Source organism: Solirubrobacter phytolaccae (genome assembly GCF_027587195.1).
Taxonomy (GTDB): Bacteria; Actinomycetota; Thermoleophilia; order Solirubrobacterales; family Solirubrobacteraceae; genus Solirubrobacter; species Solirubrobacter phytolaccae.
Genome location: NZ_JAPDDP010000003.1, coordinates 1 through 56,665 on the forward strand (window position 1 = coordinate 1; position 56,665 = coordinate 56,665).

General features: G+C 71.8%; 51 protein-coding genes (1 of these 51 cut by a window edge). 30 read left to right on the plus strand and 21 right to left on the minus strand.

What is annotated here, in order from left to right; translation table 11 throughout:
* From OJ997_RS01990 to OJ997_RS02015, 6 genes are all read left to right on the plus strand, one after another.
* Window positions 1-4,338, plus strand: a 4,338-nt coding sequence (locus OJ997_RS01990) for a hypothetical protein (protein ID WP_270023319.1), incomplete at its 5' end; no start/stop codon positions are given.
* Window positions 4,335-5,381: a hypothetical protein gene (locus tag OJ997_RS01995; RefSeq protein ID WP_270023320.1), complete on the plus strand. Its 1,047-nt coding sequence runs from the start codon at window positions 4,335-4,337 to the stop codon at window positions 5,379-5,381. The genes OJ997_RS01990 and OJ997_RS01995, both read left to right, overlap by 4 nt.
* Complete coding sequence (locus OJ997_RS02000; RefSeq protein WP_270023321.1) at window positions 5,378-6,508, plus strand: hypothetical protein; 1,131 nt, start codon at window positions 5,378-5,380, stop codon at window positions 6,506-6,508. Before OJ997_RS01995 ends, OJ997_RS02000 begins: the two co-directional genes overlap by 4 nt.
* A 13-nt stretch (window positions 6,509-6,521) precedes the next feature.
* Complete coding sequence (locus tag OJ997_RS02005) at window positions 6,522-6,722, plus strand: hypothetical protein (protein WP_270023322.1); 201 nt, start codon at window positions 6,522-6,524, stop codon at window positions 6,720-6,722.
* A 6-nt stretch (window positions 6,723-6,728) separates the two neighbouring features.
* Complete coding sequence (locus OJ997_RS02010) at window positions 6,729-7,529, plus strand: AraC family transcriptional regulator (protein ID WP_270023323.1); 801 nt, start codon at window positions 6,729-6,731, stop codon at window positions 7,527-7,529.
* A 57-nt stretch (window positions 7,530-7,586) separates the two neighbouring features.
* Window positions 7,587-8,009 carry a DUF2000 family protein gene (locus OJ997_RS02015; RefSeq protein WP_270023324.1) on the plus strand — a complete coding sequence of 141 codons (423 nt, stop codon included), beginning with the start codon at window positions 7,587-7,589 and terminating at the stop codon, window positions 8,007-8,009.
* Here the strand turns inward: OJ997_RS02015 and OJ997_RS02020 are convergent.
* Window positions 7,993-8,805, minus strand: a complete 813-nt coding sequence (locus tag OJ997_RS02020; protein WP_270023325.1) for an SDR family NAD(P)-dependent oxidoreductase — start codon at window positions 8,803-8,805, stop codon at window positions 7,993-7,995. The genes OJ997_RS02015 and OJ997_RS02020 overlap by 17 nt on opposite strands.
* Before the next feature lie 70 nt (window positions 8,806-8,875).
* On the opposite strand from OJ997_RS02020, the gene OJ997_RS02025 reads away from it, so the two are divergent.
* Complete coding sequence (locus OJ997_RS02025) at window positions 8,876-9,757, plus strand: LysR family transcriptional regulator (protein ID WP_270023326.1); 882 nt, start codon at window positions 8,876-8,878, stop codon at window positions 9,755-9,757.
* On the opposite strand, the gene OJ997_RS02030 is transcribed toward OJ997_RS02025, so the two are convergent.
* From OJ997_RS02030 to OJ997_RS02040, 3 genes are read right to left on the minus strand one after another with little or no spacing between them, the layout of a single operon-like run.
* Window positions 9,754-10,881, minus strand: a complete 1,128-nt coding sequence (locus tag OJ997_RS02030) for a ParB/RepB/Spo0J family partition protein (RefSeq protein ID WP_270023327.1) — start codon at window positions 10,879-10,881, stop codon at window positions 9,754-9,756. The genes OJ997_RS02025 and OJ997_RS02030 overlap by 4 nt on opposite strands.
* A gap of 36 nt (window positions 10,882-10,917) precedes the next feature.
* Window positions 10,918-14,223 carry a hypothetical protein gene (locus OJ997_RS02035; protein ID WP_270023328.1) on the minus strand — a complete coding sequence of 1,102 codons (3,306 nt, stop codon included), beginning with the start codon at window positions 14,221-14,223 and terminating at the stop codon, window positions 10,918-10,920.
* A gap of 19 nt (window positions 14,224-14,242) precedes the next feature.
* Entirely contained in the window at window positions 14,243-14,746 is a 504-nt protein-coding gene (locus OJ997_RS02040) for a DUF3455 domain-containing protein (RefSeq protein WP_270023329.1), read from the minus strand.
* A 233-nt stretch (window positions 14,747-14,979) separates the two neighbouring features.
* On the opposite strand from OJ997_RS02040, the gene OJ997_RS02045 reads away from it, so the two are divergent.
* Window positions 14,980-15,192 carry a hypothetical protein gene (locus OJ997_RS02045; RefSeq protein ID WP_270023330.1) on the plus strand — a complete coding sequence of 71 codons (213 nt, stop codon included), beginning with the start codon at window positions 14,980-14,982 and terminating at the stop codon, window positions 15,190-15,192.
* Here OJ997_RS02045 and OJ997_RS02050 read toward each other — a convergent pair.
* From OJ997_RS02050 to OJ997_RS02065, 4 genes are read right to left on the minus strand one after another with little or no spacing between them, the layout of a single operon-like run.
* Window positions 15,189-17,054, minus strand: coding sequence for an HD domain-containing protein (locus tag OJ997_RS02050; RefSeq protein WP_270023331.1), 1,866 nt, complete (start codon window positions 17,052-17,054; stop codon window positions 15,189-15,191). The genes OJ997_RS02045 and OJ997_RS02050 overlap by 4 nt on opposite strands.
* Before the next feature lie 56 nt (window positions 17,055-17,110).
* Window positions 17,111-17,482, minus strand: coding sequence for a VOC family protein (locus OJ997_RS02055; protein WP_270023332.1), 372 nt, complete (start codon window positions 17,480-17,482; stop codon window positions 17,111-17,113).
* Between the two features lie 5 nt (window positions 17,483-17,487).
* The gene (locus tag OJ997_RS02060) at window positions 17,488-18,435 is read right to left on the minus strand and encodes an RNA polymerase subunit sigma-70 (protein ID WP_270023333.1); all 948 of its coding nucleotides are present in this window, start codon (window positions 18,433-18,435) and stop codon (window positions 17,488-17,490) included.
* 28 nt (window positions 18,436-18,463) lie between these two features.
* Window positions 18,464-19,729 carry an RNA polymerase sigma factor gene (locus tag OJ997_RS02065; RefSeq protein WP_270023492.1) on the minus strand — a complete coding sequence of 422 codons (1,266 nt, stop codon included), beginning with the start codon at window positions 19,727-19,729 and terminating at the stop codon, window positions 18,464-18,466.
* 96 nt (window positions 19,730-19,825) lie between these two features.
* On the opposite strand from OJ997_RS02065, the gene OJ997_RS02070 reads away from it, so the two are divergent.
* Window positions 19,826-20,410, plus strand: a complete 585-nt coding sequence (locus OJ997_RS02070; RefSeq protein WP_270023334.1) for a hypothetical protein — start codon at window positions 19,826-19,828, stop codon at window positions 20,408-20,410.
* Here OJ997_RS02070 and OJ997_RS02075 read toward each other — a convergent pair whose 3' ends face one another.
* Window positions 20,411-21,256, minus strand: a complete 846-nt coding sequence (locus OJ997_RS02075; protein WP_270023335.1) for an SGNH/GDSL hydrolase family protein — start codon at window positions 21,254-21,256, stop codon at window positions 20,411-20,413. It abuts the gene before it with no gap.
* An 81-nt stretch (window positions 21,257-21,337) separates the two neighbouring features.
* Here OJ997_RS02075 and OJ997_RS02080 point away from each other — a divergent pair, with 81 nt between their 5' ends.
* From OJ997_RS02080 to OJ997_RS02095, 4 genes are all read left to right on the plus strand, one after another.
* Window positions 21,338-21,946, plus strand: coding sequence for a peptidoglycan recognition protein family protein (locus OJ997_RS02080; protein WP_270023336.1), 609 nt, complete (start codon window positions 21,338-21,340; stop codon window positions 21,944-21,946).
* Window positions 21,947-21,959: 13 nt separating this feature from the next.
* Window positions 21,960-23,795, plus strand: coding sequence for a beta-propeller domain-containing protein (locus OJ997_RS02085; protein WP_270023337.1), 1,836 nt, complete (start codon window positions 21,960-21,962; stop codon window positions 23,793-23,795).
* Between the two features lie 325 nt (window positions 23,796-24,120).
* The gene (locus OJ997_RS02090) at window positions 24,121-25,632 is read left to right on the plus strand and encodes an MFS transporter (RefSeq protein ID WP_270023338.1); all 1,512 of its coding nucleotides are present in this window, start codon (window positions 24,121-24,123) and stop codon (window positions 25,630-25,632) included.
* Window positions 25,629-26,228, plus strand: a complete 600-nt coding sequence (locus OJ997_RS02095) for a TetR/AcrR family transcriptional regulator (RefSeq protein ID WP_270023339.1) — start codon at window positions 25,629-25,631, stop codon at window positions 26,226-26,228. Before OJ997_RS02090 ends, OJ997_RS02095 begins: the two co-directional genes overlap by 4 nt.
* Here the strand turns inward: OJ997_RS02095 and OJ997_RS02100 are convergent.
* From OJ997_RS02100 to OJ997_RS02110, 3 genes are all read right to left on the minus strand, one after another.
* On the minus strand, window positions 26,212-27,366 hold the full coding sequence (locus OJ997_RS02100) for a ribonuclease D (protein ID WP_270023340.1): 1,155 nt from the start codon (window positions 27,364-27,366) through the stop codon (window positions 26,212-26,214). The two genes, OJ997_RS02095 and OJ997_RS02100, sit on opposite strands and share 17 nt — an antisense overlap.
* A 38-nt stretch (window positions 27,367-27,404) precedes the next feature.
* Window positions 27,405-28,388: a L,D-transpeptidase family protein gene (locus OJ997_RS02105; protein WP_270023341.1), complete on the minus strand. Its 984-nt coding sequence runs from the start codon at window positions 28,386-28,388 to the stop codon at window positions 27,405-27,407.
* 110 nt (window positions 28,389-28,498) lie between these two features.
* Complete coding sequence (locus OJ997_RS02110) at window positions 28,499-29,332, minus strand: alpha/beta fold hydrolase (protein ID WP_270023342.1); 834 nt, start codon at window positions 29,330-29,332, stop codon at window positions 28,499-28,501.
* A 70-nt stretch (window positions 29,333-29,402) separates the two neighbouring features.
* On the opposite strand from OJ997_RS02110, the gene OJ997_RS02115 reads away from it, so the two are divergent.
* Both OJ997_RS02115 and OJ997_RS02120 read left to right on the plus strand, forming a co-directional pair.
* Complete coding sequence (locus OJ997_RS02115) at window positions 29,403-30,086, plus strand: EcsC family protein (protein ID WP_270023343.1); 684 nt, start codon at window positions 29,403-29,405, stop codon at window positions 30,084-30,086.
* Between the two features lie 48 nt (window positions 30,087-30,134).
* On the plus strand, window positions 30,135-31,025 hold the full coding sequence (locus tag OJ997_RS02120) for a 3'-5' exoribonuclease YhaM family protein (RefSeq protein WP_270023344.1): 891 nt from the start codon (window positions 30,135-30,137) through the stop codon (window positions 31,023-31,025).
* Here OJ997_RS02120 and OJ997_RS02125 read toward each other — a convergent pair.
* Window positions 31,022-32,098 carry a glucose-1-phosphate thymidylyltransferase gene (locus OJ997_RS02125; RefSeq protein ID WP_270023345.1) on the minus strand — a complete coding sequence of 359 codons (1,077 nt, stop codon included), beginning with the start codon at window positions 32,096-32,098 and terminating at the stop codon, window positions 31,022-31,024. The genes OJ997_RS02120 and OJ997_RS02125 overlap by 4 nt on opposite strands.
* On the minus strand, window positions 32,077-33,309 hold the full coding sequence (locus tag OJ997_RS02130) for an MFS transporter (RefSeq protein WP_270023346.1): 1,233 nt from the start codon (window positions 33,307-33,309) through the stop codon (window positions 32,077-32,079). Before OJ997_RS02130 ends, OJ997_RS02125 begins: the two co-directional genes overlap by 22 nt.
* Window positions 33,310-33,372: 63 nt before the next feature.
* Here OJ997_RS02130 and OJ997_RS02135 point away from each other — a divergent pair, with 63 nt between their 5' ends.
* Entirely contained in the window at window positions 33,373-33,984 is a 612-nt protein-coding gene (locus OJ997_RS02135) for a GntR family transcriptional regulator (RefSeq protein ID WP_270023347.1), read from the plus strand.
* Window positions 33,985-34,330: 346 nt separating this feature from the next.
* Here the strand turns inward: OJ997_RS02135 and OJ997_RS02140 are convergent, their stop codons facing one another.
* The gene (locus OJ997_RS02140) at window positions 34,331-34,777 is read right to left on the minus strand and encodes a pyridoxamine 5'-phosphate oxidase family protein (protein ID WP_270023348.1); all 447 of its coding nucleotides are present in this window, start codon (window positions 34,775-34,777) and stop codon (window positions 34,331-34,333) included.
* Window positions 34,774-36,798 (minus strand): helix-turn-helix transcriptional regulator, encoded by a 2,025-nt coding sequence (locus OJ997_RS02145; RefSeq protein WP_270023349.1) that lies wholly within the window; start codon window positions 36,796-36,798, stop codon window positions 34,774-34,776. The genes OJ997_RS02140 and OJ997_RS02145 overlap by 4 nt, the downstream gene beginning before the upstream one ends.
* A gap of 106 nt (window positions 36,799-36,904) precedes the next feature.
* Between OJ997_RS02145 and OJ997_RS02150 the strand changes: the two genes are divergently transcribed.
* Window positions 36,905-37,540, plus strand: a complete 636-nt coding sequence (locus OJ997_RS02150; protein ID WP_270023350.1) for a response regulator — start codon at window positions 36,905-36,907, stop codon at window positions 37,538-37,540.
* Window positions 37,537-37,746, plus strand: a complete 210-nt coding sequence (locus OJ997_RS02155) for a histidine kinase dimerization/phospho-acceptor domain-containing protein (RefSeq protein ID WP_270023351.1) — start codon at window positions 37,537-37,539, stop codon at window positions 37,744-37,746. Before OJ997_RS02150 ends, OJ997_RS02155 begins: the two co-directional genes overlap by 4 nt.
* A gap of 3 nt (window positions 37,747-37,749) precedes the next feature.
* On the opposite strand, the gene OJ997_RS02160 is transcribed toward OJ997_RS02155, so the two are convergent.
* Window positions 37,750-38,463 carry an alpha/beta fold hydrolase gene (locus tag OJ997_RS02160; RefSeq protein WP_270023352.1) on the minus strand — a complete coding sequence of 238 codons (714 nt, stop codon included), beginning with the start codon at window positions 38,461-38,463 and terminating at the stop codon, window positions 37,750-37,752.
* A 44-nt stretch (window positions 38,464-38,507) separates the two neighbouring features.
* Complete coding sequence (locus OJ997_RS02165; RefSeq protein WP_270023353.1) at window positions 38,508-39,371, minus strand: acyl-CoA desaturase; 864 nt, start codon at window positions 39,369-39,371, stop codon at window positions 38,508-38,510.
* A 106-nt stretch (window positions 39,372-39,477) separates the two neighbouring features.
* Here OJ997_RS02165 and OJ997_RS02170 point away from each other — a divergent pair, with 106 nt between their 5' ends.
* The 4 genes from OJ997_RS02170 to OJ997_RS02185 are packed head-to-tail and all read left to right on the plus strand — an operon-like array spanning window position 39,478 to window position 45,661.
* Window positions 39,478-40,743 carry a PucR family transcriptional regulator gene (locus OJ997_RS02170; RefSeq protein WP_270023354.1) on the plus strand — a complete coding sequence of 422 codons (1,266 nt, stop codon included), beginning with the start codon at window positions 39,478-39,480 and terminating at the stop codon, window positions 40,741-40,743.
* Window positions 40,744-40,748: 5 nt separating this feature from the next.
* The gene (gene rfbD, locus OJ997_RS02175) at window positions 40,749-41,594 is read left to right on the plus strand and encodes a dTDP-4-dehydrorhamnose reductase (protein ID WP_270023355.1); all 846 of its coding nucleotides are present in this window, start codon (window positions 40,749-40,751) and stop codon (window positions 41,592-41,594) included.
* A gap of 2 nt (window positions 41,595-41,596) precedes the next feature.
* On the plus strand, window positions 41,597-42,586 hold the full coding sequence (gene rfbB / locus OJ997_RS02180) for a dTDP-glucose 4,6-dehydratase (RefSeq protein WP_272599264.1): 990 nt from the start codon (window positions 41,597-41,599) through the stop codon (window positions 42,584-42,586).
* A gap of 33 nt (window positions 42,587-42,619) precedes the next feature.
* A complete protein-coding gene (locus OJ997_RS02185) occupies window positions 42,620-45,661 on the plus strand; it encodes a P-loop NTPase fold protein (protein WP_270023357.1) in 3,042 nt (1,013 codons plus the stop codon).
* Here the strand turns inward: OJ997_RS02185 and OJ997_RS02190 are convergent.
* On the minus strand, window positions 45,658-46,068 hold the full coding sequence (locus OJ997_RS02190; RefSeq protein ID WP_270023358.1) for a hypothetical protein: 411 nt from the start codon (window positions 46,066-46,068) through the stop codon (window positions 45,658-45,660). The two genes, OJ997_RS02185 and OJ997_RS02190, sit on opposite strands and share 4 nt — an antisense overlap.
* Before the next feature lie 40 nt (window positions 46,069-46,108).
* Here OJ997_RS02190 and OJ997_RS02195 point away from each other — a divergent pair, with 40 nt between their 5' ends.
* Genes OJ997_RS02195 through OJ997_RS02205 form a run of 3 tightly spaced genes read left to right on the plus strand, consistent with a single transcriptional unit; the run spans window position 46,109 to window position 52,382 of the window.
* Entirely contained in the window at window positions 46,109-46,795 is a 687-nt protein-coding gene (locus tag OJ997_RS02195; RefSeq protein ID WP_270023359.1) for a uracil-DNA glycosylase, read from the plus strand.
* Entirely contained in the window at window positions 46,792-47,985 is a 1,194-nt protein-coding gene (locus OJ997_RS02200; protein WP_270023360.1) for an MFS transporter, read from the plus strand. The genes OJ997_RS02195 and OJ997_RS02200 overlap by 4 nt, the downstream gene beginning before the upstream one ends.
* A gap of 38 nt (window positions 47,986-48,023) precedes the next feature.
* On the plus strand, window positions 48,024-52,382 hold the full coding sequence (locus OJ997_RS02205; RefSeq protein ID WP_270023361.1) for a DEAD/DEAH box helicase: 4,359 nt from the start codon (window positions 48,024-48,026) through the stop codon (window positions 52,380-52,382).
* Here OJ997_RS02205 and OJ997_RS02210 read toward each other — a convergent pair.
* Window positions 52,372-53,016 (minus strand): hypothetical protein, encoded by a 645-nt coding sequence (locus OJ997_RS02210; RefSeq protein ID WP_270023362.1) that lies wholly within the window; start codon window positions 53,014-53,016, stop codon window positions 52,372-52,374. The two genes, OJ997_RS02205 and OJ997_RS02210, sit on opposite strands and share 11 nt — an antisense overlap.
* Window positions 53,017-53,110: 94 nt before the next feature.
* Between OJ997_RS02210 and OJ997_RS02215 the strand changes: the two genes are divergently transcribed.
* Genes OJ997_RS02215 through OJ997_RS02225 form a run of 3 tightly spaced genes read left to right on the plus strand, consistent with a single transcriptional unit; the run spans window position 53,111 to window position 55,033 of the window.
* A complete protein-coding gene (locus OJ997_RS02215) occupies window positions 53,111-53,563 on the plus strand; it encodes a hypothetical protein (protein ID WP_270023363.1) in 453 nt (150 codons plus the stop codon).
* Window positions 53,556-54,329, plus strand: coding sequence for an Fpg/Nei family DNA glycosylase (locus OJ997_RS37300; RefSeq protein WP_270023364.1), 774 nt, complete (start codon window positions 53,556-53,558; stop codon window positions 54,327-54,329). The genes OJ997_RS02215 and OJ997_RS37300 overlap by 8 nt, the downstream gene beginning before the upstream one ends.
* Entirely contained in the window at window positions 54,317-55,033 is a 717-nt protein-coding gene (locus OJ997_RS02225) for a glycerophosphodiester phosphodiesterase (RefSeq protein ID WP_270023365.1), read from the plus strand. Before OJ997_RS37300 ends, OJ997_RS02225 begins: the two co-directional genes overlap by 13 nt.
* Here OJ997_RS02225 and OJ997_RS02230 read toward each other — a convergent pair.
* Window positions 55,006-55,473, minus strand: coding sequence for a hypothetical protein (locus OJ997_RS02230; RefSeq protein WP_270023366.1), 468 nt, complete (start codon window positions 55,471-55,473; stop codon window positions 55,006-55,008). The two genes, OJ997_RS02225 and OJ997_RS02230, sit on opposite strands and share 28 nt — an antisense overlap.
* 59 nt (window positions 55,474-55,532) lie before the next feature.
* Between OJ997_RS02230 and OJ997_RS02235 the strand changes: the two genes are divergently transcribed.
* Complete coding sequence (locus OJ997_RS02235) at window positions 55,533-56,054, plus strand: RNA polymerase sigma factor (protein ID WP_270023367.1); 522 nt, start codon at window positions 55,533-55,535, stop codon at window positions 56,052-56,054.
* Window positions 56,047-56,665 carry the 5' portion of a DUF4349 domain-containing protein gene (locus OJ997_RS02240; RefSeq protein WP_270023368.1) on the plus strand. Its footprint extends 452 nt past the window's final position, so only the first 619 of its 1,071 coding nucleotides appear in the window; it begins with the start codon at window positions 56,047-56,049; the stop codon falls past the right edge of the window. The genes OJ997_RS02235 and OJ997_RS02240 overlap by 8 nt, the downstream gene beginning before the upstream one ends.

Below are 56,665 nucleotides of genomic sequence, written 5' to 3' on the forward strand. Positions count from 1 at the left end.
GGCGCGCCCCCGGAGGCCGCGGCGACGACTGCCGCCCCGGCCGCGGCCGCCGGTCCCGAGGCGGCGGCTCCTGCCGCCCTGCCGGAGGCCGCGCCGCACGAGGCCGCCGAGGCGAAGCCCGCCCACGCCGAGCCCAAGCACGAAGAGCGCGACGACGCGCGCGGCGAGGCCGACCACAAGGACGAGGAGCGCGGCGAGCACAAGCACGAGGGCGGCGAGCAGGAACACGCCGGCGGCGAGAAGGACGAGAAGGGCGAGGCCGGCGACGACAAGGGCGGCGAGCAGCAGGCCGAGGCCGGCGGCGAGCACGAAGGTGGCGAAGCCGAAGCCGAGGCCGACGGCGGCGACTTCGAGGCCGAGGCCGAAGAGGAGGCCGAGGAGGGCGACGAGCTCAGCCCCGAGGACGAGGGCAAGCTGCTCGCCGAGGGCTACAGCGCCGCGCAGATCCGTGAGGCGGCCGAGGAGGCGCGCGCGGAGGAGCGCGAGCGCAAGCGGTCTATCAAGGAAGGTCGCCGGGCCGCCAACCAGGCCGTCGCCGAGGCGACGCAGGCCGAGGCGCAGCGACTCAAGCAGGCCCAGCAGCGCACCAAGCAGGCGATCTCGCAGGCCGTCGGCAAGCACCAGCGCGAGGTGTCCGAGGCGGGCACCCAGCACCAGGGCGCCGTGCGCGGGGCGTTCGCGAAGGCCAGGGGCCAGGTCGGCGCGGCGGTCTCCGGCGCAAAGGGCAAGGTCACCGCGGCGGGCGCGACCGCGAAGGGCGAGGTCACGACCTGGAAGGGCGCGGCCTCCACGAAGACCAAGAGCGCGGTCGACGAGGCGTCCAACGCCGCGACGCAGACCGGCTCGGAGATGGCCACGCAGGGCAAGTCGGCGGTCACGGCCTCCAGCCAGAAGGTCAAGGGCACGATCGACTCGACCGCGGGCTCGGTGCAGGGCCAGTCCGGCGGTGGCGGCGGCGCGAACGAGGCCGCGGCCGAGGGCAACGCGAAGGTCGCCTCGAAGGTCTCGGGCGAGACGTCGGGCAAGGTCAAGTCCCAGGGCGGGCAGGTCGTCTCCGGCGTGCAGAGCCAGGGCGGCAAGATCGGCTCGGCCATGCAGGCCAAGGGCAAGGAGGCGGCGACGGCGATCAAGTCGACGCTGCCCGGGGCGATGTCGAACCTGACGACGATCGCCTCGCAGGCCAACAGCGCGGTCGCCAAGGGCGTGAGCTCGGGGCAGAGCGCGCTCGGCCAGGTCGGCTCGCAGACGAACGCTTCACTCGCCGCGCAGCAGGGCGCCGCGACGCAGCAGATCGCGTCGACCGTCGCGCAGACCAAGGCGGGGCTCACCAAGGGCGCCGCCACCGCGAACCAGGCCGTCGGCGCGCAGCACTCCGCCGCCCTGAAGGGCCTGAAGACCAGCGCGGCCAAGATCCGCAAGCTGATCAACCGCGCGCCGATCATGCGGGAGGACGCCGCGGGCGTCGCCGGCGAGGTCAAGGGCCAGCTCAAGGAGATGAGCGCGCGCGGGATCGTCGCGGGCGGCAAGACGGCGAAGATGGCGACCACCGCCACCGGCGGCGTGGCCAAGCAGGCCAAGACCGGGCTCGCCAGCGGCGCGGCGGGCGCGGCCGGGTCCGCCGCGCAGACCGCGACCGGCGCGTCCACCGGCGCGAACAGCCTCGCGGCGAACGTCGGCACGCAGGTCCAGAGCACGGCCAAGTCCGCCACCGCGGCCGGTGACAAGACCGTCACCGACTACACGGGCAAGGTCAAGTCCTCCAAGGAGAAGGTCAAGGGCAAGCTCTCGGACGGCCTGAACAAGACCAAGACCGAGATGTCCGCCCACGAGGCCAAGGTCCAGGGCGGCACCGCGAAGATCCCGGGCGACAACGCCGGCAAGGTCTCCGAGGGCCAGGCCAAGGTCAACGCCGCGGCGACCAAGGAGCCCAAGAAGCCGGGCGGCCTGTGGGGCAAGATCGTCTCCGCCGCCAAGTGGGTCGCGGAGAAGCTCAAGGCCGCGTTCGAGTTCGTCGCCAAGATGCTCACCGACCCGGGCTTCTGGGTCAGCCTCATCGTCGCCATCGCGCTGACGGCGTTCGTGATCGCCACCTTCGGCTCGGGCCTCGCGGTGCTCGTGGTCGCCGGCGCGGTGATCGGCGCGATCAGCGCGGGCGCCGGCCAGGTCGTCACCAACCTCGCGTCCGGCAAGAAGTGGAACGAGGGCCTGGGCACCGCGATGCTGATCGGCGGCGTCACCGGCCTCATCCCGGGCCTGGGCAAGGGCCTCGGCGCGATCGGCTCCAAGGTCGCGGGCAAGTTCGGCACCAGCGTCGCCAACAGCGCGGTCGGCCGGATGGGCTCGAAGATCGCCTCCAGCGCGCTCGGCAAGGGCGTTCAGGCCCTCGGCCGCGGCCTCAAGAACGTCGGCGGCAAGCTCGCCACGCTCGGCTCCAAGGCCGGCAAGACCGTGCCCGGGAAGATCGTCGCCGCGCCGTTCAAGGCCGCGGAGAAGCTCGGCACCAAGCTCGGCAACGCCACCCGCGGGGCGCTCGAGAAGAAGTTCCCGAACATCGTCAAGCCGAAGGCACCGACGACCAAGCCGTCGACGGGCGGCGCGACGCGCGAGGAGCCCGCGGGCAGCAAGGTCGAGGTCACCGACGACGCGGACGCCGTCGCCCGCGACGCGGCCAAGAAGGCCGACGAGATCCAGGAGCCGACCCCTCTGCAGGAGCGGATCGACCGCGCCACAGGGGTCGACAAGGGCCCGGACTACCAGAAGGCCCAGGACGACCTGCGCGACTTCTACGCGAACCAGCAGCGGGAGTCGCTGGCGAGCGGGACGAACGTCAAGCGCACCTACACCGACCAGATGGCCGACGCCAAGGGCCGCCCGATGACCAACCCGGACGGCTCGCCGTACGGCTACGTCGGCGAGCAGAACTTCGACGTCTACCGCCACACGTACGACAACGGCAACCTCACCACGGTCAACATGCGGGTCAAGCTCGACGCCCAGCCCGGCGTCGGACCCGATGACCTCGCCCGCGTCCGCGCGGACGCCTACAAGGGCATCGACGAGTACTACAACAGCGGCAAGGTGCTCCCCGACGGCGACCGCCTGCACGTCAACGTCGAGTTCGTCGACGACGCGTCAAAGGCGACGATCCGCGTCAACACCCACCCGGGCGGGGGCGCGGCGGACCAGGGCAACTGGTACGTGAACTCCAACCCGACGACCCACGCCCACGAGCTCGGGCACGGGTTGGGCTTCGGCGACGAGTACTACACCAAGGCCGCGTACAACCGCGGTGGCGGCAACATGTCGAACGTCCACACGGACGACTCGCTCATGGGCGACTTCTGGAAGCGCAACCCGGACGGGTCGCCGATCCCGGACCCCAAGACGGGCAGCTACGTGCACAACCCGGGGACGGAGCTCAAGGACCGTCACCTGACGCAGCTCCAGGACGACATCAACAAGGCGCGTGCCGCAAAGGGCGGCTCGTCCGGCTCGAGCTCGAGCTCGCCGACGCCGGGTCCGCGAGCCGAGGCGCCCAGGACGAACGGCCCCAAGAGCTGGGACGAGCTGGACGACGCCTCCAGGAGCGTGCTCGGCGAGGCCGCCGACCCGGCGGTCGTCAACCGCCTGCTCGGGAAGGGCGTGCACCCGGACGACATCCTCGACGCGGCCGTGGACACACCCCACCTCGTCCCGATCATGGACGACCTTGCCCAGCAGGGTGTCCGCGGCGACGTGATCAAGAGCATCACCAAGCAGGCCGGCAACGCCGCCGAGAAGTTCCCCGACGCACGAGTGATCGAGAACGTCGAGGATCTCGTCCGCAGCGGAAAGCTGGCCAACCCGGACAGCCTCGGCGCACATCTCAAGAAGATCGCCGGCGGTGACCGCGGGGCGCTCACAGAGCTCGAGCGTGTCATGCAGCGGGTTCGTGCCGGCCATGACGTGCAGATCGGAGCGATCAACGGCAAGGGCGGAGACGTCGTCGACCTCACCGACCAAGAGGTCCTGCAGATGAAGGACATCACCAGCCGCACGGAGGACGGCGTGGTCGAGAACATGAAGGGCGCCGCGAACCAACTCGCGGGCAAGGGAGCGAAGGCCAAGTCCAACGCCGGGCAGACCGAGACGCCACCCCTGCGGGAGGACGGCACGCCGTACACACGGACGGTCGACCTCACCATCCGCGAGGCGGAGAACCCCTTGCACGCCTATGACGACGAAGCCCTCAGGCAGTGGGTCCGTGACAAGATGGGGAGCTTGAGCAGCAAGGATGCAGTGGACCAGGTCGTGGTCCGGATCAACGGCCGGATCGTCACCGTGAAGGCGCCCTGGTGAGCAAGACCGTGTGGGGGTCGGTCCGCGAGGGCGCACTCGCGGTGTGGTTTGCGCGCGCCGCGGATCAGGACGCCCTCGTTCGCGCCATCCTGCGCGCCGGTGCCGAGACGCGGGTCTTCCGCCCGGCCAGCGTCGACGAGCACGGCCAGGATCTGCAGCCCGTCGAGGATGACGTCGCGATCGCGAGCCGCCTGGAGCCCGAGCTTCCGGGCCGGGAGTTCGTGACGCCCGGGACGATCTGCTGGCATGAGGCGGGAGAGCGCCGGGAGGGTGAGGTGATCTACGTCGGGGAGCTGCTCGAGCGCCTCCGTCCCGACGCGCCGGAGATCACGTGGGACCACATCGCCTACGTGCCGCCCGTGAGCGTCAGCGTTTCCCGCGACTTCGTCTCGATCACGCTGATGACCGACGTCTGGTTCCCGCGCGTGATCGGCTTCCTCGAGGAGGAATGGCCCGACGGCATGCTCGACAACTCCGAGCTGGCGGCGTGCCACACCCCGCGCCTGAACGCGTTCCTGCACGCGGTGCGCGACGCGTCGGACGAGTGGTTCAACGACAGCGCCGACGACTTCGGCGCGCGCTACGCCGACATGGTCTCCGACGACGGCATCTGGCTGCCCGCCGCGGCCGCCGACGGCCCGCCCACCGACGTCAGCATCTTCTTCGCCGTCGGCGACGAGCGCTCGCCCAGTGATCCCTGGGGACGCATCGCGCTCACGATCGGCAAGGACGGGGTGGCGTACCTCGAGCACCTGATGGGCGGCGACCGCCGGATGTGGAGCGGCCGGATGGATCCTGCGCAGATCGAGGAGATCAAGGCGCTGGCCGTACGCGGCGGCTTCCCGTGGCCGCCACAGGGCGTGATGCCGGTCATGGGCTCGATCGTCTTCGAGCTCGAGCTTCCCGAGCTCGACGACTCACGGTCATTGATGATGTCCCTCCGCGACGCCGCCGCCGTCGACGGCTACCGCGAGGCGGTCGACGCCCTGCAGGCCTTCGCACGCGAGCTCAGCGAGGGCCGCTACCAGCGTGGCGCCACGTGAAGCTCTTCGGGAAGGGTCGGGCGCAGACGCACGTCTGTCCCGTCTGCGCGTACCTGAAGCTCCCGTTCAAGCCGTACAAGCAGTGGCCGCCACCGCCGGACCTCGAGCTCACGCCGCCGTACGAGGCGCAGCTCGGCAAGCCGTCGCACGAGGCGTGCCCGCAGTGCGGCTTCGTGTTCGGCAAGGAGGACACCTCGTTCGAGGAGTACCGCTACGCGTGGGGCGGGCGCGGGCGTCCGTGGGCCGACCCGTCCGTCGCGCCGCCTGAGGACGAGCGCCGGTTCGCGATCCTCGGGCCGGGCACGTACGAGGGCTTCGATCGTCCGGGCCTGGGTGAGGAGGTGCCGGAGCAGCTGCTCGTGCAGGCGCAGCGGCTCGAGGCGGCCGAGGACGTCATGGGCCTGCGGCGCCTCGTGACGCGGCTGGCGCGCGACGGCATCACCGGCTACGACGTGGTGGCGATCGGCGGGTTCGCCGGCTCGTCCTGGGACTTCCTGGGCTTCGACGTCGACGTCCAGGGGCTCTCGGCGCTGCGGCACCGGGAGGAGGCGCGCAGCCCGTACTTCAGCGAGCGGCTCAACGAGCACGGCCTGCTGGCGGACTTCGCCGACGTCCACAAGTTCGCGATCGCGGTCTCGCCCGACGCGCTCCTGCCGATCGGGCGCCTGCGCCGCTCGGCCGTCACCCCCGGTGACCGCCTCTGGTACACGATCGGCAACGAGCACAACCCGGGCGACCCGTTCGGCCGGATCGTGCTGACGGTCGAGGCCGACGGCACCGCGGCGCTCGAGCACTACGGCGGCCGCAACGGCAGCGGCACGTGGACCGCCCGCGTCGACACCGACGTCATCGCGCGCATCCGGGCCGAGCTCGGACGCAGCACGTTCCCCGAGGTCGCGAGGGAGCCCATCCCCGCCGGCTCCGGCCTGCGACAGCTCGAGGTCGTGACCGATGACGAGCCCGAGTACGTGCTGATGGGCGACCGCCAGGGGCAGCGGCTCGACGGGTACAAGGAGGCGTTCGCCCTGCTGGACGCGATCGCGATCCGCATCACGACCGGCGCCTACGAGCGCGGTGACGACGCGCTCGACGCGACGGCGATCACGGACGTGCGGCAAATCACCTAGGGTTCGGCGCCTCGTGACCAAGCCCAAGCAGCCTGCCCTCCGCATCGACGCCGACGAAGGACAGGTCCTGCACGTGACCTGGGGCCGTTCCGGCAAGCGCGCGATCGTCTCGATCTCCGGGCCGCAGTACATCCAGCCGCAGCAGTGCACGCTCACGACCGACGACGTGGCGGAGCTCTCGCGCTTCCTCGACGAGGGCCCCGACGAGCCCTAGCCGGCCGTGGCGGAAGCGGTCCACTGGTACCGGCCCGAGGGGCTCGACGGCGTCGAGGCGCTGCACGCGAACTTCGAGCGCCACGCGTACCGCCCGCACAGCCATCCCACGTGGACGATCGCGGTGATGGAGCGGGGCGCGGCCGCGTTCCAGGTCGACGCGCGCCAGGAGCGGGCGACCGACGGCGAGTGCTTCGTGCTCGAGCCCGAGGCGGTGCACACCGGCGTGCCGGCCGTGCCCGAGGGTTGGGCGTACAAGGTGCTCTACCTCGAGCCGGAGCTGCTGTCGGCGTGGGATGAGCGGGACGCCGCCGCGCCACGGGCCGCCCGCTGGGTCGTGTTCTCGGACCCGACGTTGCGGGCCGCGATGCTTGCCGCGCACCGCGCGCTCGCCCACGCACCCGCCGGCCTGGAGCGCGACGAGGCGGTGCTGCACGCGGTGGACACGCTCAAGCCGCACCTGCGGCCCGGCCCACAGACGCCGCGCGACCGGGTCGAGCACGCCGCGGTCCGCCGCGCGATCGCGCACCTCCGTGAGCAGTGGGATCAGCCCGTGTCGCTCGCGGAGCTCTCGAAGGTCGCCGCGCTGAGCCGGTTCGAGCTCGTGCGCCGGTTCCGCGCGCAGGTCGGGCTCCCGCCGCACGCCTTCCAGCTCGACCTGCGGGTGAACCGGGCACGGGCGCTGCTGAGCGCCGGGCGCGCTCCGGCCGAGGTGGCGCTGAGCTGTGGCTTCGCCGACCAGGCGCACCTCACGCGCACGTTCCGCCGCCATGTCGGGATCACGCCCGCGCGGTACGCCGCCGCGTAGCCGGCACCGCAAGATCGTTCAAGACGCGCGCCGCCCGCCGCGCGATGCTGCAGGGCGATGGGCGTCACCGACTTCCCGACCAAGATCGCCGTCGTCGTCCGCGACGACCTCGCCACCTGGCAGCGACTCAACGTCACCGCGTTCCTGATGAGCGGGGTGATCGCCACCGGGCCCGAGGGCACGGTCGGCCCGAGCTACGAGGACGCCGACGGCGTCACCTACCTGCCGATGCTCCGCCAGCCCGTGCTCGTCTACGAGGCGAGCGCCGACGCGCTGACGAAGGTCCACCGGCGCGCGCTCGAGCGCGAGGCCGACCTCGCGATCTACACGCAGGAGCTGTTCGCCACCGGCCACGACGACGAGAACCGCGCCGCGGTCAAGGCCGTCGCGACGGACGACCTGGACCTCGTCGGCGTCGCGATCCGCGCACCGCACCGCCAGGCCGACCAGATCCTGCGCGGCCTCAAACGGCACCCATAGCGGCGAGCGACACCGGCTCCCACTCGCGCCAGGTCGCCAGCCGCGCCGCGTAGGTGGCCTCGACCTGCGGCAGGGAGGAGCGGCCGAGGAAGATCCGCCGCGGCGGCGCGTCCGCGTCGACGACCCGCAGGATCGCGTCGCGCGTGGCGCGCGGGTCGCCGAAGTCCCAGTCCTGCGCGCCGCTCGCGCGGACCCCGTCGTAGGCCGGCAGCGGGTCGCTGAGGTTGTGGGTGCCGCCGAAGCCGGTGTCGTACGGGCCGGGCTCGACGAGCGTGACCTTGATGCCGAAGCTCCCGACCTCCTGGGCGAGCGACTCGGTCAGCCCTTCCACCGCCCACTTGGACGCGTGGTAGGCGCCGATGCCCGGGTAGGCGATGATCCCGCCCTCGCTCGTGTTCTGGAGGATGTGCCCGGAGCCCTGGGTGCGCATGATCGCCAGCGCGGCCTGCGTCACCCACAGCGTGCCGAAGAAGTTCGTCTCCAGCTGGGCGCGGATGTCGGCCTCCGACAGCTCCTCGACCATGCCGAAGTGCCCGTAGCCGGCGTTGTTGACGACGACGTCGAGCGCGCCGAACGTGTCCGCCGCCTCACGCACGACCGCGAAGGCCTGCGCGCGGTCGGTGACGTCGAGCTCGAGCGGGAGCACCCGGTCGCCGTGCTGCTCGGCCAGCGGCGCGAACCGCTCCAGGCCGCCGCGCGCCGTCGCCGCCACGCGGTCGCCGCGCTCCAGCGCCGCTTCGGTCCATTCGCGGCCGAGTCCGGCGGCCGCTCCCGTGATCAACCAAGTCCGTTCCATACCCTTGAAGCTAGGCTCGATCTGCTATCGAACAAGCGATGATCTCGCATCGCTGCCATCGCCTTTGCGCATGGCTGAGCTGACGCTCACCGGCATGCGCATCGTCAGCGAGGTCGCGGCCCGCGGCTCGCTCACCGGCGCGGCCCACGCCCTCGGGTACACGCAGTCCGCGATCTCCCGCCAGGTCGCGCTGATGGAGGAGGCGACCGGCGCGCCGCTGTTCGAGCGCCTGCCTCGCGGCGTCGAGCCGACCGCCCGCGGCCGGGCGCTGCTCACGCACATCCGCGGCATCCTGGACCGCGTCGACGCCGCCACGCTCGCGCTCACCCAGCTCGAGGACCAGCTCGTCGACCGGCTCACGCTCGGCGCCTTCCCGACCGCGCTCGCCGGGCTCGTCCCCCAGGCGCTGGCCCGCATGCGCGAGCAGCACCCCGCGATCACGATCCGCTTGCGCGAGGGCGGGAGCGCGGCCCAGCTGCGACGGCTCCGCGCGGGCCGGGTCGACGTCGGCGTGATCGCCGTCGGCGCGGGCCTGGACTACGCGCTCGAGGACCTGCGCGCCGACGTCGTGGTGCGCGGCGGCGCGCTGCTGGCCGTCGGCGAGACGCACCCGTTCGCCGGTCGCACGTGGGTGAACGTCGCCGACCTGCGCGGCCAGACGTGGATCGTCGGCGTCGCCGACGAGAGCGGCCCGCAGTTCGGCCCGTGGCCGACGCTCGACGAGGAGCCGCGGATCGCCCACGCGCTCCGCGACTGGCCCGCGCGGCTCGGCCTGGTCGCCGCCGGCGTCGGCGTCGCCGTCATCCCCTCGCTGCTCGAGCACGCGCTCCCGCCGGGCGTGCGCGCGATCCGGGTCGAGGATCCGCGCCCGTTCCGGCGCGAGGTGCTCGCCGTCACGCGCCCGGACCGCTCAGCCGCGGCCCAGGCGCTCATCGACGCCCTGCGGGGCTAGATCGCGTCGATGGCCTCGCGCGCGAACGACCGCAGCGCGGGGAGCCGCTCGTGCGGGCGCAGCGACCGCGCGTACTCGTGCGCGTCGGCCTCGCCCGTGATCCGCAGCAGCTTCTTCGTCCGCGGCGCGGCCGAGTGGTGCAGGAAGGCGCCGAGGATGAAGGCGTCCAGCTCCGCGTCGGTCGGGCCGTGGCTCGATCCGGGGGACGGCTCGGTGGCCACGCGCACCGACAGCGGCGTGGAGTCCGACGGCTCGCGGTCGACGTCCGGGTAGTCCTCGTCGCGTTCCTCGCGCGGCTGCGGCTTGGCGGCCTCGCGGCGCGCGGCGTCCAGGCGGTCGGAGATCTCCGCGTAGTTCTCCGGCGGCGGCGGGACGTAGCCGGCGCCGAACTTGAGCTCGGTGGTGTTGATCTCGCCGGCCGCGAGATCGTGGACCAGCGCCTCGGCCTTCTCCTCGGACACCGCGCCGCGTGCCACCTGGCGGCGGACGAAGTCGGCGGTCGTGAACGACAGGTCGCCGCGCTCGACGCTCTGCAGGATCGCCTCCGGCAGATCCAGCAGCTTCAGCGACTTGCGCGTCCAGTCGACCGGCGCGCCCACGATCCGCGAGACCTCCGCCGCCGTCAGCGACGGGTCCTCTTTCATGATCAGCCGCACGGCGCGCGCGAACTGCACCGGCTCGGGCTTGCTCTGATGGAAGTTCTCGGCGAACTGCATCGTCAGCGCCTCGCGCGTGGAGATGCCGTCGATGAGCGTGAAGCGCCAGTCCTGGGGCTCCTCCGCCTCGTCGAGCAGCTGCATCGCGGCGAAGCGGCGCTGCCCGGCGAGCAGCTCGTACGGCTGCTCCTCTTCGCCGGTCTCCCGCACCAGCGGCGGATGCAGCAGCCCGGTCTCGCGGATGGACACCGCCAGCTCGTGGATGTCCTCCAGCGCGCCGGTGCGCATGTTGGCCATCGCCCGCACCTGCGTGAGCGCGGCCGTGATCCCCTTGTGCGGCTTGCCGGCGGTGTCGCCGAGCGGCGGGCGGCGCAGGTCCTCACGCAGGGAGTCCTGCTCCTTGCGCTCGGCCTCCTCGCGCATCTGGGCGACCTGTTCTTCGGCTTCTTGAAGCTTGTCGACAGACATCGGACGCGGCAGGAAAGCAGACGCGTCGGACGGGCGTCAGCGCTTCTTGGGCGCCCGCTTGACGGTCGCGCGGGCGGTTTTCCCCGCCACGCCGTCGGCGCGGAGGCCGACGATCGTCACCCGGCCGGTGACGGTGGAGGCGACGTTCGGGACCTTCAGGCGCTTGGTGCGGGCGGAGACGCGGAAGACCTGGCCGATCCCGTTGGAGAGCTGCACGCGAAGCTCCTGGCGGGCGGCGTACTTGGCCGGCGTCCAGGTCAGCTGCAGCGCGCCGGAGCGGTGCGTGGCCTTGAGCTTGCGCGCCACGCCAGGTTTGGGCGGCTTCGGGACGGTGAACGCGCCGAGCGTGAAGCTGTCGGAGGCGAGGCCTTCGACCTCACCGACCGCCACGACCGAGCGCCTGCCGCCGCGGACGACCTTCGGCTTCCAGCGCAGCGTGCCCGAGGCGCCGCGGGCGACGCCGAGCTTGCGCAGCACGCCTTCGCCCTGCTCGTAGAAGGTCACGGTCTGGCCGCTGCCGCCGGCCTGCTTCCAGCGCAGCTCGCCGCGCTTGACGCGGCCAGTGACCTTCAGCGGCGGGGCGTCGCGCGTGACCTGGACCTTCGCCACGCCCGGAGAGCCGGCGGCGGGCTCCAGCGTCCACGCCCCCGCGGGCGGCTTGGCGATCAGGAACGTCTGGCGCTTGAGGTCCGGCTCGCCGACCGAGACACCGGTGGGCGAGGTGACGACGCCCGACGCCACGCCCTCGTAGCGGAGACCGTTCGGGCCGACCAGCGTCACCAGCGGCACGCCGGTGTCACCCGTGGCGATCACGTTGAGCTGCTTGAGGCCGGGCTTGACCTGGATCGCGCCGCCCGCCTGCGCCGACTGCGCGACCTCGTACGGCTCGGTGTCGCACAGCAGCGGCATCAGGTCCGGGACGAGGTCGCCCCAGAACAGGCCCGCGCCGGCGCTGATCGGCGGGAACTTGAAGGAGGCGCAGGCCGCGATGCCCTTGCTCGAAAGCACCGCCGTCGCGCCCGCCGACAGCGAACCCAGGCACGCGCGGCCCTGGCCCTTGGCGTTGAACTTGAAGCCGCCCGAGAGCTCGACGAAGCCCTTCGCGGACGCTTCCACGCCCGCGATCCCGCCGTCGCAGGAGCCGATCCGGGCCTCCGCGCCGAACTCGATCGAGCCGGGGTAGGAGTACTGGAAGTAGCCGCTGCCCAGGCGCGAGCCGAGCACGTAGACCGGGCCGTCGGCGCGCAGCGAGAACGGCGAGGACAGCCGCAGCTTCAGCGTCCCGAAGTCGTCGTAGGGACGGCCGACGCTGACGAGCGGCGTGTCGGTCGGCGAAGCGCCGCCGGCCACGACCACCTTGCCGGTGATCAGCAACGCCGGGTCCAGCTCCAGCTCGAGCCCCGCGTAGCGCAGGTACACGAGCGGCGGGTACAGCTCACGGCCGGGCGCGTCGAACTTGGCGGCGATCGCGAGCCGCTGCAGGGAGCCGTTGACGAGCGTGATCTCGCCCTCGAAGTCGGTGCCGCTCCCACCGAGCACGGACGGCTGGAACTTGAGCTTGCCCGTCCACGTCGGCGGGTCCGACGTGTACTGCAGGTCGAGGTCGTGGAAGCCGAGCCCGAGGTCGTCGATGTGGGACTTCAGGCCCTCGAGCTGGAGCCCGCTGAAGTTGTCGGCCTTGAAGTCGAGCTTCGCGGTCACACCGTCGAACGGCTTGGGCAGGCGCAGGTAGCCCGTGAGCAGCGACTTGCCGTCCGCGGTGAGCTTGAGCGTGCCGTCGCCGGTGATCGCCAGCCCGAGCAGCTGGCCGCCGAAGCCGGCCTTGTCGAGGTCGATCGCGCCGCCGGGCTTGGTCCAGGAACCCGTCGCCGGGAACGTGTAGTCGAGCTTGCCCTTGCCGAGCTTGATCACGCCGAGCGTCAGCGACGCGCTCCCGGTCTCCAGGGTGCGCTTGGCGGTGTCGACCGTGACCGTCTTGCCGCCCGGATCGACGGTCACGCCGTTGAGCAGGAACGGCTGCGCCGTCGTCAGCTTGGTCCCCGTCGTCTTCTTGAAGCAACCGGTCGCGAGCAGCTTCGCCACGCCGAGCGTGGGCTGCTTGACGCACGAGGGATCGACCGGCGGCGGCTGCGGCGGTGGGTCACCGGGCGGCGGCGGGTCGACCGGGAACGCCGACCCCGGCCCGCCGACGGCGCCGAGGTAGACCTCGTCGTCGTCCGTCGAGCCGTTGCCGGCGTCACGCGTCCACACCGCGACGCCCGCGCCGGACGAGCCCGCGGCGAGCGCCGGCACCCCGGTCGACGTGCCCTGGTCGAGCACGATGCCGTACTTGGGCCAGCTGTCGCCCGTCGTGGACGCGCTGTAGACGAGGCCGGTGGACGAGGCGCCGGCGTAGCGCGACGTGCCCGACGTCCACAGCGAGTGCACGTTGGACGCGCTGTCCATGAACATCCACACGTTGCGCGGCGTGTCGTCGTCGTTGACGGTGACCGGAGCGCCGAACGAGTCCGACGCGAAGTCGTACTTGCGCAGGGTGATCCGCCAGTCGGTGCCGGCCACCTCCGAATAGGAGCCGAGGACGGGCGCCGCGATGCCGTTCGAGCCGAGGTCGGTGACGCTGCCGATGTCACCGAGGGTCTGCGGAGCACGCCACGTGCCGACGTTGCGGACGTTGCCGGTCCCGCCCCACGAGCGGTACGTCGTCACGCCGGTGTTCGTCGAGCGCGAGACGACGAGCGGGGCACCACCCGCCGCGAGACCGACGTCGGCCTCGTACGCCCCTTCCAGGTTGGTGTCGACGGCACCCTGGGTCACGCCGGGAGCGTTCGTCGTGCCGAACGTCAGCCGTGTCGGCGCTCCCACCTGCGAGAGCCAGCCGATCTCGAACGCGCCCGGGCCGTAGATCGTCCCCTGGTGCGTGTTGCCGACGCCGGTGCCGGCGGTGCCGTCCGTCATCCGCTTCGGCGCCGCCCAGGTGTTGCCGGCCGCGTCGGGCTGGGTGGACGCGATCGACCACAGCCCCGCGCCGGGGAACTGCCCGCCGGACGTCCACACCGAGACGACGACGTGCACGGTGCCCGTGCTCGGCGCCCGGACGACGTCGACGTCGGTCCCGAGCGCGCCGGCCGCGCTCCAGGTCTGCGACGCGGCGCACGTCTCCGTCCCGGGCGCGACGCGGCAGTAGCTCAGCGTCGTCCCCGTCTGCCAGACGACGTGCGCCGTCCCGTCGGGTCCCGCGACCGCGTGCACGTTGCCGCCGGTGCCCACGCGCGTCTTGGCCTCGGCCACGCCGCACGCCACCAGCATCAGCACCATCGACATGCACGCGATCAGACCCCGCAAGCGGACGCGAGCGTACCGATTACTTTCGCGCGCTGCGCCAGAACACGTAGGCGGCCGTGTAGCGCACCTCGCGCACCGTGCCGGCGGCCTCCGGCGTGCACGTCGACGCGGCCGGCGCGGTGCCGCCCGTCGTCGCCAGGCGCTGGATGAAGCTCGTCTTGAAGAGGTGGCCGGGAGCCGTCGGCGTCGCGCGCAGCAGCAGGTGCGGGATCGCGCCGCTCGGGCTCGGCGCCTCGCCGACCTTCGCGCCGACGGTCGAGCTGCCGTCACGCCAGCGCCAGGTCGGCCCGGCGAAGTGGTCGCCGACCTTCTTGCCGACGAGGTTGTGCAGCGTCGCGCGCGGGGCGACGAACGTCCACGCCGTGCCGTCGCACTTGTAGATCTGCACGCCGACGGCGAACGTGGCGTCGTAGGGGACGTTGCCGGCGGGCGGCAGGATGGTGGTCGGGGAGAGCTGCGCCTGGGCCGGCCCGGCGAGGGCCAGGCAGGCGGCGGCGATGAAAGCGGTGGGGAGGAATCGCATAGGCGAGCCAGCTTGCTGCCTGCGCTCGCCCTTGTCAGTCGGGGCGTCACCCTGAACTTTCGCGTGTCAGCGCCTGAACATAAAGACGCGTCCGGTGGACGCTCTAAGGTTCGCGCAGTAATTTGTCCATGTCTTCGAGCTTGCCTTCATGCTGAGGTCCTTCAATGGCGAATAGGTTCATGATGGCTTCTGACAAACCGCCCACCGTCTCCCCTGCTGACTATCAGCGCGCGGTGTTGCGTAGCCTCGCCACGGGCCCGCAGACGCTCAGGGAGCTGCAGCGCGACGTGTGTGAGCGCGTCGGCCGGTCGGACGACTCGCCGGTGGAAGCCCAGCTGGACGCGATGGTGAGCGCGGGCATCGTCAAGCACCGCGACGGGAAGTTCGCGCTGAGCGACGACGGCCAGCGACTCGCGCCGCTGGTACCGGAGCCCGCCGCCAACTAGTCGTCGTCGGCGATGGCGATGCCCTTGATGAAGGCACGCCACTGCACGGCCAGGAAGCGCGCGAACGTCTCGTTGAACGCGCGCCGCAGCTGCTCTTCCATGAGGGCCGGCGGGTCGTCGCCTTCCACGAGCAGGAAGTAGGCGTACAGCCGCGGCCGGGCCTCTTCGGCCGCGTCCAGCGCGGCGACGAGCGGCGACGTCTCCCGCATGGCCGCCGGCTCGCGCTGAGTCATGTGCCAGAGGCTCGCCAGCTGCCCCTGCGTGCGGATGGCGCGGAAGCCGGTGTAGCCAGTCGCCCAGAATCCGCGCCGCCCGAGCACGGTCCCGTGCTCGGCCTGCAGCTGCGTGTCGAGCGCGTGCCGCCAACTGCGTTCCGAGAGGAAGATCTGCGCAAGGACGTTGATGCCACGCATGCGGTCACCGCCTTCCCCGACCAGCGCGTGATCCAAGCGGTCCCGATACCCACGAACACGTTGCTCGCCGGCACGGCGCGCGTCGGGCAGCTCCTCGTTGCAGATCTCGACGAGCATCCGCCCCACCGAGTGCTCGTTGACGAGATCGTTGGCGACGACCTGGAAGTCCTCGATCGTCTTCCAGACCGAGACCATGCACTGTCGCCGCGAGAGCGCCACGTCCGTGAACGTGATCAGCTCGTTCAGCCGGTCTTTGACGCGCGGCTCGAGGCGCGTCGTCTGGTTGCGCAGGAGCGCCGCGGTCGCGCTCGCCCCCTTCAGCCACTCGACGATCGTCGAGTCGTCGACCCCCGCCTGCATCTGCATCGACAGCCGCTGCAGCACGTCGCGCTCGCGGTCGGTGTCCGCGTGGTCGGTGGCGATCGCCGTCCGGCGCCGCACGTCACGTAGTACCGGTCGGATGTAGTTCAGCGTCGGGACGTGCGTCTCGAACAGCTCGCCGACGACATGCCGATCGGCGAACACCTCGACCTCGGACGCCTCCGAGCGCAGATCCCAGGCAAGCTGCACCGCGCGAGCCAGCGCTTCGTTGGTCCCGACGACGCGGTGGTGGTAGATGATCCACTTGTAGCTCTGGGTCCGCTGCACGAGCAGCGTCTCCACCGCCGAGCGGGCCCGGGCCGAAGGCGCGACCCGGAACTTCATGTCGTACCGGCGGATCTCGAGCGCCTGGATCAGCCGCACGTAGTCCACGGCGCCAAACTCGGTGCCCGCGCGCTGCGCGTCGCGCATGAGGTAGTCGATCCGGTCGATGTCGATCTCGCTGGCGAGCACGGAGTGCAGCACCGCCCCGGCGCGGTGGTGCTCGTCGGGATCGACTCGCAGGATCCACTCGGCGACCGCGGCGGCGTGCGGATTGAGATGTTCGAGCACCGTCGCCGCGAGCAGCGTTCCCGCCGCCTCGTGGAACTGCCCGGGCCAGATCCGCCCCCACTCCTCCTTCTGCTCCTCGCTGAGCCAGCCGTGTACGAGCGTCGCGAAGAACGGCTCGAGGACGTGCGAGAACGGCGGATGGCCGAGGTCGTGCAGCAGCGAAGCGGCAGCGAGTCCATCGTCGACGACCTGGACGAAGTCGTCGGGATCGTTCGAGAGCGTCACATTGGGGCGGAACTCCTCGACCTCCGCGATCATTCGCTTGCGGAGCTCCGCCATCGTCTTGACGTCCGTGTTCTCGACGATCGCGGCCCACGCCTCCCGGGCGAGATGCATCGTGCCCAACGCGTGCTCGAACCGCATGCCCGTCGCCGACGGGCACACGCTTGATGTCATCGACGTCTGCGAGACGCGCCGCAGCCGCTGCACCAGCGGATGGTCCACGACGGGCACGAAGTTGTTCGGGACGCGGACATAGCCATAGATGGGGTCGCGAACCACTCGAAGCTCAGGCACCGCGCGACGCTACCACGGCTACTGAACTAATGCGTAGCGTGCTCGTCAGCCGGTGTTCACTCCTGCAGGACCGCGAGGATGTTCCCGGCCGGGTCGCGGAACCAGGCGATCGGCGGGCCGGCGTCGCGGACGATGCCGCGCTCGTCCTGCTCGAACCCCTCGTAGAGCTCGAAGTCCACGCCCCGCTCGAGCAGCTCGTCGACGGCCGCGTCGATGTCCTCGACGGGGAAGTTGAGGATCGTGAAGTTGGCGGGCTCGTGGTCGGGCTTGGGGTAGATCAGCGTCTCGCGCGCGCCGCCCGCGAGGTGCAGCGTGAGGATGCCGTGCGCCTCGGAGACCTCGATCCCGAGCACGTCGGCATAGAACGCGCGCGCAGCCGGGATGTCGGGCACCGCGAAGCCGCTGAAGGCCTTCGTGTCCTTGAACATGTCAGTTAGGACTCTCGCACCTCGGCCAACTCATCGGGCAGGCCGAACGCGGGGAAGAGCGAGGCGCCGAACGTGGTGATCTCGGCGATGCCGCCGGCGCCCGCACGGATGACGTCGAGCTTGAACGCGCGGAACACGGTGTCGCCCGGCCGGCGCAGGTACGACGCGGCGCACGGCATCCGGTTGGCGCTGGTCGGCACGAGCCGCCACTCGCCCATCGCGACCGCCCGCGCGATCAGCGGGCGCAGCGTCTCGCGGCCCTCGAAGACGTCCGGGTTGGGCGGCATCGAGACGCGGATGTCCTCGCGCATCAGCGCGGCCGCGGCGGACCAGTCGCCGCTCTCGTGCGTGGCGATGAAGCCCTGCAGCAGGCGCTGCTCGTCCTCGCTCAGCGCGTCGCGCTCGGCGTCGTGCGCGGGCAAGCGCTCCTTCAGCGTCGCCCGCGCCCGCTGCAAGGCGCTGTTGGCCGACTGCACGGTGAGCTCGAGCATCTCGGCCGTCTCGATCGCCGACCACTCGAGCACGTCCCGCAGCACGAGCACCGCCCGCTGACGGGGCGGGAGCAGCTGGATCACGGCCATGTAGGTGAGCTCGATCGTCTCGCGCGCGACGACCACCGCGTCCGGCTCCTCGGCGCTCGGCGCGACCTCGTCCAGCAGCCGGTCCGGGTAGGGCTGCAGCCACGGGATCTCCCCCTGCGTGGGCGCGCGCCGCTTCTTCGCCCGCAAGCCGTCGAGGCAGACGTTGGTGGCGATCTTGTACAGCCACGCCCGCAGCCCTTCAGCGCCGCTGAGGCCCGCCCGCGCCTTCCACGCGCGCAGGAAGGCGTCCTGCAGGGCGTCCTCGGCCTCGTCGAACGAGCCGAGCATCCGGTAGCAGTGGACGTGCAGCTCGCGCCGGTGGCGTTCGAGTGCCGCGTTGAAGGTGGACTCGTCGAGGCTCATGGCGGTCATGACGGTGAAACGTCGTGACCGCCGCAAACTAACCGGTCGGCGTCGGCGTCTCGACCGCGAGCACCGTCGGCGTCGCCGCGGGGGTGACCGTCGGCGCGGCGGTCGGCGCGACCGTGGGCGCGAGGGTCGGGGTCGGCGTGGGCGTGGCCTTGCCACGCGGCGCTTCGCCCGACTCGCCGCCCGCGTCGCCGCCGGCGCTGACGCCCGTGCCGACAAGCTGGGGGTTCGGCTTGTACCCCTTGGGCTTGCGCTTCTTGGTGACGGCCGTCGGCGTCGGGGTCGGCGTCCACGTGGCGGTCGCCGTCGCGCGCGCCAGCACCACCGTCGCGGCCGGCGTCGGCGTGGCCTTCGGCTTCTTCTTCTTCTTGTGCTTGTTGGCCGGGACGAGCTCCGCCGTCTTCGGCGTCGGGGTCGCCGTCCTCACGATCGCCGGGATCCCGACCGTGACCGACGGCGCGGCCGCGACGCCCGTCCCGACCGCCGTCAGGCACGCGGCGGTGCAGAGCTTCGCCGCGCCGATCTGCGCTTCCCACGCCGGGTTGAAGGCGATCAGGTCACGCACCTTGTCGCGGAACCCGGCCGTGCGGACGACGAGCCCGATCGGGATGAACAGCGCGACGCGCCGGCGCCGGCGGATCGAGCGGTGCGCGCGCTCGCACGCGCGGCAGGACTCCAGGTGCAGCGTGACCATGCCCGAGAGCCGCACGCCCCGCGCCGCCGCCGACTCCATCTCCACGCGCGCCTCGCCGCAGTCCAGGTCCGCCGCCTCGAGCCGGTGGTGCAGCGTGCGGCGCGACCGGGCGACGAGCGACTTCGCGGTGTCCGCGGGCACGTCGAGCGCCGAGCCGATCTCCTCGAGCGAGCGCCCTTCGAGCGCGCTGAGCTTGAGCGCCGTGCGCTGGCGCTCGGGCAGCGAGCTCATCGCCGCGACGACGCGGCCGAGCTCGTGCGCCTGCAGCGCGCGGGCCTCGGGGTCGTCCGCCACCTTCGCCGCCGCACCCGCGTCCAGCGGCAGCGCGTCGCGCTCACGCCGAGCGAGGTCTAAAGCCCGCCGCCACGCGATCGTCGACAGCCACGCGCGCACGTCCACCGGGCGCGTGCCGCCGACCAGCGCACGGTGCGCGGAGAGCAGCGCCTCCTGGACCGCGTCCTCGGCCAGCTCGGGCCGGAAGCGACGCGCGACGTAGCGCAGCAGCGGCTCCTGGTGGCGCTCCACGAGCTCGTCGAACGCGCGCTCGTCGCCGTCGCCGGCCCGTGCGGCGAGCCGGCGGTCGTGCTCATGGTCGTCTGACATCCGCACGTCAGACGCACGATCGAGGGGAAGGTGTCGCAGCTTCTCGAACATTTCGAAGTGCCGACACCACGGGGCGGAGCGGCCGACGTGGAAGGTATGCGAACCACCCTCCTCTCCACCATCGCGCTAGCCACACTTGCCATCGGCGCGAGCCCCGCCGCCGCCCAGCTCTCCGGCGGCGGTGACGGCGGCGCCGGCCCGGCCTCCGGCGGCGGCAGCGGCGGCGTCGAGCTCGTCGGCCCCGAGGACATGAAGCCCGTCGCGACCGAGATCACGATCTCCGACGCTGCCGGCACCGGGGTCAAGACCCTGTCCTGCGAGTGGACGGAGCCGCAGGAGGACGACATGCCCTGCATCCGCTTCCAGGGCGACCCGCAGACCGCGTTCGCGGCGATCGAGGAGCACGGCGGCGTCCGTGCCGATCAGGTCACCAAGACCGAGCACGGCGAGATGGCGATCGCCTACTCCAAGCGCGCCGACGGCACCTGGCTGATCCGCAGCAAGGGCACGATCGACGGCGAGTACATGCACTTCGGCCGCGTCTGCACCGCCGACGGCCAGAAGTGCCAGATCTGGGACGCCGACGGCGCCAAGCTCGCGCAGAAGAAGGTCCGCGCCGCCGCGTCGAAGCTGCGCTCCGGGAAGATCGACAACTCGAAGCGCAGCCCTCGCCGTAAGTAGCTAGGCCCCCGCCGCCGCCGCGGCGACCGGTCCGGCCACGCCCTGCATGCCGCGGGCGTTGGGATGGAACGGCGCCGCGGCGTTGCCGGGGATCAGCGGCTCCACCCAACGCGTGCCGGAGGACTTGCACGCGTCCTTGCCGAGGCTCGCCGTGTAGGCGTCCACGAGCCGCGCCCCCGCCTTGCTCGCCTCGCGGGCGATCATCGCGTTCAGCTCGAGCTGGATCCCGCGCACGTACGGCACGTCCGCCCACGCCATCGGCACCTGCGGCCAGCAGCCGGAGCCGCTCGACGGCAGGATCGCCTCGTAGTTGAGGACCAGGATCCGCGCGCTGGTGCGCGCCTTGATGCCGGCGAGCACGGCGGCGACCTTCGGCGCCGTCGCGGTGATCCGCGCGCGCAGCTCGTCGACCCCGTTGCGGACGTACTTGTCCTGGCACGGCCGGCCGAACGGGTTCGCGGTCTGGCAGTTCGTGAGGATGTCGGTGAAGCCGATGTCGTTGCCGCCGATCTGCAGCGACACCACGCGGGTGTCGGCGGCGATCGCGTTCAGCTGCGGCGGGTTCGTGCCTGCGTACGTGCTCTGCGGCGTCGTCATCTCCGCCGTCTCCGCACCGCTGCAGGAGGCGTCGTTGAGGGTCTTGCCGAGCTGCGCGGACGCGAGCCGCGCGTAGTTGCGCGTGGAGCGCAGACAGCCGAGCGGGTTGAGCGTCTGGCTCGGGATCAGCGGGCCGGCGGCGAACGAGTCACCGAGCCCGACCCAGTAGGCCGCGTTGGCGGACGCCGGGGCGACCGCGAGGGCTCCAACCGTCGCGGCCGCAGCCGCGAGCGCGCGCAACTTGAGCACGTGCACTTCTCCTCCCGCCGGGGATGACGCTGGACGGCCTTCGAGGTTCCTCCGGTTCTGACGACCTGTCAAATTGGAACCGTGCTCGCACTGATCGTGTCCGTGCTGGCCACGGCCGCCGCGCCGCAGCCGACCATCGTCCAGAAGCCGATCCCGTTCCCGCGGGCGCGCAAGACGCAGATGGCCGCGTACTCCAAGCGCCACTACGGGATCGACTCCTACCGGCTGCGCGAGCCGAAGGTCATCGTCGAGCACTACACGGTCACCGAGACCTTCCAGCAGACCTACAACACGTTCGCGCCCAACAACCCGGACCCGGAGCTCAAGGAGCTGCCGGGCACGTGCGCGCACTACGTGATCGACCGCGACGGCACGATCTACCAGCTCGTCCCGCGCTCGATCATGTGCCGGCACACGGTCGGGCTCAACTACACGTCGTTCGGGATCGAGCACGTGGGGATGAGCGACGGCGACGTGATGGGCAACAAGCGCCAGCTCGCCGCGTCGCTGCGGCTCACGCGCTGGCTGCGCTGCCGGTACGGGATCGCGACCAAGGACGTGATCGGCCACAGCGAGTCGCTCTCCTCGCCCTTCCACACGGAGCGCGTCGAACGGCTCAAGCAGCAGACGCACGGCGACATGACGCGCGCGACGATGAAGAAGTATCGGGCGCAACTCGGCGCCTGCTGAGTACCTTCACCGCATGAGATCCCTCGCGGCGGTCACGCTCGTCCTGGCTCTCGTGTGCGCCGACGCCGCGAGTGCCGCCACCAAGAAGCAGCGCCCACGCCTGAAGGCGTTCGACTCGTGCACCCAGCTGGTGGACTACGCGCGCGCCGGGGCGCAGCGCACGGCCGGCGGTGTCGGCGTGACACCGCGCGTCGCTCCGCAGCCCACCGACGCTGTCGTCACCCCGCCGCTGATGCCGCCGCCGAACGCCCGCGCGGAGGACGTCACCACCGCGGCGCCGGTCTCCGGCGGGACGGAGGTCGGGGGGACTGTCGAGTTCTCCGGCACCAACGTGCAGGAGATCGGCGTCGACGAGCCCGACATCCTCAAGACGGACGGCCGCCGGATCTTCGCCGTGACCGACAAGGCCCTGCGCGTCGTGGACGTGGCGAGCTCGACCGTGACCGGCGTGCTCCCGCTCGAGGGCTCCGGCCACAAGCTGCTCCTGCGCGGCGATCGGATCCTGGCCGTCGCGTCCAAGGGCACCGACGCCGGGCCGGAGCCGCGCCCCGTCGCCCCGGAGTTCGCGCCGACGGCGCCGGTGACGATCGTCACCGAGATCGACGTCTCGGGCGCGCCGAAGGTCATGCGCACGATGGAGGTTCCGGGCCGCTTCGTCGACGCGCGCCAGAACGGCGCGGTCGCGCGCCTCGTGATCGACTCGGTCCCACAGCCGATCGCGGAGCCCGCCGACGCCGACGTGCGTGACTTCCTCGGCCAGACCACGCTCAAGAGCAACCTGTCGGGCAAGACGTTCAAGCGCAACCTCGCGCCTTGCGACGCCGTCACGCGGCCCGCGCAGTTCTCGGGCCTGGACGTGCTGGCGATTCTCACCGTCGACCTGGACCGCGGCATGTACTCGCTCGACCGCGACGGCGTGATGGCCGGCGCGCAGGTCGTCTACGGCTCCGGGGGCTCGCTCTACGTCGCCAGCCGCCGCTACATCCGGGCGGTCGAGACGACCGGCCAGGCGCCGGAGGGCGTGCAGACCGAGATCCACCGCTTCGACATCTCCGACCCCACGAAGACCGTGTACCGCGCCTCGGGCGCCGTGCCCGGGTTCGTCTTGAACAACTACGCGCTCTCCGAGCACGAGGGCAAGCTGCGCGTGGCCACGACCGAGGAGCCGACATGGACGCCGGGCACCGCCGGGACGCCCAGCCAGAGCACGATCACCGTGCTCGACCAGCAGGCGAACAAGCTCGTGCGGGTCGGCTCGGTGACCGGGCTCGGCCAGGGCGAGCGGATCTACGCCGTGCGCTTCATGGGCGACAAGGGCTACGTCGTGACCTTCCGCCAGATCGACCCGCTCTACACGCTCGACCTCGCGGACCCGACCGCGCCGAAGGTGGTCGGCGAGCTCAAGATCCCGGGCTACTCGGCCTACCTGCATCCCGTCGGCGAGGGCCGGCTGCTCGGCATCGGCCGGGACGGCGGCGACGTGCAGGCGTCGCTGTTCGACGTGTCCAACCTCGCGAATCCCCAGCGCCTGGCGCTGCACTCGTTCGGCTCGGGCTTCACCCCGGTCGAGAACGAGTCGCACGCGTTCCTGTACTGGGCGAAGTCGAACCTGGCCGTGATCCCGCTGCAGACGCACGCGGCGCCGCAGTTCGCCGGCGTGGCGGGGCTCACGATCGGCCCGAACACGCTCAGCGAGCTGGGCCGCATCGCCCACCGGGCGACCGACCGCGGCAACACGCCGATCGAGCGCTCGTTCGTGATCGGCGACCGGCTCTACACGCTGTCGTACCTCGGCGTGCAGTCGAGCGCGCTCGCCACCTTCGGCGGGCTCAGCTACACCGCGTTCTAGGCGCGACGTGGCCCTTTAAAGGGGTAACGCCGCGGCGCTTGGAGGAGAGGGGTTCCAAGCGCCGCGGCGTTGAGGGTTGCTCACGTCCAGGAGAGGGGTTAGGACGCGAACGCTGTCGTGGCCAGGAGGGTCAGGAGGGTGTCGGCCACGACGTTGATCACGAAACCCATGGTGGACCCCTTCCTCAAGGTTCCGGTAAGCCGACCCTCAATTGTCCTTAAGGGCTTCCCCAGCTGTTCATTAAGGCGTGGGGGGTGCGGCTACCACGAGTATCGAGACGAGACGGTTGCGTTTCGTATCTATCGGCGTTACTGTCGGTCGAGTTATGAAACGGAACAGTCTCGTTTCGAGCGAAGCGCTCGACCCCCGCCGCTGGTGGACGCTTGCCGTCCTGTGCCTGTCGCTGCTCGTGATCGGGCTCGACAACACGATCCTCAACGTCGCGCTGCCCACGCTGCAGCGCGACCTCGACGCCACGACCTCCGAGCTGCAGTGGATCGTCGACGTCTACATGCTCGTGTTCGCGGGCGTGCTGCTCACCGCCGGCTCGCTCGGCGACCGCTTCGGCCGCAAGCGCGCGCTCACGCTCGGGCTGCTGATCTTCGGCTTCGGCTCACTCGGCTCCGCGCTCGCGGAGGACCCGGCGCAGCTGATCGCCATGCGCGCCGTGATGGGCGTCGGCGGTGCGTTCATCATGCCGTCGACGCTGTCGATCCTCACCGCGACGTTCCCCGCGCACGAGCGCGGGAAGGCGATCGGCATCTGGGCGGGCTTCTCGGGCCTCGGCATCGCGATCGGCCCGGTCGCGGGCGGCTGGCTGATCGAGCACGCCGATTGGAGCTGGATCTTCCTCGTGAACCTGCCGATCGTGCTCGGCGCACTCGTCGCCGGCCGCTGGCTCGTGCCCGAGAGCCGCGACGAGTCGGCACCACAGCTCGACCTGCGCGGCTTCACGCTTTCCTTCGCCGCACTGTCGACGCTGATCTGGGGCCTGATCGAGGCGCCCGCGCGCGGCTGGACGGACGGGCTCGTCCTGGCGGCCTTCGCGGTCGCGGCCGTCGTGCTCGTCGCCTTCGTCCGCTGGGAGCGGCGCGCGCCCGCCCCCATGCTCGACATCGCGCTGTTCCGCAACCCGCGCTTCAGCGCCTCGAGCGCCGCGATCTCGCTCGCCTTCTTCGCGCTGTTCGGGATGATCTTCTTCCTCACCCAGTACCTGCAGATGGTGCGCGGCTACGACGCGCTGGAAGCGGGCCTGCGCACGCTGCCGGTCGCGGTCGGGCTCATCCTCGGCGGGCCGTCGAGCGCCAAGCTGGCCGAGCGCTTCGGGCTGCGCGTGGTCGTGCCGCTCGGGCTCGTGCTCGTCGCCGGCGGGATGTCCCTGCTCGCGCTCGCCGACGCGGACTCCGGCTACGGCCTGATCGCCGGCATGCTCCTGCTGCTCGGCTACGGGATCGGCACCGCGATGGCACCCGCGACGGACGCGATCATGGGCTCGCTGCCCGAGGCCAAGATGAGCGTGGGCTCGGCGATCAACGACACGACCCGCGTCGCCGGTGGCGCGCTCGGCGTGGCGGTGCTCGGCTCGCTCCTGGCCAGCGGGTACCGTGGAGACATGGACTCGTTCGGCGGCCTGCCCGAGGTGGCGCGCGACTCGCTCGCGGGCGCGCTCATGCTCGGCGACCCGCAGGTCGCGGCCGCCGCCCAGGACGCGTTCGTGTCTGGCATGCACACCGCCGCGCTCGTCGCCGCCGCCGTCGCGCTCGCGGGCGCCGCGATCGCCGCGATCTTCCTGCCCAGCGAGGAGCGCGCGCCCGCGCGGGAAGCCGTGGCAGCTTGAGCGACGTCGAGACGCGACCCCCGGGGAGGCCTCGTTCCGCCGAGGCGGACGAGGCCATCCTGCAGGCCGCGCTCGAGCTGATGGCCGCCGACGGCTACCGCGCGCTGACGATCGAACGCGTGCGGGAGCGCTCCGGCGTCGGCAAGGCGACGATCTACCGGCGCTACGGCTCCAAGGAGGAGCTCGTGCGCGCGGCGATCACCCACCTGAACTCGGACATCCCGCTGCCCGAGGACACGGGCTCGATCCAGGGCGACTTCGCGGCGACCGCCCAGCTCGTGCTCGCGGGCGCCGCGAAGACCGGGGCGCTGACGCTGATGCCGCGGCTGCTGTCCGAGGTCGTCGGCGAGCCCCAGATGCACGCGCTCTTCTACGAGCACCTCGTCGAGCCGCGCCGCCGGGTGGTGCGCGGCATCGTCGAGCGCGCCAAGGCGCGCGGCGAGATCCGTCAGGACGTGGACACCGACATGGCCATCGACCTGATGGTCGGCCCGTTCATCTACCGGCTGATCATGGCCGGCGGCGACGCCGCCGGCATCGGCAGCCCCGTCGACCTGCTCAACACCGTGATGGCCGGGCTCACTCCGAGGGCGTGATCTGCACGCGGCCGCTCTGGACGCGGATCGTGCGGTTCCCGTGCAGCAGCTCCAGCAGCTCGTCGCCGACGAGCTCCCGGCGCCAGCCGCGCAGCGTGCGCACGTCGGGCTCAGTCTGCTTGCGCCGCGCGGCGACCACGATCGGCGACAGGTCCGCGCGGGCCGCGATCAGCTCATAGGCCAGCCCGGCCTCCTGCGCGCGGGAGCGCACCAGGGACTCGGCCAGCGCGATCACCGGACCGTCGGCGGCCTCCGTCGGCGAGCGGTCGCCCTCTTCGAGCTTGATCGGCTCGGCGCCCTTGCCCACCTCGATCGCGGCCATCAGGTCGTCACCACGGCGGCGGACGACGTCGGGCGTGATCCCGCGGATCTGCGCCAGGTCGCGGCGGGTCGCAGGTTGGCGCTTGGCCAGCTCGACCACGGTCGGATCACGGACCACGGCGCCGACCGGGCGGTCCTCCTTGGAGGCGGTGCGCTCACGCCAGGCCGTGATCGCCTGCGCGACGGCGCGCTCCTTCGGGTCCAGCCCGCTCACGCGCGGGAGCCGGCGCCAGACCTCGTTCGGGTCGCGCTCGTCGGTCGCCTCGGCGATCACCACGCACTCCTCGCGCGCCCACTCGAGCCGGCCGCGCTCACTCAGACGACGCTGGATGTCGTCCGCGAGCGGCATCAGGTGCTCGACGTCGCCGCGCGCGTACTTCATCTGCTCCTCGGTCAGCGGACGCGCGTCCCAGCGCGTGAAGCTCGCGGTCTTCGGGAGCCGGATCCGCAGCACGTCGTGCAGCAGGCCGTTGTAGCCGGCCTGCGCGCTGAAGCCCGCGAAGCCCGCCGCGACCTGCGTGTCGAAGACGTTCGTGAACGTCGTCTTCCACTCGCGCCGCAGGATCGCCACATCCTGGCGACCGGCGTGGAGCACGATCTCGATCGCCGGGTCGGCGAGGACCTCCGCGAGCGGCGTCGGGTCGAACGTCGACGTCAGCGGGTCCAGTACCTCGACGTGCTCGCCGACCACGATCTGCACGAGGCAGAGCAGGGGCCGATAGCGGCCCTCGGGCATGAACTCGGTATCCAGGCCGAGCCGTCCTTCCGCCTTCGCCATGTCGGCGAGGCGGTCTACCTCCGTCTGCAATTCCTGCATGCTTGCGCGACCCTATCCGGGCGCGAGCGCGCCGTGTGTCAGTTTCCGATCAGGACCGGCGTGCCGACGGGCACACGCGGATACAGGTCGACGACGTCCGGCACGGTCATGCGGATGCACCCGTGCGACGCGCGCGAGCCGATCGAGCCCGGAGCGCCGGTGCCGTGGATGCCGACGCCGTTGACGATGCCCATCCAGCGCGCCTTCAGGGGATTCTCGGACGAGCCGCCCGGCACGACCTCGTTGCGGTAGGCACCGGCCCACGGCGAGTCGGGCGCCGTCCAGGCGGGGTTCACGGCCTTGTTCTGAATCGAGTAGCGACCCGTCGGCGTGGAATAACCTGGCGCGCCGACCGCCACGCCGTAGGTCTTCGAGAGCTTGAGGTTCTTGAACAGGCGGAGCTTGAAGTTGCCGCGGTCGATCGTGACGATCGTGTTGTAGGCCTTGCCCAGGCTGCCCGTCGTGATCTTCGGCTTGACGGCCACCGGCTCGATCTGGAGCTTGCGGACCGCCGCCGGGTCGCCCAGCGTCGTGGAGACGAGGGTCACGAGCGCCGTCTTGTCGATCGAGCGCCCGTCGCGGTGCTCGACCTTCGCGATCTTGGTCAGCTTGATGTCCACACGCGCGTCCCGCGGAGCCACGTACACGCCCTTCGCGACCTTGTCGGCGTAGGCCTCGACCTTGGCCTTCTTGAAGGTCACGTACAGCGGCACGTTGACCGGGCCCGTGTGCGGGGCCACGCCGGCGTTGTAGGCGCGGCGGGCCGACTTGGACGCGCTGAAGCTGAAGCCGAGCTCGTTGGTGCGCACCAGGAAGCGACGCCCGGCGACGCGCGTCGACAGCGGGCTGTTCATGCCCTGCTTGGCCAGGAACGCGATCTTGTTGGTCGCCTCGGTCAGCGTGAGGTTCGACACGTCGATGCCGCCGGCCGCGACACCGGGGGCGATGCGCGGATCGGCTGCGTGCGCCGACGGGGCGGCGATGGTCAGCGAGGCTAGGGTCAGCAGCAAGATCCGGCGCATGGGCAAAAAGCCTAGCCGGACCTCGAACGTTGCAACTTATCTGCCGAAGATCCGCGAAGCGATCTTTGAAATCTGATCGCTTAGCGCCGACGCAGTCGGCTGCTGCGACATCAGATCCCGAACGGAAGCAGAAGCTCCACCAAGCGGCCGGTCGCCTCGAGCTGCGGGTGATGACCGCAGCCCTCGATCAGCTCGACCTGCGTGGTGGGCAGCGCGTCGAGCGCCATGCGCGCGTCCGTGTGCGGGAGCATCCGGTCGTAGGCGCCCCAGACGAGCAGCACCGGGCAGCGGATGCCGACGAGGTCGAACGGCGCGTTGGCGAGCTCGGGGGCCAGCTTGCGGCCGGACTCGAGCAGCGCGGCGACGTCCGCGCGGGTCTCGCTGTCGACGCCGAACGCGTCGACCACGGCCCGCTGCGCGTCGCTGAACGCGAGCCGCCGGTGCGCGCCCTTCTGCCCGCGGCGGAGCAGCTCACCCGGAACCGGGACCGGCATCGACAGCAGCCGGCGGACGATCGGGTCCTCCTCGATCGGGTCGAACCAGGACGGCATCTCGAGGCCGTCCGGCGCGACCGGGACGACGCCCGCGAGCTTGAGGTCGCCCGGGTGCTCGGCCAGCCGCAACGCCAGGCAGCCGCCCAGCGAGGAGCCCGCGATCACGACCGGCTCGTCGTTCGCCCACGTGCGCACGAGCTCTGAGGCGAAGACGTCGAGCTGCGGCAGCACGGCGCCGGGGGCGAGCGGGGTCGCCTCGCCGAAGCCGGGAAGGTCGACGGCGATCGCGCGCCGCTCGCGCGCGGCGAGCTCGAGCAGGAGCGGACGCCAGGTGTCCGCGGAGTGGCTCCAGCCGTGGAGCAGGACGATGCCCGGACCGTCTCCGGCCACCTCGAGCGCGCGCGTCATGTGACCGGCCAACTCAACGCGGTGCTCGAAGACGGTGGGCATGTCCAGAGGCATACCCGCTCATCGGCAGTCAGTGACACGCTGTCAAGTCGGGGCCACTATGTTGGACGAAATGAGCGACCCGGACGAGTCGGCCCGCCCGCCCGCATCGCTCCTCGAGCGACTGCGCGCCGACCCGGTCCGCGCACCCGAGCATCTGGCTCTGGCGGCCGCCGATCAGTTCGGCCCGCCGGCCGCGGCGTGGGCGCACCGGCAGCGCAACGTGTTCGGCAAGCACCCCGTCGAGCTCGGCGAGATGGCGCGCAAGCGTCACGCGAACTTGGCGAGTGCCGAAGGCGCCGCGGCCGGCGTAGGTGGGCTCGTGACCCTCGTGCCCGACCTGGTCGCGCTGGCGTGGCTGCAGTCACGGATGGTGTTCTTCATCGCCGGGGGCTACGGCTGGGACCCGCGTGACCCGATGCGCCCCGCGGAGCTGCTCGCGCTGACCGGCCTGTACGCGGACCCGGCGGGCGCGCGCGTGGCGCTCGACGGCGCGGGCGCGAGCGTGGCCGAGCATTGGGTCGGCTCCAAGCTCCAGCGCGACGAGGCGGTCGCCTCCAAGCTGCTGAAGATGGTCGGCAAGAGCGGGGCCAAGAAGGTCGCGGGCAAGCTCATCCCGGGCTTCGCGATCGCCTTCAGCGCCGTCTCGAACCGGCGCGACACGAACGCGCTCGGCAAGCGCGCGACCGGCTTCTACGGCGGCACCGTGGCGCCGATGTACCGCGACGCGATGCCGCAGTCCCAGCTCCCCCGCTGACCGCGCTCGCAGGTTTCGTCCGGACCAGGACCTAGGGTTCCGCTTCCAATGCGCGTCCGCGACCTCACCCCCGGGCAGGAGATCGACCAGGTCCTGATGGTCCGGACGAGCGACGCGCGGCGCGTGATCTTGGGCGACCGCACGGGCACGTTGGAGTGCCCGCCGTGCGAGATCGCCGCGGGCACGTGCGTGCGCGTGTCCGGCACGGTCGAACCCCGCGGTCGGCTGGCGGTGCGCGCGGTGCGTGACGCCGTACCCGGCGAGTACGACCTGGATGACCTGCTGGACGGCCCGCGGATCCCCGTGGACCGGATGGAGGCCGACCTGCGCGCGCTGATCGAGACGATCCAGTGCGACCACCTGCGCGGCCTGCTGGACCGCGTGTTCGGCGTGGGTTCGGCGACGTGGGAGCAGTTCCGCGAGGCCCCGGCCGCGAAGCGCTTCCACCAGGCCTACCGGCACGGGCTGCTCGAGCACTCGCTGACGGTGGCGCAGGGCGTCTCGGCCATCAGCGCGACGTTCGGGGGCGTGGACCGCGACGTCGCCGTGACGGGCGCGCTGCTGCACGACATCGGCAAGCTCGACGCCTACACGTCGGACCCGCTCGCGATCGACATGACCGACCTGGGCAAGCTCCAGGGCGAGATCCCGCTCGGCTACTACCGCGTGCGCCGGATCATCGAGGACCTGCCCGGGTTCCCGTCGGAGCTCGCGGTCGCCGTGCTGCACATCATCCTCAGCCACCACGGCCAGCTCGAGCACGGCTCGCCGGTCGTGCCGTGCACGCGCGAGGCCACGCTCGTGCACATGATCGACAACCTCGGGGGCCGGCTCGGGTCGTTCGACCGGCTCGAGAAGGAGCTCCCCGAGGGCTCCGCGTGGTCCGGCTGGGATCGGGCTCTCGGCGGGGGCGCGTGGTTCGCGTCCCGCGCCGCTTAGAGGATTCCGATCTCCGACGAGTCGCCGACCATGAAACGGTAGGCGCGCGGCTGGCTCTGGCCGCGGACGATCTTCACGTCACGGCCCAGCAGGCTGGACTCCATCCGCCCGTCGAGGCCGCGGACCTCGGAGTTCTCGAGCAGGATCGAGTGCTCCACCTCGGAGGAGTCGATCGTGCAGTGCCGGCCGACGGCGGTGTACGGGCCGACGTAGGCGTCGACCAGGCGCGCGCCGGCGCCGATGATCGCGGGGCCGCGGACGGTGCTGCGCTCGAGCACGGCGCCCGGCTCGACGATCACGCGGCCTTCGATCTGCGAGTCGATCAGCTGGCCGTCGACCTTCTGCTCGACGGTCTCCAGGATCAGGCGGTTCGCCTCGAGCATGTCGGCGAGGCGGCCGGTGTCCTTCCACCAGCCGCGGACGACGTGGGACTCGACCGGCGCGCCGACGTCCACGAGCCACTGGATCGCGTCCGTGATCTCGAGCTCACCGCGCGGGGACGGCTGGATCGACTTCGCGGCCTCGTGGATGCGCGGCGTGAACATGTACACGCCGACGAGCGCAAGGTCCGTGGCGGGCTCGGCGGGCTTCTCGACGAGGCGGGTGACGCTGCCGTCGGCGGCCAGCTCGGCGACGCCGTAGTTCTGCGGGTCGGGCACCTGCGTGAGCAGGATCAGCGCCTCGGGCTTGTTCGAGCGGAAGTTGTCGACCAGGTCCTCGATACCGCCCTGCAGGAGGTTGTCGCCGAGGTACATGACGAAGGGGTCGGTGCCCAGGAACGGCTCGGCGGTCAGCACCGCGTGCGCGAGCCCGAGCGGCGCGGACTGGGGGATGTACGTGATCTCCACGCCGAACTGCGAGCCGTCGCCCGCGGTCTCGCGGATCTCGTCGCCGGTCTCCGGCGCGATGATGATCCCGATCTGGCGGATGCCCGCCTTGGCCATCGCCTCGATGCCGTAGAACAGCACCGGCTTGTTCGCGACCGGGACGAGCTGCTTCGCCGACGTGTACGTGATCGGGCGAAGGCGTGTGCCCTTACCGCCCGAGAGAATCAGGCCCTTGAGCTGCTCCATGGGAGCGGCAGGCTAGCGTGGCGGACCGTCTGGAAGGCTCCCCATGCGGCCAGCGCGAGCAGCGGCGTGAGCGCGAGTCGGTAGTCCAGGTGCACCGAGACGAGCAGGCCGATCGCCGCCTGGCCGATGATCGCCGCGCCGAAGCCGCCGATGTTGACCATGCTCGACGCGCTCCCGCCGCCCTCGCGGGCGAGGTCGAACGCGAGCATGCTGGCCGCGCCACCGAAGGCCGCCGCGGCGAGCACGAACGCGATCAGCGCGAGCGGCGGATGCCCGCCCGGCCAGCCGAGGAGCACGGCCAGCCCGGTCGCCGTGGTGAGGGCGACGCCGCTGGACAGCGCGCCGCGGACCTGCGGGTTGCGACCGACGAGCAGCCCGAGCATCGGCGCCGAGAGGCCGAAGACGATCACGGCGCCGGCGAGCAGCGTGGCGGCCGTGGCGGGCGAGACGCCCTGGCCCTCCACCAGGTACGGGTACGCCCAGAGGCCGGTGAGCGTGACGAACGGCGCGTTGAGCGTGAAGTGCACCCACAGCCCGTGGCGCGTGCCCGGCGAGCGCCAGGCCCGGCGCAGCGCGGGCATGATCGGCGGGTGCTGCACGGGCGCGACGGTCTTGATCCGCAGCCCGGACGACGCGGGTGTCGCGGCCGGCTCGTCCGGCCGGTCCTGGATGCGGTTGACGGCGGCCAGCGCGAGCGCCGCGGTGAGGATGCCGCTGGCGGCGAACGTGGGCGTCCAGCCGATGCCGGACAGCGCGGCCGACAGCGGCGCCGTCGAGAGCAGCTGGCCGAACGCGCCGCAGGCGGCGGTCAACGCCGCGGCGAGCGCGTAGTGGCGCGCGGGCAACCAGTGCGCCGCGACCCGGAGGACGTTCAGGAACATGCACGCGTCGCCGATCCCGACCAGCGCGCGGCCGACGATCGCCAGCTCGATCGACGGGCTGACCGCGAACAGCAGCTCCCCGACACCCATCGCCGTGAGCCCGAGCCCCAGCGACCGTCGCGGCCCGATCCGGTCCGCCAGCAGCCCCGCCGGGATCTGCATCAGCAGGTACATCGCCAGCTGCACGGTCGACAGCACCGCGATCGTGCCCGTGGTCACCCCGAACCGCTCGGCCGCATCGATCGACGCGACCCCCAGGCTCATCCGATGGAAGATCGCGACGAGGTAGAACGCCGCCGCCAGTGCCCACATTCGCCAAGCCGCGGTCATGTACGCGCATAGTATCCAACATGTATGCATGACGTACACCACGCGTATGCGTAGAGTCCGCGCATGTCCGCCTCCGAGCGCGCCTACCGCCACGTCAAGGACCGCATCCTCGACGGCTCCCTCCCGGGCGGCGAGCTGATCAGCGAAGGCGAGATCGCCGAGGCGCTGGAGATGAGCCGCACCCCGGTCCGCGCCGCCTTCGGCCAGCTCGAGGCCGAGGGCCTGCTGCGCCTCTACCCCAAGCGCGGCGCGCTGGTCGTGCCCGTCTCGGCCTCGGAGACCGAAGCGGTCATGGAGACGCGCTGGGTGATCGAGCGCTACGCGATCGAGCGCGTCATCGAACGCCCCGGCGACGTCCCGGAGCTGCTCGCCGCCTCAGTCGCGGCCCAGCCCGGCCTCGAGGGTCGCGAGTTCGTCGAGGCCGACCGCGAGTTCCATCGCGCCCTCGTCGCCGGCACCGGCAACGAGATCCTGCTCGCGCTCTACGACTCGCTGCGCGACCGCCAACGGCGCATGGCCCACGCGACCGCCCGCCGCGCCGAGATCCGCGAGCGCTCGATCCGCGAGCACGGCGACCTGGCCGACGCGCTCGCCGCGGGCGACCGCGAGCGGGCGCTGGCGGTGCTGCGCGGGCATCTGGACGGAGCGCTGGCGACAATCCGCGGGCGCGGGTAACGGCAACGGCAACGGCAACGGCAACGGCAACGGCAACGGCAACGGCAACGGCAACGGCTGATCACACCCGCGGGCGCCGCGTCAAGCAAACTCGCGCTTCGCGGCGAGCCCGCTTGACCCGACGCGGCGGGCGTGATGCGGGCAGGTGAGGAGGGTTCCCCTCACTGAGTGAACGCTCAGGCGTTCACCTCGATTCGACCACAAGCGACCAGCCGCGCACGTGCCGTCGAGGTGATCCGTCAGTTGACCCCCCTGAGGGGCGTCAAGTGACGGATGACCCCACGAGGCGGTGTTCGTTTCGCTTTCGGCCCTCGCGAATCGCCCGACGCGGCGGCAGTGGGTGTGTTTACCCGGAGCCGTAGAGCTTGCGGTGGTCGAACGAGCTGATCGAGAGCACCTCGAACTGCAGCGCGACGCGCTTCGCAGCCACGCGCGCATCCACTTCAGAACCATCGCCGTAGCGGGCGCTCAACGCGTTGCCGATCTCAGCCACGAGCGTCGAATCGCGGTGCACCGCCGCCCGCGCCTTGACCATCACGCCCCGCAGCTGGTCGTACGAGTCGCCGGCCTCGACCTGCAGCGTGCACCGCGCGTCGCGCTCCAGGTTCACGACCTTCTGCGACTTGCCGTAGGTCCAGCCCCAGAGCTCGCCGTCGCGCACCACGAACCACAGCGGCATGAGGTGCGGAAACCCGTCGCGGCCCAGCGTCGCGACCGTCACCACCCGCTCCTCGTCCAAGAACGCGAGCACCTCGTCGGGCGACATCGCGATCTCGGCGCGGCGGTTGCTCATGTCGCTCGGGCGACCAGCTTCTCGGCGGCGTCGAGCACCGCTTCGCGCGCGTCGGCGGGTTCGAGCACGACGGCGTCGCCCGCTTCCTTGAGCACCTCGCGCACGAGGAAGTCCAGGCCCTTGAAGGTGATCTCCACGACGACCGCGCCGCCCTCGACCTCGGTGAGGACGGGGCGCTGCTCGCGCGCCCAGCGGGCCTGCTCGGCGCCGACGTGCACGCGCGCGCTGCGCGAGCCGCCGATCCGGCCGGTGCGCGGCCAGCCGCCGATGTCCGCGGCGACGTCCAGCTCCGAGTTCGGTTCGAAGGTCTCGTCAAGCACCTGGGCGGTCTTGATCCGGTCCAGGCGGAAGTGGATGAGGCGTCCGCGCGAGCGGTCCCAGGCGGCGATGTACCAGCCCTCGCGCGAGTTGATCCGGCCGTAGGGCTCGACGACGCGCTCGGAGTACCGGTCCTGGGACTGCGTCCAGTACTCGAGCTCGAGCAGCCGGTGCTCCTGGATGGCGATCTCGGCGCGGTGCATGATGTCGTCGTCGACCTTGGGCGAGACGATGTGCAGGCCTTCCTCGACCGGGTCGAAGCCGAGCGCGTCGACGACCTTCGAGCGCCCGCTCCGCAGGTCGGCCTGCGCCAGGCCGATCAGGTCGATCGCGGCGACCAGCGCCTTGGCCTCGATCGGCAGCAGCCGCGCGGGCCGGTCGAACGTGTCCGAGTAGGGCTCCGGGTCGACCTCGATCTCGCCGGTCGGCTTGACCTCGGCGTAGATCACGTACGCGCCGCCGCCGAAGTTGACGACGTTCAGGACGGCGATGTCCTCCCGCAGCTCGGTCGGCGAGAGCTGGAGCTGCTCGCAGACGTCGCCGACGAGCAGCGTCTCGCCCGCCTTGCCGGCGCTGATCAGCACGGTCGCGAGCGTCACGAGCCGCGCGAAGCGCTCCGGGCGGATCGCCGCGTCACCGCCGCGTGAACGGCCGTTGGACTCCACGGGCACGGGCACGGCGGGCGCGCGCGACGGCACGACCGCGGGCGCTTCACCGCGGTGGTCCTCGATCAGCTTGTCCACCCGCTCGCGCGCGTCCTGGACCAACTCAGGCGGCCCGACGATCCGCAGGCCGAACTCCAGCGCCCACGAGATGAGCAGACGCGCGATCGAGTAGTCCGTCTTGTAGACGCCGTTCTCCAGGGTCCCGTAGTCGCCGTACTGGCGCTCGATGTACCACTCGAGGTTCTCCGGGATCTCGAGCTCCGCGGTGCCCTTGGTGTCCCCGAGCTGCCACGGGATCCGGTTCGCGTACAGGCGCGGGTCGAAGTCCTCGGGGCGCTGGAAGTCGTGCTCGGCCTTGGTCGCGTAGGCGACCTTCCCGCGGATCCGCGAGAGGCGGAACTCACGCACGTCCTTGCGCTCGTGCGACCACCCGACGAGGTAGAACTGGCCGCCTTCGAAGAGCAGGTGGTACGGGTCGACCTTGCGCTGCTCGGTCGCGTCCCGGCCCATCGTGTGGTACTCGAACTCGATCCGCTTGCGGCGGTAGATCGCGGTGTCGATCTTCGCCAGCCGCGCGCTCGTCTCGCCGCCGCCGGCCGAGGCCGTGATGCCGAGCCCGATCGTCTGGCGCGAGTCCGACCCGAGCGGCGAAGGCCGGCCCCAGGTGATCTGCTGCAGCGCGAGCCGCAGCGGCTCGGCATACGCGAACTCGCCGTCGAGCAGCGTCAGCGCGGTCTGCAGCGCGGCGCGCTCGGCGTCCGTGAACGCGATCGGCGGCAGGTGGAAGGCCTCCGGCGCGAGCGAGTAGTTCTCCTGCTCGGAGAAGCCGTCCGTGGGCTTGTCCACACTGAGGTGGATTCCGAGCGCGTCCAGCTCGGCCCGGTCGGCATAGAAACGTCGAGCGAAGGCGTCCTCGGTCATGTCCGAGTAGCCCTCCACGTCGCGCCTGATCTCCGTGGCCGTGACCGGCCGCCGCTCCGCCATCAAATACGAGATCAGCGACAGCTGGCGGATGAGCTTTTCCGTGTCCTTCGCCAAACCTCGCGACACCATAGAGTGCCGGGCGAAATCGTAAGCTAGGAGCACCCGCACTTTGCGGGTCTTCAGGGTCGGCCCGGTCCTGCCGACACCAACCGTCCAACCCATGCCTCTTCGCCTTGTGCTGATCGAGGATCACCAGGCCCTCCGCGAGGGTCTCGAGCTGCTGCTCGATCGCGCCGGGATCGACGTGGTCGCCACCTCCGGCACCGCGCGTGAAGGCCGCGAGCTGATCGAGCGCCACGATCCCGACGTCGCCCTGATCGACATCCGGCTCGGGGACGAGTCCGGCATCGAGCTCACCGCGCAGCTCATCGACGCCGACGCCGAGCGGCGCGTCGTCCTCTACACCGGCTCGAGCGAGATCGAGCTGCTGATCAGCGGCCTGGACTCCGGCGCGCGCGGCTATGCGCTCAAGGACGGCACGCAGGCGGAGCTGACGACCGCGCTCCGCACGGTCGCCGAGGGCGGGACGTACGTGGACCCGCGCCTGCACCCCGCGCTGCTCTCCCAGCGCGCGACCCAGAAGCAGAAGTCGCTCTCCAAGCGCGAGCGCGAGATCATGGACCTGCTCGCCCAGGGCATGACCGGCGAGCAGGTCGCGGAGCACCTGGTCCTCTCGCCTGAGACGATCAAGACCCATATCCGCAACGCGATGAACAAGCTCGAGGCCAACACCCGCGTCCACGCCATCGCCATCGCGCTGCGCGAGGGCTTCATCTCGTCGCCCGGACGCTCGTGAGCGAAGAGGACCTCGTGCTGGACGCCGAGGCGCGCCGGCGTCTGCGTCACGACCTGCGCACGCCGCTGACGATCGTCGCCGGCTTCGCGGAGGTGCTCGCGGGCGAGCGGGAGATCTCCGACGCGGACCGGCGCGAGTTCGCCCAGCGCATCCAGGACGCCGCGAACGACCTTCGCAGGCTGCTCGACGACGTCCTGGAGGACTGAGGGCTAGGCGTTCGCGGCCGCCAGGATCGCGTCGATCGTGACCTGGGGGTGCGAGACCATCGAGACGTGCGAGCCGGGCGCCTCGCTGATCGTCGCGCCGGCGCGCTCGGCCATCGAGCGCTGCGTGGCGGGCGGGATGACCTTGTCCTCGGTGCCGATCACGGCCCAGCTCGGCAGGTTCTTCCACGCCGGAGGGCCTGAGGGCGTGGTGTTGGCGGCGAGCGTGATCGGACGCTGGCCGGCGGCGATCAGCCAACGGTCGGCCTCGGGAAGGTCCTGGGCGAACGACGTGTGGACCGTGTCGGGCTTCAGGAACGCCTCGGCGTCACCCTCGGGCGAGCCCGGGTAGCCGCCGATGTCGAACACCACGCTCGGGTCCGGGATGTCGAACGCCGAGCCCGAGCCGCCGAGGATCTGGAAGACGAACTCGCCCTCGTCGGGGATGAACGCGTCGACGTAGACGAGCGCCTTGACGTTCTCCGTCGCCGCGTTCGTGATCACGAAGCCGCCGTAGGAGTGGCCGACGAGCACGACCGGCCCGGACGTCTGCTGGGCGAGGAACGAGCTGATGTACGGCGCGTCGATCGACACCGACCGCAGCAGGTTCGTGGGGGCGAGGACGGTGTAGCCCTGGCCCTGCAGCTCGGTGGCGACGGCGTTCCAGGACGAGGCGTCAGCCCACGCCCCGTGGACGAGCACGATGGTCGGTTTCGACATTCGCCGGACCCTACACGCGGGCGTTTCCGAGTATGTGAAACGCGCTAGCCCGGAGAGAGCTTCTGCTGCTGGCGCTCGGGCGTGATCTCGACCACGTTCCACGCCAGCTTCACGCGCCGCATCCCGCGGATCACCCACGCCGTCGGGTCCAGCTCCCAGCCGCGCAGGCCGTGGAACGCCGACCGCGGGAACGTGTGGTGGTTGTGGTGCCAGGACTCGCCCATCGACAGCAGCGAGAGCCAGGCCACGTTGGTCGAGTGGTCGTCGACCGCGAAGCGCCGGCGGCCGAAGAAGTGGCAGACCGAGTTGATCGACCAGGTCACGTGGTGGACGAGGAAGATCCGCACCGGGCCGCCCCACAGCGCGGCCTCGAGCGCGCCCCGCCAGGTGCCGGTGAACACGAGGCCGAGCAGCGCCGGGAACGCGATCCCGAGCGCCACCCACAGCCCGAAGGTCTTGTGGATGACCTGCATGCCGCGGTCCTCGTACAGGTCCCGCGCGTACTTGGTGTGCTCGCTCGTGCCCGAGTGGTCGAACAGCCAGCCCATGTGCGCGTACCAGAGCCCGGTGACCGCGCCCTTGAGGCCGGTGCCGTGGCCGTGCGGCGTGTGCGGGTCGCCCTCCTGGTCGGTGTGGGCGTGGTGCTTGCGGTGATCGGCGACCCAGTTCATGACCGGACCTTCGACCGCGACCGAGCCCAGGGCGGCAAGGAAGTACTCGACCGGCTTGTAGGTCGCGAACGAACGGTGCGTGAACAGGCGATGGAAGCCGAGCGTGACGCCCATGATCGTGACGACGTACATGAAGGCGAGGATCGCCAGCGACGTCCAGTCCACCCATTGGTCCCACAACAGGACGATCGCCAGGATCACGCCGAGAAACGGCAGGAAGACCCCGGTCAGGTTCAAGGCACGATGGCTCGCAGACACGGCCGTAGGTCTACCCGTTAGGGGTCCCGAAGTTCATGGCGCGTCGCCACACTTACCCCGAGCCATTTCTGTAGGTTGGTGACAAATGGCGACTCTGTCCCCGCCGTCCGCCGACGCGCTGCGCGCGACGTTGCCCGACCTCGCGGACGACATCATCGCCGCGATCGTCAGCGAGGTGCCGGACTACGCGCGGGCGATGGAGGGCCGGTTCGGCGAGGTCGTGCGGTTCGGCGTGACCATCGCGCTCAGTCGCTTCGTCGACGTGCTCAGCGGCGCCAAGCCGAAGTCCGACTCGCAGGCGCGTGACACCTACGTGCGACTCGGGGCGGGTGAGTACCGCGCGGGCCGGTCGCTGGACGCATTGCTCGCCGCCTACCGCGTGGGCGCCAAGGTCGCCTGGCGGCGGTTCGTGGACGCGGGGACGAACGCGGGCTTCGAGCCCGACACGCTCTACGACCTGGGCGCTGGGATGTTCGCCTACATCGACGAGATCTCGGCGGAGAGCGCCGCCGGGTTCGCCGAGGCCCAGTCGGACGCGGCGGGCGAGTCCCAGCGGCGCCGGCGCGCGCTGGTGCGCCTGCTCGTGCAGGAGCCGCCGGCCGCCGAGGAGACCGTGCGCACGGCCGCGCAGGCCGCCGGCTGGACGCTCCCGCGACTGCTCGCCGCGGTCGTGGCGGGCGAGTCGGCCGAGCCGGAGCGCACCGACGAGCTCGACGGCATCGCCGCCCGGCTGGCGCGGCGGCTCGGCCCGGGCGCGGTCGGCGCGGCGGTCGGCGGGATCGCGATCGTGCTGCTCCCCGACCCCGAAGGACCTGGCCGTCGCCGGGCGCTCGAGTCCGCCCTGAGCGGCGACCTGGCGGCGCTCGGCCCGGCGGTCGTGTGGCCGGAGGCGGCGACGTCGCTGCGCCGCGCGTCCGCCGCGTTCCGCTTGGCCGAGCAGGGCCGGCTCGGCGAGTGCGGCGGCGGGGGCGATCCCTCCTCGACGGGCCAGTCCTCGGCCTCCCCAGGCGGCGGGTCTTCGGCCAACCTCGTGGTCGCGGTCGAGCACCTCCCGGCGCTGCTGCTCGCGGCTGAGCCGGCGCTCGCCGCGGACCTCGCGCGCTCGCGCCTCGCGCCGCTGGACGCGCTCGCCGCCGGCCCGCGCGAGCGGCTCGTGGAGACGCTCAGGGCGTGGCTGGACCGGCCCGGGCAGGTGCAGGCGGTCGCCGCCGCGCTCGAGGTCCATCCGCAGACCGTGCGCTATCGCCTGAAGCAGCTGCGCGAGCTGTTCGGGGAGCGGCTGGACGATCCCGAGGCGCGCTTCGAGCTCGCGCTCGCCCTCCGCGCCGCCGACGGAGTTCGCTACACATGACGGCCATGCGCCTACTCGTCACCGGGGCCGCGGGCATGCTCGGCACGGACGTCGTCGCGGCCGCGGCCGCGCAGCACGACGTCGTCGCCTTCACGCGCGGGGACCTCGACATCACCGACGCCGAAGCGGTCCGCGCCGCGCTGCGCGACAGCCGCCCCGACGCGGTGATCAACTGCGCGGCGTACACCAACGTGGACGCCGCCGAGAGCGACGAGGCCGCCGCCACGCGCATCAACGGGGACGGCGCCGGTCACCTCGCCGCCGCGGCGGCCGAGGTCGGCGCGCACATCGTCCACGTGAGCACCGACTACGTGTTCGGAGGCGACGCGACGTCCCCGTACCGCGAGGACGCGCCGACCGGCCCGATCGGCGCCTACGGTCGCTCCAAGCTCGCGGGCGAGGTCGCCGTTGCCGGTGCCGCGCCGACGAGCCACTCGATCGTCCGTACCGCGTGGGTCTTCGGCCCGCACGGCAAGAACTTCGTCGACACGATGCTCCGGCTCGGGCGTGAGCGCGACGAGGTCACGGTCGTCGACGACCAGCTCGGCTCCCCGACCTACACCGGCCATCTCGCGGCGGCGCTCGTGACCATCGCGCAGGAGCGGCCGAACGGCATCCTGCACGTCGCCGGCGGGGGCGAGTGCACGTGGCACGACCTCGCGGTCGCGACCTTCGCGGCGGCCGGGCTGACCGTCACCGCCCACCGCTGCTCCGCGGCCGACTTCGGCGCCCCGGCGCCGCGGCCCGCGTACTCCGTCCTCGGCTCGACCCGCTCCGACGCTCCCGCCCTGCCGGCGTGGCAGGACGGCCTCAACGCTCACTTGACCCAACGGGAGGTACTCGCGTCGTGAAGTTGCTCGCAACCGGCGCCGCCGGCTTCATCGGCGCGAACTTCGTCCACTACACGATGCGCAACCACCCCGAGTTCGAGGTGGTCGTGCTGGACGCCCTGACCTACGCCGGCAACCAGGAGTCGCTCAAGCCGGTCGCCGACCAGATCGAGTTCGTGCACGGCGACATCTGCGACGCCGAGCTCGTCGACAAGCTGGTGGCGGACGTCGACGTCGTCGTCCACTTCGCGGCCGAGTCGCACGTGGACAACTCGCTCCACGACCCGGAGCCGTTCGTCCGCACCAACCTGGTCGGGACGTTCACGCTCCTCGAGGCCGTCCGCAAGCACGGCGCGCGCCTGCACCACATCTCCACCGACGAGGTCTTCGGCGACCTGGACCTCCACGGCGACGACCAGTTCACCGAGGACACGCCGTACGACCCGTCGAGCCCGTACTCGGCGACCAAGGCCGGCAGCGACCTGCTCGTCCGCGCCTGGGCCCGCTCCTTCGACATCCACGCCACGATGTCGAACTGCGCCAACAACTACGGCCCGTACCAGCACGTCGAGAAGTTCATCCCGCGCCAGATCACCAACGTCTTCACCGGCGCCCGCCCGAAGCTCTACGGCCAGGGCGAGAACGTGCGCGAGTGGACCCACGTCGACGACCACAACGAGGCCGTCCACCTGATCCTCTCCAAGGGCAAGCCGGGCGAGACCTACCTGATCGGCTCCGGCGACGAGCGCGCGAACAAGGAGATCCTCGAGCTCACCCTCGAGCTCCTCGGCGAGCCCGCCGACGCCTACGACCACGTCCCGGACCGCCCGGGCCACGACCTGCGCTACTCCAACGACTCCACCAAGATCCGCACCCAGCTCGGCTGGGAGCCCAAGTACGGCGACTTCCGCGCCGGCCTGCAGGCCACGATCGACTGGTACCGCGAGAACGAGTGGTGGTGGGGGCCGCAGAAGGCCGCCACCGAGGCGCGTTACTCGCAGCTCGGCCGCTAGCGCGAGCGCGCCGGTCCGTTTAGGGTCGCGGTCATGGACCGCGACCGCTTCTCGGCGTCCGTTCGCCGGGTGGCGGACCGATTCGAATACGAGCCCATCCGCGCCTCGGAGCTCGCCGACGCGCTGCTGCAGCTGCACCCGGACGAGTACGGCGCCGAGTTGCTCACCGCGCCGCTCGACGAGCCGGGCGTGGACCGGACCTTCGAGGACTGGCTCAACCGCTGCGAGCAGATCCTCGCGGCGCCCGAGGTCATCGACGGCCGCCTCGTCCTGCTGGCGCTCGGCCGGCTCGATGAGCGCGTGGGAACCACGCTGCGCCGCTCCGGCATCGAGGCGCGGCTGCGCCCGGCCGGCGCGCTGACGCCCTGGGCACAACGACGAACCGTCCGCGGATACCGGCAGCGAGCGGTGATCGTGCGCGTGCGCGTCGCCGCGTACACGGACGACGCCCTGCTCACCTTCGGCGACGGGGCTGTGCAGCGCTGGAGCCTCGCCGGTGAGCTGCTCGAGAGCCTCCCGACGCCGCGCGGCGACGTCTACGAGTGCGGCGTCGCGTCGGACGGCACCATCGTTGCGCTGATGGACAGCGGCGACATCGTCGAAGTCCCCACCGGCCGCGTGATCGCGCACCACGAGAACGCGGCGTACGCCGTGTTCGGCGGCACGCAGATCGCCACGATCGAGCGCGGCGGCGCGACCTACGTCCATCGCGTCACGACCGGCGCGCCGCTGGCCGGACCGATCCCGAGCCGATACGGCGCGGCGCTGGGTCCAGAGGGGCTTCGCATGGCGTACCCGGACGGCAGGGTGATCGCCATGCGACGGCTCGACATGACCCCACCCGGGGAGCTCGACCGGTCCTATCCCGGCGGCGAGCCCGAGGCCTGTCGCTTCAGCCCGGACGGTGAGCGCATCGCCGTCGTGCTGAGGGACGGCAACGTCGCGGTCGGCGATGCGGCCGGCGCCGTCTGGGACACCTACTCCGGGCCGGTCGACGACTGCGCGTTCAGCGCGGACGGAACACTGCTCATCACGGCGGGCCTGAACGGCGTCCAGGCCATCGACGTCGTCGCCGGCGTCCTCCGCGGCGAGCCGACCGCGAGCACCGGTGCGGACACGCTGGTGTTCACCGGCCCCGACGGGCTCGTCGCGACCTCGAACCGCGACGGCGTGACGATCTGGGAGCCGATCACGTCGTCGTCGATGCTCGCGGCCGTCTCGCCCGACTCGGCGGACGGGATCGACCGGCTGAACATCACGGCCGACGCGAACGCGCTCGCCGACGTGATCGCCGCGAAGTCGACGGTGCCGCCGCTGTCGATCGGACTCTTCGCGGACTGGGGGTCCGGCAAGTCGTTCCTGATCCGCAAGGTGCAGGAGCGGGTGCGCGTGCTGTCCAAGCAGGGCACCGCGACGCACTGCTCGCACGTGCGCAACGTCGAGTTCAACGCCTGGCACTTCGCGGACGCGAACCTGTGGGCGAGCCTCGCGACGCACATCCTCGACGCGCTCGCGAAGCCGGAGCCGGGTGGTGACGAGCAGACCGCGGCGGCGCAGCTGGCGCGGCTGGAGGAGCGGTTGGCCGCCGAGTCGGCGACCGGAAAGCGGCTGGAACGAGCGCACCAGAAGGCTGTGGCCGCGGATGCGCGGCGCAAGCTCGCGGTCTGGGCGTGGGGGCTCGCCACCGGGCGCGACGGGGCGAAGACGCTCGCGAACCTGAAGGACGCCGGCGGGCGTGTGCGACTCGCGGCGGGCGCGCTGATCCTGGTCGCGGCGGTGCTCGCGATCCTCGTGGCGGTCTTCGGCCTCGACAAGCTCGTGGCCGCGATTCCGGCCCTTGTCGCCGGCGCCGGGTTCTTCGCAGCCGCGGACAAGCGGCTCGCCTCCCTGCTCACACGGGCCGGGCCCGAGACGCCGATCGAGGAGGTCGCGAGCGGGAAGGCGAAGGCCGAAGCCGAGGCCGCCAAGGAGCGCGAGGCGAACCTGCGCCAGGAGTACGAGGACCTCGCGCACGGGCGGGCGCTGGCGCGGTACGCCGCACAGCGGGGCGCGGCCGGCGACTACCGGGCGCAGCTCGGGCTCATCTCGCGCATCCACGACGACTTCGAGCGGATGACGGAGCTGCTGCTCGCGCACGGTGACGAGGACGACGAGGACGACGCGGAGCTCCCGCGGATCGATCGCGTGGTGCTCTACATCGACGACCTGGACCGGTGCTCGCCGAAGCGGGTGGTCGAGGTGCTCGAAGCGGTGCACCTGATCCTCGCGCTGCGGCTGTTCGTGGTCGTGATCGCGGTCGACCCGCGCTGGCTGCTGCAGTCGCTCAAGCTGCACTACGCCGAGCTGCTGGCCACGGACGACGAGCCGGCGTGGGAGTCGACGCCGCTCGCCTACCTGGAGAAGATCATCCAGATCCCGTTCGCGCTGCGGCCGATGGGCGCCGACGGCACGGCTGCGCTGGTGAGCAGCCTGCTGCCGGTCTACGAGACCTCGCCCGGCGACGACGTGATCGAGGTGCCGGGGACCCCGTCGGCGGAGGCCGTGTCCCCCGGGACGACGGGTGATCGAGCCGCGACGCCGGCGCCGATGTCAGCGCCCGCCGTGCCCGCCACGGCGCCCGCGCCGGCGTTCAACCCGCGCGCGCTCGTGCTCACCGAGGGCGAACGGGACTTCGCCGCGTTCGTCGCCTGCGAGCTGCGCACGCCGCGGGCCGTGAAGAAGCTGACGAACATCTACCGGCTCGTGCGCGCCCGCCTGGACGAGGACTCCGACGACTTCGCCACGTTCCTCGAGGGCTCGGGCGCGGACATCCCGGACCACCAGGCCGTGCTGATCCTGCTGACCGTGATCATCGCCCATCCCGAGCGGGCGGCGGACCTGCTGCTCGCGCTCGACAACCCGCGGGTCGCGTGGTCACCGCGCCAGGTCGGCGGCGAGCTCGGCGACTTCCTCAACCGCGCGACGGCACAGGCCGCCAACGGCACCACGACGTCGACCGAGCCGTTCCGGCGCTGGGCACATGAGCTGGCCCGCTACTCGTTCGAGGCGGGCCAGGAGGTCTACGCGAGGCGCTAGGAGCTGCCGAGGGCGCTCGCGCGCCACCCGCCCTTCTCCTTGATGAAGGAGAAGGTGGAGGTGTTCTTGGCGTCTTCGCCCTGCTGGACCGTCGCGGTCGCGGCGGTGCCCTTGACGTCGACCTTGGTGACCTCGAGGTCGTAGTCGCTCGCGTCCTTGATGACGCGGTCCATCTCGGTCACGCAGTCGCCGCCGGCACTCTTGATCTCGGTCTTGAGCTGCGCGGCGAGGATGTCGTTGCAGATCTTCTCGGCCTCGCCGCGGGAGGCGGCCGCCGAGAGATCGTCGACGACCTTGGCGACCTGCGCCTCGTCGCCCTTGAACTCGCTGTTCGAGGTCTCCGGGGCGGTGCCGCAGGCGCTCAGCAGCAGGGCGAGGGCGGGGACGGCGATGAAGGCGCGGCGCATACGGGATCAGAGCCTAGCCGTCGATACGATCGAACGGTCCATGGCTGCCTTGGAAGCGCTCAACGAGGCGGTCGTCGACTGCCGCCGCTGCCCTCGGCTCGTCGAGTGGCGCGAGCAGGTCGCGCGCGAGAAGCGGGCCGCGTTCCGCGACCAGACGTACTGGGGCCGGCCGATGCCGGGCTTCGGCGATCCCGCCGCGCGGATCCTGATCCTCGGCCTCGCGCCCGCCGCGCACGGCGGGAACCGCACGGGCCGGATCTTCACCGGCGACCGCTCCGGGGACTTCCTGTTCGCCGGCCTGCACCGGGTGGGGCTCGCCAACCAGGCGGAATCGATCCACAAGGACGACGGCCTGCAGCTCCACGGCGCCTACATGGTCGCCGCGGTGCGCTGCGCACCGCCCGCGAACCTCCCCACGCCGGAGGAGCGCGCGACCTGCAGCGACTGGCTGGAGCGCGAGGTCGCGCTGCTCACCGACCTGCACGTCGTCGTCTGCCTCGGCGGGTTCGCGTGGGAGAGCGCGCTGCGCCTGCGGGCCACGCTCGCCGGGGCGCCGATGCCGCGTCCCAAGCCGAAGTTCGGTCACGGCGTGGTCGCCGACGGTGAGCCGTGGCCGCTCCTGGGCTGCTTCCACCCGAGCCAGCAGAACACGTTCACGGGCAAGCTGACGCCGCCGATGCTCGACGAGGTCTTCGAGCAGGCGAAAGCGCTGGCCTGGGCGCCGTGAGGCGCTACCTCGAGATCCTGCGCTCGCCCTACGTGGGCGTGCTAGTCGCCTCGTCGCTGTTCTCGCGGCTGCCGATCGGCATCAACGCGCTCGCGATCGTCCTCTACCTGCGCGAGCAGACCGGCTCGTTCGCGGTCGCGGGCGGCGTCTCCGGCGCGCTCGCGTTCGGCTCGGCGCTCGGCGCGCCCGTGCAGGGCCGACTGGTGGACCGGATGGGCGCGCGCCGCGTGCTCCTGCCCGTTGCGGTCATCCACGCGATGTCGCTCGGCGCGATCGTCGGCCTCGCCGAGCTGGACGCGCCGACGCTCGTCCTGCTCGCGTGCGGCTGGATCGCCGGCTTCGCGGTCCCGCCGACGTCGTCCGTGCTGCGCTCGATGTGGACCGACCTCGTCGAGCCACGCCTGCACCAAGCCGCGTACGCGCTGGACAGCACGATGATCGAGCTGATCTTCATCAGCGGCCCGCTGCTGACCGCGATCATCGCCGCGATCACGTCGCCGGCGGGGGCGCTGATCGTGAGCGCCATCGCGGTCGTGGTCGGCACCGCGATCTTCACCGCGCTGCCGCCCACCCGGCACGTGGACAACCCGGACGAGGATCACCCGGCGCGGGGGTTCCTCGGCGCGCTCGCCGCGCCCGGCGTGCGGATGCTGGTCATCACGTCGTTCCCGACCGGCGTCGGGATCGGCATGCTCGAGGTCGGCATCCCCGCGTTCAGCCGCGCGGAGGGCGCGCCGGAGGTGGCAGGCGTCCTGCTGGCGATGTGGTCGTTCGGCAGCCTGGTCGGCGGGCTCGCGTACGGGATGATCCAGCGCCGCTCGCTGCACCGCACGCACCTGGTCCTGTCGGCGGTGCTCCCGCTCACGCTGCTGCCGCTCGCCGCCTCGCCGAGCGTGTGGGTGACGGCGCTGCTGGTGCTCCCGGCGGGCTGCTGCATCGCGCCGCTGCTCGCCACGCGCAACGAGCTCGTCGGCGGCGTCGCGCCGCCCGGCATGCGGATCGAGGCCTACACGTGGCCGATCACGTCGTTCGTCGGCGGGATCGCGGCCGGCGCGGCGCTGTGCGGCGTGCTGGTCGAGGGCCCGGGCTGGCGGACGGCGTTCGTCGTCGCCGGCGCGATCGCGCTCACCGGCGCGCTCGCCGCGATCCTCGGCCGCCAGGCGCTGAAGCCGCCCGCGCGTCCGATTTGATCTATCCATCAGCCTGAACTCGTAGTGTGCTTCGGTCCATGGCTGATCCGCTCGCTCAGTTCACACCTCAGGTTCGCGAGTGGTTCGGTCGGGCGTTCGCGAGCCCCACGGAGGCCCAGGCGCAGGCGTGGCCGGCGATCGCCACGGGCGAGCACGTGCTCATCTCCGCGCCGACCGGCTCGGGCAAGACGCTGGCCGCGTTCCTGTACGGGCTGGACCGCTTCGTCGCGAACCCCACGCACGAGCAGACGCGGCTGGTCTACGTGTCACCGCTGAAGGCGCTGAGCTACGACGTCGAGAAGAACCTGCGCGCGCCGCTGCGGGGGATCGGGGCGGAGCTGAACGTCGCCATCCGCACCGGCGACACGCCGCAGAAGGAGCGGCGGGACATGGTCAAGCACCCGCCCGACGTGCTGATCACGACGCCCGAGTCGCTCTACCTGATGCTGACCTCCGGCGCCCGCGCGATCTTCGAGGGCACGGAGACCGTGATCCTGGACGAGATCCACGCCGTCGCGCAGACCAAGCGCGGCGCGCACCTGGCGATCACGCTGGAGCGCCTGGTCGAGCAGGCCGGGCGCGACGTCCAGCGCGTGGGCCTCTCCGCCACGCAGAACCCGCTCGAGGAGGTCGGCCGCTTCATGGTCGGCCCCAAGCGCAAGGCGACGATCGTGGACACCGGCGTGCGCAAGCCGCTGGACCTGAAGATCCACGTGCCGGTCGAGTCGATGGTCGAGCCGGAGTCGCTGGACCTGGACCTCGATCCGTTCGCGGGCCAGGAGGCGACGCGCAAGTCGATCTGGCCGGCGATCTACCCCGAGCTGCTCAAGCTGGTCAAAGAGCACACCTCGACGCTGATCTTCGTCAACAACCGGCGCGCGGCCGAACGGCTCGCGTTGCGGCTGAACGAGATCGCCGAGGAGCCGATCGCGCGGGCCCACCACGGCAGCCTCGCCCGTGAGGAGCGGCTCGTCGTCGAGGAGATGCTCAAGGCCGGCGAGCTGCCGTGCCTGGTGGCCACCAGCAGCCTCGAGCTCGGCATCGACATGGGCGCCGTGGACCTCGTGCTGCAGGTCGAGTCGCCCAAGTCCGTGACCGCCGGCCTGCAGCGGATCGGCCGCGCCGGCCACAACGTCGGGGACACCTCGAAGGGCCGGATCTTCCCGAAGTTCCGGGCCGACCTGCTCGAGTGCGCGGTCGTCGCCCAACGCATGCGCGAGGGCCTGATCGAGACGACGGTCGTCCCGCGCAACCCGCTGGACGTGCTCGCGCAGCAGATCGTCGCGATGGCGGCCACGGACGAGGACACGCCGCTCCCGGTCGACCAGCTCGCGGCGATGCTCGCCCGCACCTACACGTACTCCGAGCTGTCCCGCCAGCAGCTGGAGAACGTGCTGGACATGCTCGACGGCCGCTACCCGAGCGAGGAGTTCGGGGAGCTGCGCCCGCGCATCGTCTGGGACCGCGTGAACGGGAACATCCGCGCCCGCAAGGGCTCGCGCGCCCTCGCCATCACCAACGCGGGCACGATTCCCGACCGCGGCCTGTACTCCGTGAACCTCCCGGACGGCCGCCGCGTGGGCGAGCTGGACGAGGAGATGGTCTACGAGGCGCGACCCGGCCAGACGTTCCTCCTTGGCGCCTCGAGCTGGCGGATCGAGGAGATCACCCGCGACCGCGTGATCGTCACCCCCGCGCCGGGCGTGCCGGGCGCGGTGCCGTTCTGGAAGGGCGACGGGCTCGGCCGCCCGCGCGAGCTGGGCGAGGCGATCGGCGCCTTCGCGCGCTGGGCCGTGGACCAGGACCCCAAGGACCTGGCCGAGAGCCATCACCTGGACGAGAAGGCCGCGGTCAACCTCGTCCAGTTCCTGCGCGAGCAGCAGGCGGCGACGCGGGTCATCCCGTCGGACAAGACGATCGTCATCGAGCGCTTCCGGGACGAGATCGGCGACTGGCGCGTGTGCGTGCTCAGCCCGTTCGGCGGCCGCGTGCACGCGGCGTGGGGGCTTGCCCTTTCCGCTCGGATCCGCGAGGAGTACGGGCTGGAGTCGGACGCGATCTGGTCCGACGACGGCATCATCGTCCACCTCCCCGACGCGGACGAGCCGCCGGGCGAGGAGCTGATGCTGATCGACCCGGACGAGCTCGAGGACCTCGTGGTCGGCGAGCTCGGCGGCTCCGCGCTGTTCGGCGCGCGCTTCCGCGAGAACGCGGGCCGCGCGCTGCTGATCCCGCGCGCCTACCCGGGCCGCCGCACCCCGCTCTGGCAGCAGCGCCTGAAGTCCCAGTCGCTGCTGGAGGTCGCGCGCCGCTACGCGCAGTTCCCGATCGTGCTGGAGACGTACCGCGAGGTTCTGCGCGACGTCCTGGACCTCCCGGGCCTGCACGACCTGCTGACCAAGCTGCACCGGCGCGAGCTGTCGCTGGTGCCGGTGGAGACCGAGACCGCCTCGCCGTTCGCCTCCGGCCTGCTGTTCGACTACGTCGCCACGTACATGTACGAGGGCGACCAGCCCAACGCCGAGCGCCGCGCGGCCGCGTTGGCCCTGGACCGCGAGCTCCTGCGCGAGCTGCTCGGCCAGGAGGAGCTGCGCGAGCTGATCGACTCGGGCGCGCTGGACACGGTCGAGGCCGATCTCCAGCGGCTTTCCGAGCGCACGAAGGCCGACAGCGTGGACGCGCTGCACGACGTGCTGCGCCGCGTCGGCGACCTCACAGAAGACGAGGCCAAGGCGCGCGGCGGCACCACCGCCTGGCTCGAGCAGCTCAAGGGCGAGCGCCGCGCGGCCAAGCTGCGTGTCGGCGGCGAGCAGCGCTGGGTGGCGGCCGAGGACGCCGGCCTGTACCGCGACGCGCTCGGCGCCGTCCCGCCCTCCGGCCTGCCCGAGGCGTTCATCGCCGACGTCCCGGACGCGATGGAGCGGCTCGTGCGCCGCTACGCCCGCACGCACGGCCCGTTCGAGACCCAGGCCCTGCGCGCCCGCTACGAGCTGGACCTCACGCCCGTGCTGGAGAGTCTGGAGTCCTCGGGCGCCCTCGTCCGCGGCGAGCTGCGCCCCGGCGGCACCACGCGCGAGTGGTGCGACCCCGAGGTGCTGCGCCGCCTGCGCCGCGCCTCCCTGGCCGCGCTCCGGGCCGAGATCGAGCCCGCCGACCAGCGCGCGCTCGCCCGCTTCCAGGCCAACTGGCAGGGCGTGGACCGCCACCCGCCCGCGGGCGCCGGGGTCGACCGGCTGCGCGAAGCGCTCGTGCCGCTGCAGGGCCTCCCGCTCCCGCTCGAGGTGTGGGAGCGCGACGTCCTCCCGCGCCGCACCGGTGCCTACTCGCCCGCCTGGCTGGACCAGCTGTGCGCGAGCGGCGAGGTCGTCTGGGTCGGTGCGGGCGCGCTGGGCCGGCGTTCCGGCCGTGTCGCGCTCTACTTCCGCGACGACGCGCCGCTCATCGGCCCGCCGCCGAAGGCCGCCGACTCGCCCACGGAGCCGATCCACACCGCCATCCGCGAGCGCCTGCAGGCCGGCCCGTGCTTCTTCACCGACCTCATCAGCGACATCGCCGGCTTCTCGACCGAGGAGCTGCAGAACGGGCTCTGGGACCTCGTGTGGGCGGGTGAGGCGACCAACGACGCGTTCGCGCCGCTGCGCTCGCCCAAGCTCACCGCGGCCACGCCCCAGTGGTCCCAGCGGGCGCGGGCCGAGCGCAAGCGCACGTTCGGGTCGAGAAGGCGCGGCGGCGCGCAGCCCGCGGTGCAGGGCCGCTGGTCGCTCACGCCGGCGCTGTTCCGGGCGGGCGACGAGGACCCCTCGGCCCGCCGCCGCACGCAGGCGGAGCTGCTGCTCGAGCGCTACGGCATCGTCACCCGCGAGCAGGTGCTGGCCGAGGGCATCCCCGGCGGCTTCTCGAGCTTGTACGACTCACTCGCCGCGCTGGAGACGATCGGCGTGGCGCGCCGCGGCTACTTCGTCGAAGGCCTCGGCGGCGCGCAGTTCGCGCTCCCGGGCGCGGTCGAGCGCCTGCGCGCCCAGAAGGACGACGACGCCGCGCCGCCGATCGTCCTCGCCGCGACCGACCCCGCGCAGCCCTACGGCGCGGTGCTCAAGTGGCCGGAGTCGCCGCGCCGCCCGCAGCGGGCCGCGGGCGCCTACGTCGTGCTGGGCGGCGCCGAGCCCGTCCTGTTCGTGGAGAAGGGCGGCAAGGGCCTGCAGGTGCTCGTCCCCGCGGACGATCCGCGCGTCCAGCCCTCGCTGGAAGCGCTGGTCGACTCCGTCAAACGCGGCCGGATCAAGCGGCTCGCGATCGAGAAGGTCGACGGCGAGCCCGTCGTGGGCTCGCCGTACGAGGAGCTGCTGATCGAGCTCGGCTTCCGGGCCGGCCCGCGGAAGCTGACGCTTACGACTTGACGTCGATGTCGAGCGCGACGCCGTCGGCGATCACGGCGCTCGTCACGAGCGTGCCCGGCTTGAGGTCCGGGTCGGTGCACGAGCCGGCGCCGTAGTCGTCGTCGCCGCCCAGGTCGACGGGCGGGTCCTCTTCCTCGGTCGCCTCGACTTCTTCCTCGGCCCAGTGCGGGTCGCCGGTGGTCGCGTCCTCGGTGACCTCGACGTACTCCTCATCCGCCGGCGCCTCCTCCTCGGCCTCCTCGTCCAGACACTGCGAGGACTCCGAGACCAGCGCGGTGACGCGCCCGCCGACGAAGCGGTCGATCGTGACCGTCTCGCCGTCGTAGGCCCTGATGCGGCCGGCGTTCTCGGCGCCGTCACGGGTGCCGTCGCCGTCCGTGTCCGGCTTGCGCGGGTCCGTTCCGACGGTCACCTCGTCGCCGTCACGCAGCTTGTCGCGGTCGCTGTCCGCCTTGCGCGGGTTGGTCTTGAGCGCGAACTCGCGACGGTTCTTGACCCCGTCGCGATCCGTGTCCTTCGTCTTCCAGTGGCCGGACAGCTTGTTCGTCTTTGCCCAGCGTTCGATCGGCGTCGCCGCGTCCGCCGCCGGCGCGAGGGCCAGCGCGACGGCGACGACCGCCATCAGGATTCGCATATCCCTTTGGTACCCAGTCTCTGGACGCACTTAGCCGTTTTCTAAATGTGTCCAGAGGGCACGCGCCGGTCGGCCATCTACGCTCGCCGTCAGCGTGCTCCGCAGGGTGATGATCGACACGATGGTGTTCGACGCGCTCCACGACGACCCCGACGGCGGCGCGGCGGTGGTGGAGGCGATGCGCCACGGCGAGCTGCTGCTGCTCACCACCCACGTGCAGGAGGACCAGCTGGCCGCGATCCGCGACCCCGTCCGGCGCAAGGCGCTGCAGCGGGTGCCGCGGACGGTCGTGCCGTCGACCGTGCCGATCGCGGGCGTGACCCGCACGGGCCGGGCGAAGGTGAACCCGGACAGCGCCTACGCTCGTATGCGCGACGTGCGGCATTTCCAGGACTCCTTGATCGCGGACGCGACGGCGGCCCAGGCCGACCTGCTCGTGACCGACGACCGGCGGCTCGCGCGTGAGGCGTACGAGCTCGGCAACGACGTCTGGAGCAGCGCCGAGCTGTTGGAGTGGGCGAAGGTCCGCCGGTCCCGTCGTGCCTGAGGGCGACACGATCCACTACGCGGCGAACCGGATCCGCCCGGTGCTCGCGGGGAACGTGCCGGACGCGATCGAGACGCCGCACCCGCGTTTCGGGCGCGACCGCTGGCCGGAGCGACTGGCGGGACGGGCGGTGGAAGCCGTCGACGCGCACGGCAAGCACCTGTTCATCCGCTTCGAGGGCGGGCTCGTGATCCACAGCCACCTGCGCATGACCGGCAAGTGGCGCGTGCGCGACGCCGACTGGGAGACGCCGCGCAACACGTGGCTGATCCTTCGCCACGCGGACAAGCTCGTCGCCCAGATCAACGGGCCGGTGCTGGAGCTGATGACCTCCGGCCGCACGCGCTTCGACCGCCGGCTGGCGATGCTCGGCCCGGACATCCTCGCGCCCGAGCTCGACGAGAAGAGCTTCCTGCGCCGCCTGCGCGAGGACGACCCGACGCGGACGATCGGCGACGCGCTGCTCGACCAGCGGATCATCGCCGGGATCGGGAACCTGTGGAAGGCGGAGGGCTGCTTCGAGGCCCAGATCGACCCGTGGCGGCCGACCGGCGAGGTCTCCGACGCGGAGGCGCTCGCGATCGTGCGCGTAACCCGGCCGCGGATGCAGCAGTCGGCGCGCGACGGCATGCAGGAGCGCTTCAAGGTCGTCTACGGGCTGCGCGGCGAGAACTGCCCGCGCTGCGGCGAGCTGTCAAAGATCCGTGCACGCGGGCAGGGAGACGACAACCGGACGACATACTGGTGTCCTAGATGTCAGCGCTGAGACGGATCGGGCACAAGGGCGCCGACCTCATCGTCCCGGGCAACACGCCCGCCTCGTTCGACGCCGCGCTCGCGCACGGCGTGGACATGATCGAGTTCGACATCCTCGAGCACGAGGGCCGGCTGCTGCTCGCCCACGACTACGAGCACGTCGACGGCGCGCCGACGCTCGAGGAGGGCCTCGCCCACCTCGCGGGCAGCGCGTTCGACGGGATCGAGCTCGACGTGGACCTCAAGCTCCCCGGCTACGAGGAGCGCGCGGTCGCCGCGCTGCGCGAGTACGGCCTCGTCGAGCGCACGCTCGTGTCGACGATGTGGATGCGCTCGCTGGTCACGCTCCGCGCGCTGGAGCCGCGGCTGCGGCTCGGCTGGAGCGTCCCGCGCCTGCGCAACGACCCCACGCAGTCCTGGCTCACCAAGCTTCCCGCCTACGCGGGCGCCGCGTGGGTGCGGACGAAGCTGCCCAGCTCAGCCGCCGCGCACATCCGCGCGGGCCGCTGCGACGCGGTGATGTCCCACTGGCGGCTCGTCACGCCGCGGCTCGTGCGGGCGATCAAGGACGCGGGCGGCGAGCTGTACGTGTGGACCGTCGACGACGGGCCGCGGATCGGCAAGCTGGAGCGACTCGGGGTCACGGGGGTCATCACCAACGACCCCCGGTTGTTCGGGCCCCGGCCTCAGAGCACGCAGGTCGCGGCGGAGTAGCCCGCCGGGTCGGAGCCCGCCTTGGACGGGTGCCCGGCCTCCGTGACCACTTCCTGCTGGCGCGGGAGCGCTTCACCGCGGCGCCAGCGGAACTTGACCACGCCGCGCAGCGTGGACGGCGCGGACTGCTTGGCGAACGCGAAGCTCCAGCCGTACTCGACCGGCAGGCCGCGCGCGGTGCCGACGTTGCGCCAGCCCGAGTCGGCGTCCTCGACGTTCTCCCAGCCGCCGTCCGCGGTGCGGTACTGGACGCGGAAGCGCATCGACAGGCGCGCACCCTTCGGTGTGCCGGGCATCGACGCCCGGATGCCGACGGCGTCAGGCTGCTTGGCCGTGTCGCACACGTTGACCGTGGCCCAGGTGTCCGCCGGCTCCTTCGCCGAGGCCGCGCCGGGTGCCAGCACGAGGACGAGCAAGGCGGCAAGCAGCAGACGGGGCATCGTCGGCGAAGAATCTAGCGCGGGCTGTGATGGTTTCCAGACGCCGTCGTAGTGAGGGTGTGACGGCCACTACAGCGACCGTTCCCGCCACCGCCGAACGAGCCTTCGACTTCGATGCGCTCTACCGCGAGTCGCGGGACGACGTCTTCGCCTACGCCGCGACCCTCCTACGGGACAGCGCGGCGGCGGAAGACGTGACAGCGATGGCGTTCGAGCGCGCCTACCGCAAGCGCTCACGCTTCGACGCCCGCCGCGGCTCACCGCGCGCGTGGCTGTTCGGCATCGTCCGCAACGCGGCGCTGGACGAGCTCCGACGGCGCAAGCGCGCCGCGACGGCACCGATCCCCGGTCCGCTGCACGAGCCGGGCCCGGATGAAGCCGCCGAGGCGGCCGCCGAGCGGGACGCGGTCCGCGCCGGGCTCGCGAAGCTCGGCGCCCGCGACCGCGAGGTGATCGCGCTCAAGTACCACGCCGATCTCTCCAATGCCGAGATCGCCGAGGTGCTCGGCGTCACCGTGTCGAACGCCGGCACGCTCCTGAACCGCGCCATCAACAAGCTTCGGGAGGCCCTCGATGCCTGACCTCGAGACCCTGCTGCGGGAGACCAAGCCCGCCCCCGACCCGGCGTGGACGCTCAAGCTCGACTCGCGCGTCGCGCACCGCTTCCCGAACCCCCCTTCGCGGCCGCGGGCGGCGCTGATCCGCGTGGGCGAGCACATGGTGGCGATCGTGGCCTCGCTGGCCGTCGCGGGGGTGATCGGCATCGTCATGATCGCCGGGCTCTCCGGCACCGGCGGCGGCGACGATGAGCCGGCGAGCAGCGCCTCGTACACGGAGTCCACCACCAGCGAGGACTCCGGCAGCGGCGGGTCCTCGTCCGCACCCGCGGCCGAGGCGACCCCGGAACCGCTCTCCACCGTCTCCCCGACGACGAGCTCGCCGGACGAGAAGCGCGCCGTCCGGGCCAGCGCCTCGCTCACGCTCGCGACGACGCCGGATCGCGTCCAGGGCCTCACCAACCGCGCGATCACGATCGTCGACCAGCTCGACGGCTACGTGCAGAGCTCGGAGATCGACCAGCCCAGCTCGCGCCGGGCGATCGCGAACCTGTCGCTGCGGATCCCATCCGCGAAGCTCGACGACGGGCTCGGCCGCATCTCCAAGCTCGCCAACGTCCAGTCGCGCACCCAGC

What these genes read in the sequence shown, in the direction of transcription:
- OJ997_RS02015 (WP_270023324.1), top strand. Translation starts at nt 7,587, where the DNA reads ATGGGCGTCACCGACTTCCCGACCAAGATCGCCGTCGTCGTCCGCGAC.
- OJ997_RS02020 (WP_270023325.1), bottom strand. Translation starts at nt 8,805, where the DNA reads ATGGAACGGACTTGGTTGATCACGGGAGCGGCCGCCGGACTCGGCCGC.
- OJ997_RS02025 (WP_270023326.1), top strand. Translation starts at nt 8,876, where the DNA reads ATGGCTGAGCTGACGCTCACCGGCATGCGCATCGTCAGCGAGGTCGCG.
- OJ997_RS02030 (WP_270023327.1), bottom strand. Translation starts at nt 10,881, where the DNA reads ATGTCTGTCGACAAGCTTCAAGAAGCCGAAGAACAGGTCGCCCAGATG.
- OJ997_RS02040 (WP_270023329.1), bottom strand. Translation starts at nt 14,746, where the DNA reads ATGCGATTCCTCCCCACCGCTTTCATCGCCGCCGCCTGCCTGGCCCTC.
- OJ997_RS02055 (WP_270023332.1), bottom strand. Translation starts at nt 17,482, where the DNA reads ATGTTCAAGGACACGAAGGCCTTCAGCGGCTTCGCGGTGCCCGACATC.
- OJ997_RS02060 (WP_270023333.1), bottom strand. Translation starts at nt 18,435, where the DNA reads ATGACCGCCATGAGCCTCGACGAGTCCACCTTCAACGCGGCACTCGAA.
- OJ997_RS02065 (WP_270023492.1), bottom strand. Translation starts at nt 19,729, where the DNA reads ATGTCAGACGACCATGAGCACGACCGCCGGCTCGCCGCACGGGCCGGC.
- OJ997_RS02070 (WP_270023334.1), top strand. Translation starts at nt 19,826, where the DNA reads ATGCGAACCACCCTCCTCTCCACCATCGCGCTAGCCACACTTGCCATC.
- OJ997_RS02085 (WP_270023337.1), top strand. Translation starts at nt 21,960, where the DNA reads ATGAGATCCCTCGCGGCGGTCACGCTCGTCCTGGCTCTCGTGTGCGCC.
- OJ997_RS02090 (WP_270023338.1), top strand. Translation starts at nt 24,121, where the DNA reads ATGAAACGGAACAGTCTCGTTTCGAGCGAAGCGCTCGACCCCCGCCGC.
- OJ997_RS02100 (WP_270023340.1), bottom strand. Translation starts at nt 27,366, where the DNA reads ATGCAGGAATTGCAGACGGAGGTAGACCGCCTCGCCGACATGGCGAAG.
- OJ997_RS02105 (WP_270023341.1), bottom strand. Translation starts at nt 28,388, where the DNA reads ATGCGCCGGATCTTGCTGCTGACCCTAGCCTCGCTGACCATCGCCGCC.
- OJ997_RS02110 (WP_270023342.1), bottom strand. Translation starts at nt 29,332, where the DNA reads ATGCCCACCGTCTTCGAGCACCGCGTTGAGTTGGCCGGTCACATGACG.
- OJ997_RS02115 (WP_270023343.1), top strand. Translation starts at nt 29,403, where the DNA reads ATGAGCGACCCGGACGAGTCGGCCCGCCCGCCCGCATCGCTCCTCGAG.
- OJ997_RS02120 (WP_270023344.1), top strand. Translation starts at nt 30,135, where the DNA reads ATGCGCGTCCGCGACCTCACCCCCGGGCAGGAGATCGACCAGGTCCTG.
- OJ997_RS02125 (WP_270023345.1), bottom strand. Translation starts at nt 32,098, where the DNA reads ATGGAGCAGCTCAAGGGCCTGATTCTCTCGGGCGGTAAGGGCACACGC.
- OJ997_RS02130 (WP_270023346.1), bottom strand. Translation starts at nt 33,309, where the DNA reads ATGACCGCGGCTTGGCGAATGTGGGCACTGGCGGCGGCGTTCTACCTC.
- OJ997_RS02135 (WP_270023347.1), top strand. Translation starts at nt 33,373, where the DNA reads ATGTCCGCCTCCGAGCGCGCCTACCGCCACGTCAAGGACCGCATCCTC.
- OJ997_RS02140 (WP_270023348.1), bottom strand. Translation starts at nt 34,777, where the DNA reads ATGAGCAACCGCCGCGCCGAGATCGCGATGTCGCCCGACGAGGTGCTC.
- OJ997_RS02150 (WP_270023350.1), top strand. Translation starts at nt 36,905, where the DNA reads ATGCCTCTTCGCCTTGTGCTGATCGAGGATCACCAGGCCCTCCGCGAG.
- OJ997_RS02160 (WP_270023352.1), bottom strand. Translation starts at nt 38,463, where the DNA reads ATGTCGAAACCGACCATCGTGCTCGTCCACGGGGCGTGGGCTGACGCC.
- OJ997_RS02170 (WP_270023354.1), top strand. Translation starts at nt 39,478, where the DNA reads ATGGCGACTCTGTCCCCGCCGTCCGCCGACGCGCTGCGCGCGACGTTG.
- rfbD (WP_270023355.1), top strand. Translation starts at nt 40,749, where the DNA reads ATGCGCCTACTCGTCACCGGGGCCGCGGGCATGCTCGGCACGGACGTC.
- OJ997_RS02185 (WP_270023357.1), top strand. Translation starts at nt 42,620, where the DNA reads ATGGACCGCGACCGCTTCTCGGCGTCCGTTCGCCGGGTGGCGGACCGA.
- OJ997_RS02190 (WP_270023358.1), bottom strand. Translation starts at nt 46,068, where the DNA reads ATGCGCCGCGCCTTCATCGCCGTCCCCGCCCTCGCCCTGCTGCTGAGC.
- OJ997_RS02195 (WP_270023359.1), top strand. Translation starts at nt 46,109, where the DNA reads ATGGCTGCCTTGGAAGCGCTCAACGAGGCGGTCGTCGACTGCCGCCGC.
- OJ997_RS02205 (WP_270023361.1), top strand. Translation starts at nt 48,024, where the DNA reads ATGGCTGATCCGCTCGCTCAGTTCACACCTCAGGTTCGCGAGTGGTTC.
- OJ997_RS02210 (WP_270023362.1), bottom strand. Translation starts at nt 53,016, where the DNA reads ATGCGAATCCTGATGGCGGTCGTCGCCGTCGCGCTGGCCCTCGCGCCG.
- OJ997_RS02225 (WP_270023365.1), top strand. Translation starts at nt 54,317, where the DNA reads ATGTCAGCGCTGAGACGGATCGGGCACAAGGGCGCCGACCTCATCGTC.
- OJ997_RS02230 (WP_270023366.1), bottom strand. Translation starts at nt 55,473, where the DNA reads ATGCCCCGTCTGCTGCTTGCCGCCTTGCTCGTCCTCGTGCTGGCACCC.